Genomic DNA, 51855 nt, shown 5'->3' on the forward strand with positions numbered 1-51855 from the left:
AAGGGCGGCGCCTTCGATGCTGTGCTGACGATGTATCACGATCAGGGCCAGATCGCGATGAAGCTGATGGGCTTCGATCGCGGCGTGACCTTGCTCGGCGGCTTTCCGTTCCCGATCTGCACGCCCGCCCACGGCACCGCCTACGACATCGCCGGCCAGGGCATTGCATCAATCGGCGCCAGCCGCGCCGCAGTGTTGCTCGCTGCGGAGATGGCGGCGCGTCGCCTCGCGTGATCCGTTGCTACTTCGGCAGCGGCATCGTCAGTTCCTTATCGGCCGTGTCCACCACGAACACGGCAAGCAATTTCGCAGGCTCGGTGTCGCTGGCATTGGCGCTGACGGCGTGGCGGTCGCCGGGTCGTTCGGAAAAATTCTCTCCCTTATGAAAGACCTTGGCGGGGCCGTCATTCACTTGGCTGCGGATCGCTCCTTCCAGAACGGTAGCGTAGATGAAAGCCGAGGGCGCATGGATGTGGGCCGGCGAGGAGCCTCCGGGACCATACTCGACCAGCACGCCCTTCATGCTCTTGCCCGGGACATTGGGCAGCGCCTGGTCGAACACGACGGTCACCTTGGCCGTGGGTGTCGCCGTCTCGGCGGCATTGGCCGTCAGGAATGATGCGGCATAAACAGCAATTGCGATCAGCAATCTGCGCATGGGAGTCTCCTCAAAGTTTCGCGAGCCAGGTTGCGAGCGACGTTTTCCCGAGCCGCGCCTCGCCGAGAGGGTTCAGCGACGTGTCATCGATGGGAGCGCCGTAGTACGGCGCCTTTGGGTCTCCCACCACCGGTCGAGCGTCGCCGGACGCCTTCACGCGCCGTGCGATGAATTCATTGAAGGGCGCCTTCTCAGGTCCTGCAATATCGATCGTGCCGTTGAGCGGCTGGCCCATTGCGACCTCCGCGAGGCGATCAGCCACGTCTTCGGCTGCGATCGGCTGAAACAATGCCGTGGGAACGACGATCCGGCCGTCGGCCGCACCCATATCGCCGATGGCGCCGAGGAATTCGAAGAACTGGGTGGCGCGGACGATCGAGTAGGGGACCGGAGATGCCTTGACGATGGTCTCCTGCGCCAGCTTGGCCCGAAAATAGGCGATGTCGGGCGAGCGATCGGTCCCGACTATCGAGAGCGCCACATGATGCTTCACGGTCGCGGCCGCCTCAGTCGCGGCGAGGTTCTTGCTCGAACGCTCGAAGAATTCGAGCACGGCGGCAGGCTCCCACGACGGCGCGTTGGCAACGTCGACCACGACATCCGCGCCCGCCAGCACTGCTGCGAGGCCTTCTCCGGTCACGGCGTTCACGCCCGATTTCGGCGAAGCCGCGACGGCGTCGTGGCCTTGTTGCTTGAGCTTCGTTACGAGCTTGGATCCGATCAATCCGGTCCCGCCGATCACGACGATCTTCATGGCATGTCTCCTCGGCACGTTGCGAGCGCGAGCGTTTCAGGGTGGACGGCGCGTGCGTCGCGAAAGCGATGAGGCGACTCTTACTGCGGAAATGGGGCAGGCTCTTGCCTGTAACCGGCTTGCCTTGTCCAAAAATGCTGAAGACGTCTGCCGGATCGCCGAGAGATAAAGTTGCATATCGAAATCATCCGACGCGCGGAGCGCACCGCTGACGCCCGCATCCGCCAGCGGTGCTCGCTAGATTGCAGCACGTCCTTGTTGGCGTTCGGTTACAGACGGCATTCGCACCACGCAGCGGAACCCGACATGGCTGGTCGAGGTATCGACCGGCTCGGCGTGCCGCGCAGCCGGGCGATATCGGCGGCAATAGTTCGGCGCGCAGAGGTGCGAACCGCCCTTGAGGACCTTGCGCGGAATCTGGATGTCGGGGAGGCGAGGGTCGTAACTGGTGTGCTCACCCCCGCCGCGAGGATTTTTGGGGATGAAGCAGGGCTTTGCAGTGTCGGCGGCGTGCTTTGACGACCACCAGTCGGAGGTCCACTCCCAGACATTGCCGATCATGTCGTAGAGACCGTAGCCGTTCGGCGGGAAGGCCATGACCGGCGAGGTACGCTCGTACCCATCCTCGCCGAGATTCTGGACGGGGAAGTTGCCCTGCCAGATATTGGCCATGTACTTGCCGCCCGGCATCAGCGCATCGCCCCAGGCGTATTCCTCCGCCTCGAGGCCGCCGCGCGCCGCGAACTCCCATTCCGCCTCCGTCGGCAAGTCCTTGCCGGCCCAGTGTGCATACGCTGCCGCATCGCTATAGGAGACGTGAACGACCGGATGGTCGTCGAGGTCCTTGATGTTGCTGCCGGGACCATAGGGATGGCGCCAGTTGGCGCCGCGCAGGAAAGCCCACCACTGGCTCCAGTCGGTGAGATCGGTGATGCGCGGCAGCGGTGAGAACACCAGTGATCCCGCGTAGAGCATCTCCGCCAGCGCGCCTGGATAGTCCTTCGGATCGGGAACGATCTGCGCCTCGGTGACATGGCCGGTCGCGTTGACGAACTGCTTGAACTGCCGGTTGGTTACGGGCGTGCGGTCAATCCAGAAGCCGTCGACAGCGACGCGATGGCTCGGCGCTTCCTCGGGATAATGATGGTCGGATCCCATGCGAAACGTTCCGCCGGGAATGAAGACCATCTCGCCGGTCTTCAAATCATCCGGCATCCACTCGCAGTGATCCAGGTCCGCTCGCAACATGGTGGAAGCTCCGATACGCGCATTCCATCCGATGCTACTGCGCCAACTCCGGCAGACTTCGACGATAGCTCTTTGCCCTGCCCATTAGACGCATTGTCTGATCCCCACTTTTTTGGCGCTCGGGGAGAGGAGGACGCTGCATTGCGTCCACATCTCTTCCTTTGCACGCACGTCTTCGAGCACGCGGCAAATCCATGCCGCGTCCGCTGAGCCCGTCCGCTCAATACCGCTAAGGTTGCAAACGTATCCGAAGATTGGACGGCTGTGATGTGCAGATTGTGCCAGTCTGCGTGGGCAGTTTGGTGAGACCTAATGCCCCATTTCGCAAACACTCAATGCAGAGGCATTTCAGTGGCATACCTAGCAACAAATTCGGCGACGGCTTGCCTGAAAACGCGAAGTCAGCTTGTCGTACCCACCTCGCGTTGTAGTGGTACTTCGCTATCGCGTGCCGCAGAATTGTCGCGCTTCAGTAACAGGGTACAACCATGGGGCAATTCCTTCTGGTTGATTCGCGCAAGCTGGACGGTTTCGAAGGACTTCAGCAGGCTGTCCACGGCTCGCATGTCGATGTGATGCAACTCGGCCGCGGTCGGTTGCGCGGAACGTTGTCCCATGTCGGCATCGGCGACTTCTCGCTCAGCATTGGTGCTTTCAACGTCGGCATGCGCACGCAGCGGGTGTCCAGCGACGACAGACTGATCATCGGGATGCTGCTTGCGGCCGAAGAGCGCGTCGCCCACTGGTCGTTCGACATGCAGCTCAACGATGTGCTCGTCATTCCGCCGCGGCTCGAACATGACGGTGTTTTTCACGGCGGCTCCGCTTACGCCGCCATGCGCTTCGACCTCAACGAGGTCGCGACGCTGTTCGGCGGTGAGGCACGGCTGAGCGACCCCGACACCTGGCGCAGCCGCGGTCATTTCCGCGCGCACATCGAGACCGGCGCGATCGCCTCGCGCCGCCTGGTCCGGATCATGTCGCACCTGCGCGACAACAAACATGGATTGACGCCATCAACCGCCGATTTCTGGAAACGATCGATCGCCGAATGTATGGCTGCCAACGTCGCTTCGTCGCTGCCGCCCGACGGCAACGGCTGGCTGCCTTCCGCGCGACGGCTGATCCGCAAGGTCGAGGAGTTTCTCGACGACGCCGGCACGCGTCCGGTGCATGTGTCGGAAATTTGCGCAGTGCTCGGGGTATCGCGGCGTACCCTGCACCGCGCCTTTCAAGAGGTATTCGGCCTCGGTCCGGCCAGCTTCCTCAGGCACAAGCGTCTCTGCGCTGTTCACTCCGTCCTGCACCAGAGCGCACCCGGTTCGACCACCGTGACGGCCGTTGCCATGCAACAGGGCTTTTACGAGCTCGGCCGGTTTTCTCAATATTACTTTGCAATGTTCGGGGAGCGTCCGTCGCAAACGCTTGGAATTGCGACGCGGCAGCCAGTCGAAGACGACATCGCCAGAGCCTAGCGCTCTGGGCCTGAACCGCGAACGACGCCACGAACGCATGCATGCCGGTGTTTTGCCGCGTCAAACGGCCAAAAAAACCGTCATGAAAACAACCAGATGGCTACTGTGCATGGGGTTGTTTTCACGGTTTTGAGTTGGATGACGCAGGCTGCCGGCTTCACGCCCCGCAGACGATCACCCCGTACCAGCCGAGCCCCCGATAGGTCTCGTAGCCGGGCGTCGCATGGAACGCGACCAGCGTGCCGGAGCGGTCCTGATAGAAGCCGGAGCGCTGGCCATTAAGCGACAGGGAGATGCGTTCGCTGAGAATGCCTTGGCCGTCCGAGGCGGCGATCACGCGAAGATTGGAGTCGACCAGCAGCACGCGCGCCTTGTCGCTGTCGCCGACGCGCACGCCTTGCACGATGGCGCGGGCCTGTGCCTCCCAGTCGAAATGGATGGCGAGCACCCCGATCGGCGCGCCGTTGGCCTGGCCGCCGGCGCGGACGCTGGCGCAATAGGTCGCAACCTGCGCATTGCCGAGCAGCGGCTGGTTCTCGACGTCGCCGGCGACATAGTCGTCGCCGGAGCGCAGGGTCTTGGCCTCGCGAAACCATTTGGTGTGGGCGACATTCTGGCCGACCGCGCGAAAGCGGTCGGCGCGGCCATTGGCGATGACGTTGCCCTCGAGATCACAGAGCCAGAGGTCGAGATAGACGGTGTAGGCGCCCAGGATCACGCCGAGACGCTGCGAGGCATGGGACACGGCCGCGCCGTCGGGCGAGGCCGCGCAATCGACCAGCGCGGAATCGGTCGCCCACCAGCGCACGTCGCAGGTACGTTCATAGAGGTTGCGGTCGATCAGCTCGATGGCATTGAGCGACAGATCGACCATGCGCTCGCCGCGCGAGCGCTGGCTCATCCGGTCGATCGAGGAGACGAGATCGCCGGTCCGTTTCGTCAGCTGGCTTTCGAGTTCGCGGGCGATGGTCTCGACCTGCTGGCCGACGCCGCGGACCTCCTGCGCCACCACGGCGAAGCCCGCGCCCTGGGCGCCGGCGCGCGAACTTTCGATCAGCGCGTTCAACGCCAGCATCTTCATCTGGTTGGTGATCTGCTGGATCGCCTTGGTCTTGTCGACCGCGATCTGGTTGACCTCCGCCGTGAGGCGGTTGATCAGCGCGGAGATGTCGGAATCATCATCAGCGGGTTCATTTGCAATCGGCTTGGCTTTGAGACCCAGCGCAGCAGACATCGGGGGCTTCCCTTGGCAATGAGGTCTGATCTGCAACGAACCCGGAACAATCACTGACAGATCGAATACGATTCTTTTTCGAAGATTCCGCCTAACGCCCGCTTAATTTGCTGTTTTGCGGAATGCTCAAATGATAGTCAGTCCGCGTAGCAAAGCGGCAATCCACCGCTTTGTGCGGCGCAGACATTGCAAATCCCGGGGGATTGCGGGCCAATCGTCCCGTCGGCCGGGCGAATACCTCCGGCTCCCCAGGTTCCTCAAACCGACCGCTGTTCATGACGCCGCCCGCCACCGTCTTGCCCGTCGAAGCGCCCCAGGCATTCCTGGGGGTGGCGCGCTCGCTCACCGACAAGCTCTGGCGCGACCGGCTGGATGCGCGCGGGGCGGCCAAAGCGCTTGCCATCGTGCAGCGCCACCAACTGCCCGAGCTGCTGGCGCGGGTGCTGGCAGGCCGCGGTGTCGACAGCGATGCCGTTGTCGATTTCCTCGATCCAACCATCCGCAAGCTGCTGCCGGACCCGTTCACGGTGACAGAGATGGAAGCCGCCGCGAAGCGGATCGCGGATGCCGCAGCGAACGGCGAGAAGGTCGCAATCTTCGGCGACTACGATGTCGACGGCGCGACCTCGGCGGCGCTGCTGACCTGGCATCTGCGCCATTGCGGGCTTGATCCGCTGATCCACATTCCCGACCGAATCTTTGAGGGCTACGGGCCCAACACGGAAGCCGTGCGCGCGCTGGCCGACAAGGGCGCCACGCTGCTCGTCACCGTCGATTGCGGCACCACCAGCATCGAGCCGCTCGCCGAAGCAAAGCGTCTCGGCATGTCCGTCGTCGTGATCGACCATCATCAGGCCGGCACGGAGCTGCCGGAGGTTGACGCGCTGGTCAATCCGAACCGGCTCGACGATCTCTCCGGCCTCGGCCATCTCGCCGCCGTTGGCCTCGTTCTGGTGACGCTGGTTGCGGTCAATCGTGAATTGCGCCAGCGCGGCTTCTGGCACGCGGAGATGCCCGAGCCGGACCTGCTCGGCATGCTGCATCACGTTGCGCTCGGCACGGTTGCCGATGTCGCGCCGCTGATCGGTCTCAACCGTGCTTTCGTCGCCAAAGGCCTGATCGCGATGCGGCGGCGCGACCATGTCGGCCACACCGCGCTGATGGACGTGGCGCGGCTCAATGGCCCGCCGGAGGCCTGGCATCTCGGCTTCATGCTGGGGCCGCGCATCAATGCCGGCGGCCGCATCGGCCGCGCCGATCTCGGCGTGCGCCTGCTTTTGGAGGGTGACAGTGTCGAGGCCGCGCGGATCGCCGCCGAGCTCGACCGCCTCAACAGCGAGCGCCGCATCATCGAGCAGGCGGCCGAAGCACAGGCCGAAGCCGAGGCGCTCGCCTCGATCGGGCTCGAGGACAAGATCGGCGTGATCGTGACGGCCTCCGAAGGCTGGCATCCCGGCGTGGTCGGTCTCGTTGCGTCCAGGTTGAAGGAGAAGTTCTCGCGGCCCGCCTTCGCGATCGCGCTGGAGCCCGGCGGTATCGGCACCGGTTCCGGCCGCTCGATTGCCGGCGTCGATCTTGGCAAGGCAGTACGGCAGGCGGTCGCCGACGGCATTCTGCTCAAGGGCGGCGGCCACGCGATGGCTGCGGGCGTCACGCTGCGGAAGGAAAAGCTCGCCGAATTTCGCGCCTATCTCGAGCATGCCCTGGCGCGCGACGTTGCCGAGGCGCGCCACGTCAACGAGCTCTACATCGACGGCGCGGTCTCCGCGCGTGCGGTGACGACCGAGCTTGCAACGACGCTGAACCGCGCAGGTCCCTTCGGCAGCGGCAATCCGGAAGTCGTGTTGGCGCTGCCGGCGCACCAGCTCGTCTATGCCGACGAGGTCGGCCAGGCACATTTGAGGCTACGCTTCAAGTCGGGCGATGGCGCCATCGTCAACGGCATCGCGTTCCGTACGATCGGACAGAAGCTTGGCAACGCGCTCGTTGCCAATCGCGGCCAGCAATTGCATGTCGCGGGATCATTGTCGGTCGATCGCTACCAGGGCGCCGAACGTGTGCAATTCCGCGTCATCGACGTCGCGCTACCCGACCAAGGGCCATCCATGATTAGATAGGCCCGGCTAACAACAAAAAACGAATAGAAAAAAGGGAGTGAACATGGCAGGGCAGGTTGAGGGCAAGGTCGCGCTGGTGACGGGCGGCGCCTCCGGCATCGGCGAAGCCATCGTCGAGCTGTTCGCGGGCGAGGGCGCCATCGTCATTGCCACCGACATCGACGAGCTGCGCGGGCCCGAGCTCGCCAATCGGATCACCAAGGCCGGCGGCAAGGCGATTTTTCTGGAGCAGGACGTCACCAGCGAAGAGCGCTGGATCGAGATCGCAGCCGAGATCGCGAAGCGCTTTGGCCGGCTCGATATTCTCGTCTCCAACGCAGGCATCGGCATTGCCGTGCCCTCCATCGTCGACATGACACTCAGCGACTGGCGCAAGCAGAACGCGATCAACCTCGACGGCGTCTTTCTCTCGGTCAAGCATTGCCTGCCCCTGATGCGCAAGACCGGCGGCGGCTCGATCGTCATGATGTCCTCGCTTGCGGGCCTGCGCGGCGCGCCCGGGCTGTCGGCCTATTCGGCGACCAAGGGCGGCGTGCGGCTGTTCGCAAAGTCGATCGCGATGGAGTGCGCGGCGGCCTGTGACGGCATCCGCGTCAACTCCGTCCACCCCGGCATCATCGATACGCCGATCTGGGGCAAGATCCCGACCGGCGCGACCGGCAACCAGGGCAACGCGCCGATCGATCCAGACGAGCGTGCGCGCGTTGTCACCCCGCTCGGACGCGCCGGCCAGGCCGCGGAAATTGCCTCCGGCGTGCTGTATCTGGCGTCCGATGCCTCGCGTTACGTCACCGGCAGCGAGCTCGTCATCGACGGCGGCATGAATGCCGGCGGCGTGCCGCGGCGGCAATAGCCCGCCGCGCGGGCTGCGAAGGGCAGGGTGGCGCCCGCGGGGGCTGACGCGCAGGCGTCGGACCTGTACAAGGCGAGCGTCTTCCGACCGACCGAGGTGTCCTTCCGCCATGGCGCACAGCCTTCACTCTTCGTCATCCACGCCAGCAACGTTCCGCTCGAACCGTCCGGATCTCGCGAGCGACGCGATCCGCAGCGCGCGCGAGGATCTTGCCGCCTGCTTTCGGATGGCTGCGCGCAACGGCTTTGAGGAGGGCATCTGCAACCACTTCTCGGCCGTGGTGCCGGGCCATGACGATCTCTTCCTGGTCAACCCTTATGGCTACGCCTTCCGCGAGTTGACCGCGTCAAAACTGCTGATCTGCGACTTCCACGGCAACGTGCTCGACGGCGAGGGCGTGCCCGAGGCGACCGCGTTCTACATCCATGCCGAGATGCACAAGCGCCTGCCGCGCGCCAAGGTCGCCTTCCACACCCACATGCCATACGCCACGGCGCTGTCGATGACCGAGGGCGAGCCGCTGATCTGGGCCGGCCAGACCGCGCTGAAATTCTACGGTCGCACGGCCGTGGACCGCGATTACAACGGCCTCGCGCTCGATAATCGCGAAGGCGCGCGCATCGCGTCCGCCGTGGGGGATGCCGATATCATCTTCATGAAGCATCACGGCGTGATGGTGCTGGCGCCGACCATCGCGGACGCCTGGGACGATCTCTATTATCTCGAACGCGCCGCCGAGGTGCAGGTGCTGGCGATGTCGACCGGGCGACAGGTGCTGCCGGTCGATCCTGCGATTGCGGGCGAGACCTACAGGCAGATGCGTGAAGGCGATTCCGAATCCGCCCGGCTGCATCTCGCTGCAATCCGCCGCCAGCTCGATGCGGAAGAGCCGCAGTACCGGCACTGAGCCTGCTTACGACCCCTGGCGCAGCTTCGCCAGCACCTTCAAGCCGCCGTAGCCGTCCGCAGGCGTGATGCCCGCGCGCTGCTGAAAATCCTTGATCGCCTTCATGGTGTCATTGCCGACACGACCGTCGGTGCCGCCGGTGTCGAAGCCGGCCTTGGTCAGCCGTGTCTGCATTTCCTGCACCTCGGCGAGCGTCAACGCGCGCTCGGAGCCGGGGAACGGCTGGATGAAAGGCGGCGCGCCGAGGCAGCGGTCGCCGAGATGGCAGATCGCCAGCGCGTAGTTCATCGAGGGGTTGTAGCTCTTCACCGCGTTGAAATTCGGCCCCAGCAGAAACGTCGGCCCACCCGCAACCGGAGTCCACATCTGCGCCGATGCGGAGGGTTGCGGGAATGGCTGGCCGTCGGCGCGGGTGACGCCGGCCGCCTGCCATGCCGCATAGGTCCGGCTGCCGCTCATCTCACCGGGCGTGCGCACCTCGTACCCCCAATGCTCGCCGCGGTGCCATTTGCCGCGATTGACGAGATATTTTGCGGTCGAGCCGAGCGCGTCGTCGGGCTTGCCGAACGGCGACACCTTGCCGTCGCCATCGTAGTCGATTCCGACATTGAGCCAGACCTCCGGCATCCATTGCGAATGCCCCATCGCGCCGGCCCAGGATCCCTGCATCTGCTCCGGCGTGCTCCAGCCCTTGTCGACGATGCGTAGCGCGTTGATCAGCTCGGTCTCCCAATAGGCTTTTCGGCGCGGCTCGTTCCAGGCGAGCGCGGCGAGCGAGGGAAACACCGGCGTCATATGGTTCTGCTGCACCAGCGGATCGCCATAGGCGGACTCGACGCCCCACAACGCCAGCAGCGTACCGCGCTCGACGCCGAAATCGCGCTCGATGCGCGCGAGCAGCGCCTCGTTGTTCTTCAGCGCGATCTTGCCGTTGATGATGCGCCAGTCGGAGACGCGACGATTGATGTATTGCCAGACCTGCTCATGGAATTCGGGCTGGTTGCGCATCTGCTTGAACACGCTCATGTCAGGCTCGACCCGCGCCATCGCGCGCTGCCAGGTCGCCGCCGAAATGCCTTTCGCCATGGCACGGGCGCGAAAGCCCTCGCGCCATTCCTCGAAGCCTGGAGGCGCGGCCAGGATGCGCGTTGGGATTGCGACGAGTGCGGCTGCGCCGAGGGTGGATCGAAGCAGAGCGCGGCGGCTGCGAGAGGGTATGGAATCAGCGTGTTTCATGGACTCATTCTAGCGGCAAACAGGGTGGCTGTGACCAGTTCCTGGAACTGCAGGAACAGACGCGGGCCCGCGTTCCCCGGAACAAACTGTCGCACTCCCGCATTCCCCCAGCATCACGTTCGAGGAGGAGAAGATGAGGAAATATCTGTTTGCCGCCGCCATGGTCACCGCCATCGCCGCGCCTGCGTTGGCCGACGAAGTCGGCGTTCACGTCGGTCCGGTCGGTGCCGGCGTGACGGTCGGACAGTCTCACGAATATCGTGAGCGGGACCGCGATCGCGACCGCACCACCGTCATCAGGGAGCGCGAACCCGCCGACCGCACCACGGTGATCAAGAAGGAAGATGAGTTCGGCAATCGCAGCAAGACCGTAATTCATCACGACAACGACTGATGGCTTGGGCCCCGGCCGATCGCCGGGGCCCTCCGTCACACGCAGTCCATTCATCGATAATTCGGGGTGGAATGAAGATACGCGCGCATGCGGAAAGCCATGTCGTCGAACTCGACGACGGATCGCAATGGCAGATCTTTCCCGGCGATCTCGCGACCACGCTGAGCTGGAAGCCCGAAACCGATCTGCACCTGGAGCGAAGCGGCGAGCGGGTGAGTTCGCATGAGCTGGTGAACGACGCCGATCAAAGCCGCGTGCGAGTGATCGCAGCGGGCCAAACCTGGCCTGATGACGAGGTTAAGAAAGTGTTGAAGGACGGGTAGGGCGAACCTGCAATGGTTCGGATATCCCCAGTTTTGAGCCTGTCACTTTACGGTCGGTTTGCTTCCGTCTGCGCACAATGCGTGAATGCAGGAGCTGATCGACATCATCCGTGGTAATCCCTGGCCGTTCGGCGCCGGGTTGTTCGTCGTCATCCTGATGATCCTGGCGGAGAACTTTGGCCGCGGTATTCAAGGCGACGGCGCAGTCAGTGACTTCTCGGATTCGGACGGTGGCGGCTGCGGCGACGGAGGAGGCGACTAGGGCCGGTCAGCGGCGAACGCGCTTCGCCTAGTCCGCCTGCAAATCGGCCGCGATGCCTGCGAGCCAGCGGCGAATGCTTGCTTCGGCCTTGGTGTCGAGCCCGGCGGCAAGGCGCTTCTCCAACGCAATCACCCGTTCGCGGCACGCTTTCAAAAGCGTCGTGCCGCGCGGCGTCAGCGTCCATTGCTGGATGCGGCCGTGGACGGGATGAGGCGTCATCACAATCGCGCCGTCACGTTCGAGATTGCGGATGATGACGCCGACGGTCTGGGGCGTCAGAAAGGTGAGGCGGGCAACGTCGGCGCCTGACAGTCCCGGATAGGCATTGAGCATGGTCAGCACCGCGAATTGCGGGGAGGTGATACCGAGATCGGCCAGCGCCCGCTCCATCGTCAGACGGACTGCGGCGTGGGCCTGGCGCAGCAGATAGCCGAGATAACCCTGCTCGCCGCGCTTGCCTTCCCCTGGGGCTGGGACGCGCACCGCCGGGGCGGCCGTGGCTGCCTGCCGCCGCGGTTGCGATCTCGTGACATCAGGCGGCTTGCGCGTCATGTAAGTGCTCTTATAATGTGTCAGCACTCTTACAATACCAAGAGGTGAACGGCAATGTCACACGCCCGCAGCGAATACGAGGATTTCAAGAGGATCGCGCCCGACGCGTATGAGCTGGTGCTGGCACTCGGCCAGGTGGCGGCCAAGGCCGGCCTCGACAAGCAGCTTCTCGAATTGGTCAAGCTGCGGGCATCGCAGATCAACGGCTGCGCCTTCTGCCTGCAGCATCACATCCTGCTTTCGGAGCGGATCGGCGTGCCCCTCGACAAGCTCAATTTGGTCGTGGTCTGGCGCGAGGTGCCGATCTTTTCCGCGCGGGAACGTGCCGCGCTGGCCTGGACCGAGGCGCTGACCTGCCTGCCCGGCGGCGTCGGCGAAGACGTGTACGCCGAGGCGAGCCGTGAATTCTCCGAGACCGAACTGACATACCTGACCTCGGCGGTCACCTCGATCAACGTCTGGAACCGTTTTGGTGCGGCGTTTCGCTGGACGCCGGCGAAGCGGCCGGTCGCAGCGAATGCGGCGACATCCTGATTGCAACGAAGGGAGGTCACGATGACAGCAATGAGTCTGCCCACCACACCGCGCCCGTTGCCATCGCGCTCGATGGCGATCGCCGTCGTCGGCGGGCTCGCCTGCGCGTTTGCGATCGGCAAGGCGCTACCGGTGACGATGGACACCATATCCGGCGCACTCTCGCCGCTCTGCGCCACCGCCGCCGAAAGCTCGCCGCTCGACAAGGTCGAACCGATTGGCTCCTACGCGCTGCCGAACGTACCGGGCAAACGCGTCACCATCGTGCGCGTGTTCTACGGTCCCGGCGGGTTCTCGCGGCCGCATCGTCACGCAGGATCCGTCACCGCCTACATCACCAAGGGCGAGATCCGCTCTCAGCTCGGCGGCGGCCCGGTCGAGACGTTCGGCGTCGGCCAATCCTTCTTCGAGCCGCCCGGCTCGACGCATCTGGTCTCGGCCAATGCCAGCACCACGGAGCCGGCGGAATTGATCGCCGTGTTCGTGGCGGACGAGGGCGCGCAACTCACGACGTTGCTGGAGTAGCTCGCACTCGCAAATCCGAAGCCATTTTCGTTCAGGTCGGCTGCGATCGCTTCAGACGTTTCCATAGCGGTGAAAGACCGTATGCGACGGCCGGTATCGCAACCGCGCCGACAAGGAGCCCAACGACGCCTGAGATGGCTGCCTCGACCGACCATTCGACGATGCCGGCGATGGAGGGCAGGAGGTGCGCGGCAGCCTCGGTCGCAGCATGGACCGTATGGCGGACCATCGGTGGGCCGTATTGTTCGATGCCGTGCAGGATGATGCCGCCGCCGACCCAGATCATGGCGGCGGTGCCGATCGTGCTCAGCACCGCAAGGAAGGCCGGCATGCCGCGGACGAGCGTACGTCCAAGCAAGCGGATTGCGCCGCCAATGACTGAGGCGCCGCTATACCGCGCAAGGGCCAGGCCGACATCGTCCGCCTTCACGATCAGGGCGACCACGCCGTAGACACCAACCGTGATGAAAATGGCGACGAGGGCCAGCACGAGCGCCTGGATCCAGATGCTGCCCGCCGGGACGGCTGCCAGCGTGATCGCCATGATCTCCGCCGACAGGATGAAATCCGTCTTGATGGCGCTCGCGACCTTCTCGTCCTCGACCGACCTGGCATTCAACGCATTCGGCTGGGGCTGAGCTTCGTGGTGGTACGCATCGTGCGGGGTCACGGCTTCGAGTACCTTCTCGGCACCCTCGTAGCAGAGAAAGGCGCCGCCCAGCATGAGCAGCGGCGTGACCGCGGCGGGAAGGAAATAACCAAGCAACAAAGCGATGGGCAGCAGGATCAGCAATTTGTTGCGGAGCGACCCAACTGCAATCTTGCCTACGATCGGCAGTTCGCGTTTCGAGGCAAAGCCGATCACGTAGTTCGGCGTGACGGCTGCATCATCGATGACCACGCCAGCCGCCTTTGCTCCCGCCTTGGCCGTTTGGCCCGCGACATCGTCGAGCGAGGCTGCCGCCACCTTTGCGATCGCTGCGATATCGTCGAGAAGACCAATCAGTCCGACACTCATCAACCCAGTTCCTTCGGCCTTCCAGCGGGCGGTGTGTGCGAACACGCTGTTGCACTACCTGGCAATGGAAGGAGCAAGCCGTTAGTTCTCGCCGCCGCCCGATCCCTCGCGCAGGTCCGGCTTGAGCACGTCCTCCGGCAGCGCATGCGCCACGGGCTGCGGCGTGCCTGCAATCTCCGGGCCGACCTCACGGCCGCGGGCGCGGATCAGGCGCTCATAGGCGGAGACCAGCGTGACGTAAGGACTGACCCAGATCCAGCCGTCGCGGGTGAACACCTGCACGTCGAAATGCAGGTGCATCGAGGTGCCGGCGGGATGGTCGAGATAATTCGAGACCACGCCGATCTTCTCGCCCTCCGATACGATGCGGCCACTGAGCAGGCCATCGGCGTTCAGTGCCTGCGGGTTCATATGCATGTAGCGGAAACGGATGTGCTCGCTCCGGCTGTTGATTTGCAGCGTCACTGCCTGGTCCTTGGAAGCGCGTATGACCCTCGCATCGCGCACGGCGACGACGGCGCGCTGCTTGGGATCACAGGCTTGGCGGCCTTCACCGGGCGGTGGGCACTCAGCCGCGCGGATGTCCTCGCCCTGATGGCCATAACCGCCGCCGCATTGCCAGACCTCGAAACTGCGGGACTCGCAGAAATTGTCCCGCCAGGGATAGGCGGTCGTGCTCTCCATCTTGTCGCGCTTGGCATAGGATTGCGAGTGTACGAACGCGGGCGCCTTCTCGAGAGGAAAGCGGATCTGTGCGTAGGCCATCACGTCGAGATGGCCGCCCTGCTTGCGATAGCCGGTGTTCGGGATGATGTCGCCGCTCGGCCGGTAGGTGAAGTCCGGGGAACGTGCCGCGGGACGATCGAGAATGTTGGAAGCGATGTCCGTCAGCGGCCGGATGCGCTGGCCGCCGGCCACGCGCAGCGCCTTTAAGAAGCGCTCGGCGACCGGATAGGCCTCCTTGCAGGCAAGCCGTCGCGGCTTGACGACGCTGTCGAGGCATTGGATCGACACCACATAGGCGACGCCGAAACGGGTGAAAGCGTAGCGCACATAGCCTTCCCGGATGAATTTGCGCAGGTCCGGGTAGACCGCTGCGAGCGGTTTGACCGGCTCGCCCTTGCCGCCCGAGGGATCGGCAATGTCGTAGACGAGCGCCGACCCCGTAATCTGCACCTCGACCGGCCTTGCGAAGACCCGGCTCGGCATGCCGTCTCCGGCGCCAGGCTCGAACGAGAAGGTCGCGCTGTAGCCGGCGGGCCCGGCATCGAACATGTCGACGGAATTGAAGTCGGCCTGGTAGCGCGACAGCGCGACGGTCGCCGGCGCGCCATTGCGCCGTGCTTCGAAATACGCGGCAGCGTCGAACGGCAGCAGCACGGGCACGGAGCTCCGGGCGACGCCGGTGAAGAATTGCGAGGAGATCGCATTGAGCTGCACCAGCGCCGGCATTGCGCGCGGATCATAGCGCGGCACCGAACGGCGGGGTGCGAAGATGAAATCGTCCGCCGCCCGTGGATGGGCATTGATTTCGGTGCGAAGCTGGTCGAGCGCCGCGCGCCAATCGACGCGCAGCGCCGTGAGCGAGGGGCTGCGCAACTCATCCGCAGCAAGCGGCGAGGCAAGGAGGAGCGCAAGCGACGCCAGAAGTTGCGAGACGAAGCGGAAACCCTTCCCAACCACTGTCTCGCCCCCCGGCGGCACCTGTTGCGTTCGCTTTGGCCCCGTCAGTCCTTGGCGCGCTCGGAGTAGGAGCCGTCTTCGGTCATCACGACGATTCGGGTGCCGACGGCGATGTGCGGCGGCACCGTGGTGCGCACGCCGTTCGAGAGCACAGCGGGCTTGTAGGACGAGGAGGCGGTCTGGCCCTTGGTCACGGGCTCGGTCTCAACCACTTCCAGCGTCACGCGCTGCGGCAGGGCGATCGATACCGGATTGGAGCCGTGCAGCGACAGCTTGACCGTCATGCTCTCCTGGAGATAGGCGGCGGCATCGCCGATCACGTCCTTGGACACCTGGACCTGGTCATAGGTCTCCGGGTTCATGAAGTGATAGCCGTCACCATCTTCATACAGGAAGGTGTAGTTGCGCTCTTCGATCGTGGCTTTCTCGACCTGGTCGGTGGTCTTGTAGCGCTCGGAGATCTTTACCCCGTCCGAGATTCGGCGCATTTCGATCTGGCTGACCGGGGTGCCCTTGCCGGGATGGATATTCTCGGCGGTCACGACGACATATAGCTTGCCGTCTTGCTCGATCACGTTGCCCTTGCGAATAGAACTGGCGATGACTCTCAAAGCTGTATTTCCTGCTTGCTTGGCCCGGCTCGGGCCAGGACGTGGTCAAATTGATGGGGGACGTGGGGCCCCAAATCAGACCGCGGCACCCGTTTCGGGCCGCAACATACTGGTTTTGCCGTTGGATGCCAGCATTTTGCTGGCCTGCGGGACGGTCGGTTAATGGCTGGGGGCAAACCGATGTCGCCGTTCTGGTCCCTGTCGCGGCATCTCGACCGCCGGCCGTTCCTGCAGGCCAGGGGAGCCATCGCCGGTGCTCTACGGGGTTTTTTCGCCGAGCAGGGCTTCGTCGAGGTCGAAACCTCCGTTCTCCAGGTCTCCCCGGGCAACGAGACCCACCTGCACGCCCCTCGGACCGAGATCATGCGACCCGACGGCAGCCGTGTGAGCCGATATTTGCGGACTTCGCCGGAATTCGCCTGCAAGAAGCTGCTGGCGGCCGGGGAGGCCCGGATTTTCGAGTTCGCCCGAGTGTTCCGGGACCGCGAGCGCGGCGACCTGCATTTGCCCGAATTCACCATGCTCGAATGGTACCGGGCAGGCGCCCCCTATGACGCCATCATGGCCGATTGCGTCGTCCTCATTGCCCGCGCGGCCCAGGCGACCGGTATCGGCACGTTCGCCTTCCGCGGCCGGACCGCCGATCCCTTCGCCGAGCCGGAGCTGGTAACGGTGGCCAGCGCCTTCGAGCAGCTTGCGGGGATCAACCTGCTTGCGACCATTTCCGGCGGCGAAGGCGACCGCGCCGCGCTCGCCCGGGCCGCTGCCGGCAAGGTCCGCGTCGTCGAGGATGACACCTGGTCCGACATCTTCAGCAAGGTCCTGGTCGAGCATGTCGAGCCGCATCTGGGGCAGGGGCGTTTGACCATTCTGTTCGAATACCCATCTCCAGAGGCGGCACTGGCGCGCGTGAAGGCGGGCGATCCCCGCGTTGCCGAACGGTTCGAGGTCTATGCCTGCGGTGTCGAGCTCGCCAACGGCTTTGGCGAACTGACCGACGCCGAGGAGCAGCGCAAGCGCTTCACGCAATCCATGGCGGAGAAGCAGCGCCGCTACGGCGAAGCGTATCCGCTGGACGAGGACTTTCTGGACGCGGTCGCGGCCATGCCGGAGGCAAGCGGCGTCGCGCTCGGCTTCGACCGGCTGGTGATGCTGGCGAGCGGCGCATCGCGAATTGATCAGGTGGTGTGGACGCCGCCTGCAAATGAAACGTCAAGCGAGACATGATGAAGAGCAATCTTGCGCGCACATTGCGCGAACCGGCCGAACTTGTGGCCGAGCAGCTGGTATCAGCCGAAGCGCTGCCGGCGCTCGAACGTGTTGCCGCGCGCTACGCAGTTGCGATCACCCCCGCGCTGGTCGATCTGATCGACGGGTCCGATCCTGACGATCCCATCGCGCGGCAATTCGTTCCGACTGCCGCGGAGCTCGAGATGCAGCCGGGCGAGAACGCAGATCCAATCGGCGATCATCCGCACTCGCCGGTTCCCGGGATCGTGCATCGCTATCCCGACCGCGTGCTGTTCAAGCTCGTTCACGTCTGCGCGGTCTATTGCCGCTTCTGCTTCCGCCGCGAGATGGTCGGACCCGGCAAGGAGAACGCGCTCTCGGACGCCGCCTATCGCGCGGCGATCGACTACATCCGCTCGCACGGCGAGATCTGGGAGGTGATCCTGACCGGGGGCGATCCCCTGATGTTGTCGCCGCGGCGGATGAGCGAGATCATGGCGGATCTTGCCGGCATCGATCACGTCAAGATCATCCGCCTTCACACCCGCGTGCCGGTGGCCGATCCCGCGCGCATCAGTGACGAGATGGTCGCTGCGTTCCAGGCCGAAGGCGCCACCACCTGGGTGGCGCTGCATGCCAACCATGCGCGCGAACTGACGGGGCCGGCGCGTGCCGCCTGCGCGCGGCTGGTCGATGCCGGAATTCCCATGGTAAGCCAGTCCGTGCTTTTGCGCGGCGTCAATGACAACGCGACCGCTCTGTCGGATTTGATGCGAGCTTTCGTCGAATGCCGGATCAAGCCCTATTATCTGCATCACGGTGATCTCGCGCCCGGTACGGCGCATTTGCGAACGACGCTCGCCGAGGGGCAGGATTTGATGCGGCAGCTGCGCGGACGGGTGTCGGGACTGTGTCAGCCCGACTACGTCATCGACATTCCCGGCGGCGCCGGCAAGTCGCCGGTGGGGCCGAATTACGTGTTGCCGATGCAAAATACCGCACCCGACGCGGGTGATGCAGATCAAGAAACGCGCTATCGTATCATGGATTATTGCGGCGACGTTCACCTCTATCCGCCCGAGACCTGAATGGTCGTGATGGAGATGCTGGCTCGAGGAATGGAGGGAGAGACATGAAGAAGATCATGGTGGCAGTATCGCTCGTGGTCTTGCTCGGCGGCGCGGCGGTTGCGCAGACCGGCGGCTCCAAAGGGCCGACATCGGGGGGCGCAATGTCCGGATCTACGCCGTTGGCACCCGTGGGTCATCGGCAACCGCGCGCCGGCGACGTGCCCAGCGAGAAGAACCTGAGCGACCCCAACGATCCCCTCAGCAAGGAAAACCAGGCGCTCGACAAGAAGATCAAGAGCATCTGCCGCGGCTGCTAGACGCCGGAGCAGCGGGCAGGGTGCGACAGCCTGACCCCGCCCGCAATCGTTCCGTCAGGCGGAGCGCTCGTGCAGCCCTGCGCGCTTGGTGTTGCGCCGGATCTCGACCGCATCAGCGAGCTGCTTGAGCACGGCTGCCGTGGTCGCCCAGTCGATGCATCCGTCCGTGATGCTCTGGCCATAGATGAGCGGCTTGCCCGCCACCACGTCCTGGCGACCAGCGACCAGATTGCTCTCGACCATCACCCCCATGATGCGGTTCTCGCCGCCGGAAATCTGGCCGGCGATGTCGGCCGTCACGAGCGGCTGGTTTTCCGGCTTCTTGCTCGAATTGGCGTGGCTCGCATCGACCATCACCAGCGGTGCGACGCTCGCTTTCGCCAGATCGTTGCAGGCGGCTGCGACGCTTGCCGCATCGTAATTCGGCGTGCTGCCGCCGCGCAGGATGATGTGACAATCCTCGTTGCCCGCGGTTGAGGCGATCGCCGAGCGGCCGAGCTTGGTCACCGCCATGAAATGATGCGGATTCGAGGCCGACTTCACCGCGTCCGCCGCGATGCGCACATTGCCGTCGGTGCCGTTCTTGAACCCGACCGGGCAGGACAGCCCCGAGGCCAGCTCGCGATGGATCTGGCTTTCGGTCGTGCGCGCGCCGATCGCGGCCCAGGACACGAGGTCCGCAATGTATTGCGGCGTCGTCATGTCGAGGAATTCGGTGCCGGCGGGCAGGCCGAGACTATTCACCGCCGAGAGCACGTTGCGCGCCAGCCGCAGGCCCTTGTTGATGTCGAAGCTGCCGTCCAGATCAGGATCGTTGATCAAGCCCTTCCAGCCGACCGTGGTGCGCGGCTTCTCGAAATAGACCCGCATCACGATCTCGAGTTGGTCGGCAAGCTCTTCGCGCAAGCTCGCGAGGCGCTCGGCGTAGTCGAGCGCGGCCCTGGGATCATGTACCGAGCAGGGGCCGACCACGACCAGAAGCCGGTCGTCCTGGCCATTGAGGATCGCATGGATGGCGTTGCGTGCCGCCATCACCACGCGCGTCGCGGTGAGCGTTCGCGGGACTTCCCGCATCACCTCTTCGGGCGTGCTCAGCTCTTTCAGTTCGCGGATACGAAGATCGTCGGTCGTGCTCAGCACGGCGGGCTCCTGTCATTTTGAGACCCTGCCGGCCAATAAAAAAGCCGCCAGGTCTGGCGGCTGTTCGGACTAGATGCTGCAATTTGTCAGATTGAGCGTGATCCTCCCACCGCCAGCGAGCTGTCGTAGCTAAAGTACCAAAAATAGCTGGTGACGAGGGTGATCATGGCCAGTCATATAGCGCGCCATCGGCGGGTTGTCACCCCCCCAATGGACGTGACGGCCACGGGGCGCCTCAACTGTTGCTTTTGCGTGCCGCCAGCGCCGTGCCGATCAGCGTGGCGCCGCCGAACAGCAGGTTGATGCCGACGAGGATGCCGATCGCCCATTCCGCCGAGCTCGGCAATCCCGTGATCACCATGAACGAGATCGCGATGTCGACGAGGCCCGAGATCAGGAGCCACGACCAGCGGCCGCCTGGCTCGCGACGATGCTCCAGTGCGTACATGATGGTGGCGACGCCCTCGGCGAGGAAATAGGCGCCGAGCACGATCGTCAGCGTCAGCACGGCCTGCATCGGTCGCGCCAGCAGCAGCATGCCTGCGAGCACAGCGAGCGCGGCCGAAATCAACGACCACCAGAAGCCCGGTGTGCTGCGCGCCCAATAGGTCGCGATCAATCCGCCGATGCCGCTGATCAGGAACATCCAGCCGAGGAAGATCGCAATCGCAAGGCTTGCAAGCGGCGGCAGGATCAGCGCGGCTATGCCGAGCACTGAAAGCAGGATGCCTTCGAACAGGAAGGCCTTCCAATGCGCCTTGACCGTCCGGCTCATGGCGGATTGCAGCCGGGAAAGATCCTCAGGCGATGTCATGGGCAGGCTCCGGATCGAGAGGTGTGTGCTCGATCTAGTCTAGTACGTGCGCACCGCGCTCGCCACCCCGCGGTTCAGCCGCTGCCGTGCGCCGACGAAAAACCTTCGCCGGTGGTGCGGATGCGGTTGCGGCCGAGAACATAGATCGCCGTCGTGACGATCAGAAGTGCGAGGCCGAGCAGGATCGAGACGAGGCCAATCGGGATCAGCGCCAGCGTCAGATTGCGCTCGGGGTTGATGAGCCAGTGATGGATCGAGGTCAGCACGAAGGCGAGCCCGAGAAAGCCGACGCCGCCGCCCGCGAGCAGCAGCGCCCACATCCGGCGGAGCTGGCTGAGTCGCTCCCGCGCGACGTCGGTCCGGGGTGCGTGATGGCGCGCGACGCGCCGCACCAGGCGGATGGCGAAGGCGATCGAGCTGAAGCCGATCAGCAGGCTCGCGCCCCCCAGCCACATCCGCAGCGTCGGATCGAGATCGGGCATGCGCTGGAGTGTGAGCAGGGGGAAGTCGAACGCCGAATGCAGGGCGAGCGGGCCCGCGAAGATCAGCAGGCGACTGGAGAGACGGGCCCAGTCGCGATGATGGCGGTTCGCACCCAGCGCCGTGCCGGCGCGCGCGATGGTCAGATAGGCGCCGGCGATAATGCCGAGCGCACCGTGGAACGGCACGGTCAGCACGCTGCGCAAGGCGGCCAGCGAGCGCCACATCTCGGCGTGCTGGACGAGATAGGCGAGGTTCTCGTAGGCGGCGAAGCCCAGGCCGACCGCGGCGCCATAGACTACGGTGTCCATCGGATTGGCGAAGGTCCGCCGCTTGGTCGAGGCGACCAGCACGATGGCGATCACCTTGACCGCTTCCTCCGGCAGCGCGACGCCGAAGATCGAATGCATGGCCAGCGCCGCCCACGGGTTGTCCGGGGCCGCGACCATTTTGGCGAAAGGGGCGCGGGCCAGGCCCAGCAGCGAAATGCTGGCCGCGCCGAGTAGGAACGCGGTCCAGACCTGGGCCGGCGGTCCCGGGCGTTCCTCGGCGGCGATGACAAGCCACAGCATCAGCAGCGCCGGGGCAATGGCGGCCGTTCCGATAACGGTGGGTAACGCTTCAATCAGGTACATCGGCGCCGAAAATAGGTTCCCTTGATCCGCTTATCTACATTCACCGATGCGACCTTGTGTCATGCGCTTGCTGTCGCGTCTCTTAACAAGCGCGACAGCCTGCGTTCATCAGGACAGTCGCCGAGGTGTAGAATACGGAGCGCAATCAATTGCATGACAGAACCACTTCGTCTCCCATGACAACGGTCGCGGGCCCGTCATCGGATCGCGATTGGTAAGTCAGATCAAGGCAATGTGCAGGTTTCTTCGATTCACGATGCACGTGTCGCCGCGGCAAGTCCAGAGCCGGGATTGCCCCGTCCGGGCTACGCACGGCCTGGCGGACCGGCCTAGTCACGCTTTGCCGCGCGGGAGGATGACCCGATGCGGCGTATCCGGACCTGCTCCACCTCCCAGAAGGCGCGAATAACGCACATGCCAAGGCAGAGCACGATGAGTAACAGCAGGAAGGCCTGGTCGACGGCAGGGATGTGAGTAGGGATGTGAGTCATGGCAATGATAAAGCAACGCCCATGCCATGCGTTCCCGCTGCCGATCCCAAGCCCGCTTTGACTGTCTCAATGCGTGGTGAATGGCGGCGGTGCGTCGGGCGCGACGTCGAAGGCGCCGACATGGAATTCCTCGCCGATGGACGCGTCCGCTTCGGAATGCTGCGCCATCAGCGTGAACGCGGCCTGCGGGTATTGCTTCCAGATTTCGAGATCGCCGGTGGTGATGGTGAGCCAGCCGAAAGTGTACATGTAGCGTCCGGGCTCGGTGACCCGGCCGACCCTGTCCCAAGTGATCTTTTCGACTCTGATCTTTTCGACTGTGATTTTCTCGACTGCCATTCGGTCCCCCGATCGCAAGTCTGCAGATGATCCATGGCACGAGGCGCGGACCTTCAAAAGCTTATCTCGAAATAGGGCCGCGATAGGGCGGCGCGGCCGGAGGATCAGGCCGATTGCAGCATGGGCGAGCGGACGATCAGCCGGACGACGTCGTCCCGCGACTGCTTTTCGGCGAATTTGACTGCAAAGCCGCTTTCGAACTTGCGGATCACGCGCCCGACGCAAGCGCCGACCGCAAGCGGAGTTCCCACTGGCGGATCGTATTCGCAGGATATCGCAACACCGGCCGTGGAGACGTCGATGATGAAGCAGGCATGGGTGCTGCCGTCGGCGAGCGTCAGGAAGGTGTGCGCGACCTGCGGCACGAAGCGCGCGTCATTCCGCAGCTCCTGGACGCTGGCGTCCTTCTGCTTCTTCTCGAGCCAGGTCAGCTTTTCCGACATCCAGGCGCGCCGGGCCCGCGTCATGTCGAGCTCCATCAGGAAGCCCGATTTCAGCGTCGCGCTGATGGTGCATTGGAATTCGCCAAAGTCCTGGAAGTAGGAGGTCACGCGCTCGCCGACTTTGCCGACCACGGGAACGTCGACCATCATGCGGAACGGCGAGACGCGGCTGGTGCGGCAGGCGAAGGTACGGAGCTTGCCCTCGCAATCGTACCAACGCGGCAGCGAGTAGCTGCCACTCACGGTGACTTGCACGGCACGCTGTCTGAGGAACTCTGCGACGGACATGGGCGCCAATCGTGTTTCGGAGGTTTTCCGTAATTCCACGGTAGCAATCAAATTCTAAGCAAATGATACCGGCACTCACGAGCAGGGGTAAATTTTTGGTAAATGCGCCGTCCGGGACAGGCGGCATAGCGCCGCGATTATTGGGCCCGCGACCTCACGATCGCGTCATCCGAGCAGTACCAACAGGGCCAGCACGCCAAGGGCCATGACGAGCTTGATCGTCGCGCAGGCCAGGCTGTCCGGTCTGCGCTCAAGTCCGAACCACGGCAATGCATGCCGCATCGCGCGCGTTGCGAATGCTTCGACGATGGCGAACAGAAGGGCGATTGCGGCGAGGAAGGACCACGATTTGTCCGGCAGCATCCATGTCGCGAGCCACGCGGGGACGGACGCTTTCAGCGACGCCAGCAGCGCGAACCATCCGAACAGGGATACGAAGCCCTTGATGATATCGGGCCCGATCGTGCCGGGCTCGAGACGGATGCCGATCTTTCCAAGAGCGAGTTCGATGCGCTCGCCATCGGTGAAGAAGAGGAAAGCGCCGAGGTAGAGAGGGACGCGCGACTGAAACAGCAGCGCGATGATGCCGAACAGGACGGCGTAGCCGTACGCGTCAGCGAGTATGTTCGTGCCGGCCGTAGGCGACGGCCCAGCCGTTGCCCGAGGCAGCGCTCTGGCGCGCGCCATGTGCTCCAGCATTCTGGCGCGCCGTTCCGGCGCGTAGGCTGGCGAACGGTGGATCCATGGCGGCGGCGCCGGCGAGGCGATTCCGGCCTGGTCGTCCGAGGGGGATTTGCGCTGCGTCATGGGGGCCTGCAACCGGTTCCAACAAGATGTTGGTCGGTGGCGAGGGGCAGCGAGGTTCATGCTGTGTGGCAGATTTCGCCGTGGCATCCAGACGCCCGGATGTTGGCGCTCCCTAGCGGAATCGAACCGCTCTCTCCACCGTGAAAGGGTGGCGTCCTAACCGATAGACGAAGGGAGCAAACCCAGGGCCCCGCCGCTTAGTGCGGCACGACCGCTGGCCGCCCGAGTCATGCCCGGCGGCTGCAGCGGGCGAACCTATAATGGCCTTTGGCGCCCTGGGCAAGCCGTTCGGGAACGGTCTTTTGGCACCGGTGGATAGCATCCCGCCCCCGGATCATTCGGGGCGAATTCAACGGTTTCTTAGGTTCCCTGAGCTAGCGCTGGGCTGGGAGAATTTGAGCCGATGCCACCGCCCAAGAAGCGCGCAGCCCGCAAGTCGCTGTCGCAGCATGCCTGGATCACGCTCGAGGGCGGATTCGCGGCGCGGCAATGCCTGGTCCAGGACATCTCCGCCACAGGCGCCAAGATCACGCTGGACGAGGATGCGAGCCAGCTTCCGGGCGTGATCCGGATGGCGTTCGCGCGCGATGCGCGGACCGGGCGGAGCTGCCAGGTGGTCTGGCGCCGCGGCAAATCGGCCGGCATCAGGTTCATCTGACCCGGGGCAAAGTGACCTCGATGGCGCAAGGCGCCGGTCCGGGCTAGAACGGCCCGCATGCGTGCGCTCCTCATCCTGATCTCGTTGCTGACCACGTCCGCGGCCGCGGCGGAAGCCTTGCGTCTGCCGCCTGCGGAGCGCCCACAGGCCGGCAAGGCCTTGCCGCTGAAGGGTGCCGGCGGCAGCGCGAAAGCGGGCTCCTGCGCCGCCTATGGCCGCGGCTTCCATCTGGTCGAGAGCACCGGCACCTGCGTCAAGATCGGCGGCTCGATCAGCGTCGAGACCACGATCAGGCGCTGACCTCGATGCCACCTGATATCATGCGGCCCGAAATCATCGTCCCGTTTGTGATGTATTGCGCGCTGCTATGGTGGGTCGGCCGCGGCCTGAGCTGGACTGCGCGGCTGGCCACTGCGGCCGTGACGCTCGTGCTGATTTTCTGCGTGCTGCTGTTCGAGCGCGGTTGGCCCAAAACAAAAAAACGCGAAAACAACCCCATGCACAGTAGCTGCCACCTGCCGGCGGCACGCGGCGAAGTGCCGATTCATCGTGCTCTCAACGAGGTTTAAGTCGCGTCACCGCTCACGACATCGGCGGTGCCACAAATTGCGCAAATCCGGGCCGTTTGCCGAGCTCGGCGAGCCAGCGCGTCAGATGCGGCTGCGCGGGCCGGGTGATGCCCTCGACGCCGAGCCAGCGCCGCGCATAGGCGCCGATCGCGATGTCGGCGAGGGTGAACGCATCGCCGTCCATGAACGGACGCGTGGAGAGGAGACGGTCGGCGATGGCCCAGACCTCGGCGGCGGCATCCGCATCCTTCTGCAGTTGGATCATGTCGCGCTCGGCGGGCGGCGTGCGCACGAGGCCCCAGAACACCGGGCGGTCGACCGGCTGCACCATCGACAGCGTCCAGTCGAGCCAGCGATCGACGCTGGCGCGCAGCTTCGGCGTCTCGGGATAAATGGGCGTGCCGCGCCCGTGCGCGAGGCAGAGATAGCGCATGATCGAATTGGATTCCCACAGCGTGAAATCGCCCTCGACCAGCGTCGGGATTCGCGCATTGGGGTTCATCGCGAGATAGTCGGCCTCGCGGGTCTTGCCAAAGGCCATGCCGGCGTCGATGCGCTCGTAAGCCAGGCCGAGCTCGGTGAGGCACCACAGCACTTTCTGCACGTTGACCGAATTGGCGCGGCCCCAGATCGTCAGCTTTTGGTCCGGCACATCATCCTCCCCAGGCGTTTCTTTCGGCGCGGGTAATAGCGGAATTCACTGCGGCGAGCGACGCGCGATTGCGCCGATCCTCTCATGCAAAAGCTCCGCATGCAAAAAGCTCCGCCGGAGGCGGAGCTTTCATTGCAAGGTCAAGCTGGTCAGGCGATCAGCGGCCGAAGAACAGCCACAGCAAGATGATCACCGGGATCGGCACACCCAGCATCCACAACAAAATTCCGCGTCCCATCGCGTCCTCCTCCAATTGCATTGTCGAAGAGAGAACGCTGCTGGCGCGGGCTTGTTCCAGCGGCGAGCCTACCAATGGCCGATGTTGGGCATCGACGACCACGGCTCCTGCGGCGGCTTGGGGTCGCCCTTCTGCAAGATCTCAATCGAGTGCAAATCCGGCGAGCGGACGAAGGCCATGTTGCCGTCGCGCGGCGGACGGTTGATGGTGACGCCGGCCTTCATCAGCTTCTCGCAAGTGGCGTAGATGTCGTCGACCTCATAGGCGAGATGGCCGAAGAAGCGGTCCTCGCCATACTTTTCCTCGTCCCAATTCCAGGTGAGCTCGACCAGCGGCGCGCCGCGCGTCTGCGGCTGCTTCTTCAGCGCCTCGAGATCGTCCGACGAGCACAGGAACACCAGCGTGAAACGCCCCTTGTCGTTCTCGATCCGCCGCACCTCCTTCAGCCCCAGCGCATCCTGGTAAAACTTCAGTGCGACATCGAGATTGCGCACGCGCAGCATGGTGTGGAGGTATCGCATGGTTGTTGCTCCCTGGGTGGATGGAGGGTTTTTGGTTCGGCCGAGCCGAAGGGAGTAGGAGATAGCAGGAAAATCCGAGGAGGGGCAGGGGGCGGGTGCACATGCGCATGAGGGCGACGCCGGCTGATGAAGTAAATCAGCCGGCGAAATTTCAATGCACTTTCCCCGCAAATCCAGTGCCGCACACGCGCCACTGGCACATCGCGCGCGCCGATCTGCTGCCGCGGCCTATTACGCCGCGAGGCGCTTTCCGGCCTGCTCGGCCGGCGGCATGAAGAGCGATACTGCGGTGCCTTCGGGGTCACGAAATTGGAACGTCTTGTTGCCCCACGGCATCGTTTTCAGCTCATGCACCAGCGTGACCTTGTCTTTCAGGCGCTCATAATCCGCATCGATGTCTTCAACCTGAAATTCGATCACGGCAGTGCGGTTGGCGCCGGGCTCGGCACTGTTTTCTTTCCAGAGCGCGACCGTCTCGGCTGCGCCGATTGCCAGGTTGGCGCCCGGCGTCACGATCTTGGCGAACACCGGCGCGAGCCATTCGGCGGAAACTCCGGTGATCATTTCGTAGAACGAAACCATGCTTTTGATGTCGGTGGCGATCAGGCGAGTGGAGGCGAACTTCATGGCATGTCCTTTGGTTGACCGCAGATTTGAGCGGCATCGCGCGGCTCGTCGCACACCGCTGCTGCCACCCTGATGTCAGCAGTCACGACGCCGCGCCGAGCGCGCGAACTAAGGGCATGAATTGCGATGGCAGTGCTCAAGCGCTTGACCACGAGCCCCTTCACGCGAAGCGCCCCGCAGCGATAACCGGGCCGTCAGAACGGTGATGCTAACCGCAGAATTGGCCACCTCATTCACGGGTGGACAGGGTTGTCTAGCCGCTCGCAGATGAACTCCACGCGGAGATGACGCGACTAACCGTCATGGCCAATATTCTAGGCGAGCTTCTGTTTGCATTGATCCGCTCGATTGTTGCGGGATGGGCGTATGCACTCTGGGTCAAGCTGGCGACATGGCTCGAGCCGAAAGTCCAACGGCGTTGGGCGAAGCTTGCCGTAGGAGGCCTCCTCGGCTTGGCAGCTTTTTTTATGATTCCGGTACTGATGGGGCTGTTGGGCCTTTGAAGACAATGAAATCCGTTCTCATCGTCGCACTGGCAATCGGGGCGCTCGTCTCGACGGTGCTGCTCGTCATGGAGCAGCTCACCGACTACTCCATCGCTGTGATGGCATGGGAGATGCCGGGCATCTCCGCAGCTTACCTTTTCTGGGGAGCAGTCGGCAGTTCCGTTTTCCTGGGCGTCGCCATCACTTGGGCCGTGAATGCCATCGTTTACGGGGCGGTCGCCTTCGTTGTCGTTACAGTCGTCCAGCTGGCAATCCGCGGTCTACCGAAGTGATCTGGCGATGACCGTGATGCCAGATATTTACTTCTCGAGCCCGGCCTTCTGCCGCATCGTGTCGATCAGCTCTGACGCCTCTGCCTTGGTCAGATCCTCCTTGGGGAGGGGCTTGTGGGCCTGCTCGGCGAGGGTCTTGAGGTAGGATTCCTGGGCGCCGGTCATCGGGTCGTCGCCGGAGACCCAATCTTTCGGATCCTTCTGGGTGTTGCCCGCTGTGTTGTCAGCCATCTTGTTGTCAGTCACGGCGATCTCTCCTTTTCAGGTTTAATCCCGGCTGATGCATTTTGTTCCTTATTTGTTCGTAGTTGGCCCATGACGCAGTAAGGGCCGCACTTGCCCGGATTCAGCGTCGGGAGATGATCACGGAACGGCCGGCAGCGATCGGCGTCTGCGCATCAGAGTTAGCTTGCGCCCCCAATCGAGGATCGGTGCCTCAATGGCCACGCGCAAGGCGGCGGCGAGACCGATGGAGAGCAGGATGCCGGCGATGATTGTCCCGGCGCTCGACAGAAGCCACAGTCCGTCAAAGCTGGCGATCCATTTCACCACAGGATAATGGACGATATACAGCGCGTACGAAATCTTGCCGAGCCATTGCAGGACTGGTGAGAAGGATCGCCCTTCGATCTCGATAGCGACCACAGCATGGATCAGCAATCCCGCGCCGAGGCCATAGGTCAGGACGCGCGCGAATTGCGGGTCGGCCGCGCCGCGCACGAAAATCCAGTACCAGCCGGCCACGAACAGGCCCGCGGAAACTGCCGGGATATGGCGCGAAAAGTGCAATCGTCCGCTTTTCTGGAGATAGGCGATGACAACGCCGGCACCGAATTCCAGCACCAGCGGATGCAAGTAGATCCCGAACTCCAGGCCGAACACGAGAGCCAGAATGACCAGGCCGAATCCAGCGAACAAGATCTCGAACAGCCGGTCCGGCTTGATCGCCAGGATGACCGCGACGGCGACATAGAAGTGCAGTTCGAAAGCCAGCGACCACGCTGGCGCAAGGTACCAGTTCGGATAGGTCCATGCGAAGATAGTTCCGAGGTCGAGGGCGGGGCGGTCGCCCGGCGCCAACGCGATCCAGGACGAACTGACAAACGCCGCCAGCAACACCAGCCAATAGAGCGGAAAAATTCGGAGGGCTCGCCTGAAAGCGAATTCCAGCGGGTTGTGTTGTGATGCCGCCGTGGTCGCGATGATGAAGCCGGAGATCACGAAGAAGATGTCGACGCCGCTCGCGAGAATCGTCAGCGCGCCCTCGGCAAGCTCCGGTCCGACCCTATCGGGACGCGCACTGATTGCGTGTCCGCAGACTACCGACAGCGCAGCGACCCCGCGCATCGCCTGTACACCCGCGAAGATCCGCACCAAGCCCCGCCACGTTCATCCAAGCTATCGCAATCTAGGCGGGAAATTCATTAAGGAATGGTTGCGCGGATGCGATAGAGTGCCCGCAACTGCGCGGAGTGCACCTCATCAGTTGCCGAGCGGAAATCTTATTATGATTGAACCCCGGCAAAGCCCGGCGCGACCAACCGCCATGCTGCAAAGCCTGCTCGGCATCGGAATTGGCTTCGCGGCCCATGTGCCGAGACACTAAAGAGGAATGTCGTGAAGGCGATCACGCTGCTCGCGGTGGCGGCCATGCTGCTGGTGGAAGTCTTCGGGTCGAAGGCGAGCGTCGGCGGCTCGATGAGCTTCATGCTGATCTTCGTGCTCGTGATGCTGGCTGTCGCGATCTTCGAGGCGTGGTCGAACAAGCGCGGCGCGATGGGATGGATCGTCAATTTGTTCGCTTCGGTGGTTGGCGGGCTGGTTGCGGTTGCCCTGATCGGGATAGCCATGGAGGCGATGCTGCCTTACCTTCACCTCGAAGGTTCGCTCGCATCCTCGCAGCATCCCCTGAAATTCGTCCTGGTCGCAGCCATTGCGATCTGCATGGTGCTGGGATCGTGGCTGCCGCTATGGGCCGTCAACCGGCTTCGTCACTGACGAGCATCCAGCGTAGCGCTCCCCAGCGCTTTGCGTCCTGCTTGCCACGCCTGATATCCTCAGCTTCGTCCACGAGCTTCAAGGTTGTGCCGTCGTAAGTCAGCTTCAGCCCACGGCCGACGGTCCATATCCATCCTTCCCGAGCGTCCTTGGTTGGCTGGGCATTGAACTGGTCGGATATCGATTTGACTGCAGCGTCTTTGGCCGCAGCGTCCTGGGCACCCGGATTGTTCAACTCCGCAATGACGCGCCAGATGGGATGTTTGGCGTCAACGTCGTCGGCAAAGATCGTGACCTTGGCAACGTCGACTGCGCATTCGAGGACGTAGGAATCGCGAAGCTGACGGCAGCGGTAGCGACGTTGCGTGATGAGTTTGTTGGTCTCGTCGAATGTCATGCCGGGCGAAAAGCCGAGGATGTCGGACTTCATCACGAGTGCCAGAGACGAAGGCTTCAGAAAGTCGGGCTGTACCGACACGAGAACGGCAGCAGCAACAACGATCACGCCGGCGATAACAATGGCAATCTTCATCAGCCCCTCATAAGAAACGTCCGACCATACAACAGCCGAAGCGTTCTACCAGCCATTGCGCTGCATGGTTCGAGCCGCCCGCTGTCTATGTAGGACCGCAAGCTCGGGAGATCGCAGCTTCGGAAGATCGCATGGGCACGTATCGGCTGGTCGTGAACGTAGAAAACCGCCCCTGACATGACCAGGGGCGGCTCTCACCAAACGGGGTTTTCAAACGCGATCTAGTGACCGGTACCCGGCTTCGTCGTCTTCGGCGGCTTGCCGTCTTCGATCCGGCCTTCGTTGCGCAGGTCGCGACCTTCCTGAGCCTTCTTCTGGCTCTCGGGGGACTTGCCGTGTTCGTTCATCTCTTCTTTGATGAACCCGGCGCCTTCCTTCACTTTGCCTTCAACGCTCATGACGATCTCCTTGCTGGAGATGGGGCAACTCGCGGCGAGGGCTGACCGTTCCGTGCGCGCACGATTGTGAGGCGCGCATTCGCGACAGGTTCCAAACGACCCTTGTCATGAAATGGCCGCGCCGCCTTGTGGGAAGCGACGCGGCCGGGAAGCAGGCCGTACAGGAGACCGGCTTACTTCATGTTGCTGCGGGTCTTGGTGCCGCCCTGGTCGCTGCCCGGGCCGGAGCCGCCCTGGCCGGAGGCGTCGGGCCTCACCGTTCCGCCCTTGCTCATGCCGTCATGGCTCATGCCGGTCGTGCCGCTGCTCATCGTGCCCTTGTCCGTGTTGGTCATGCCGGGCTTCTGCATGTTGTCGGACTGCGGGGCAGGGCCCGTCTGGTTCTGCGCAAAGGCGGAGCCGCACATGAGGCCGAGGGCGGCGGTCGCAATGACGAGCTTCTTCATCTCAAACTCCTGGTTGGTTGTGTGGGCCAACGGGAGCGCAGGAGCCGTGTTCCTAAAACGGGGCGCGTTCCGGGGTGCAAAATTCTACCCTGCAACGAGGGCATGGTCGGTTCTGATTGAATCAGAACCGCTCCAGATTGTTGTCACGCGTTTTCTTAGCGCGAACCGATATCGAGTTCGCTGAAAACGCTCTACGCCGCAATGCGCTGGTCGGCCGGGCCCGTCAGGTGCTTGAGCACTTCCGCATGCTCCAGGTCGGGAACCGCGATGGCCGTGTGGCTGTAGCTCGCATGGGTTCGTGACTTTGCAATCTGGTCCAGGATATCGCCACCCTTGATGACGTGGAGGCCCATGCCCTCTCCGGACGGGAAGATCGCGAGCACCACGTCATAGGCCGTGATGACGGCGCGAAGCGCTTCGGCCTTGTCTTCGGCAATGTCGACGAACACGCGAACATCGGCCGCGAGTTCACGCAGCTCGTTAAAATCCATCACTTTGAGGTTACTCCAACGCAACGATACTGAGAGGAGCTTGGAGGCGTTAGGTTACCGAAGTCTCAACGGCGCATGCCTGGTCACAGCTTTCTCGACCGGTGCTCCGTGAGATCGGTAGACGCGCGGGCATTGCCGCCTGCTCGGCAATGCGCCGGCACGGAAAGAACATCTGGAGCGGGGAGGGACGAAGCGCGCCTCATACCCCTAGGGGCGTCACGCGATGCGCGCGTGACTTATGCGCGCTTTACTTGGCGTATCCCTGGGAGCGGAGCCACGCGATCTTGCGGTCGCCGTTGATCCAGTCGTCGGCATCTGCCTTGCTGGTGAAGCCCTTGATTTCGCGCTGTTCGCTGTCCGGATAATCCGCCAGGATTTTCCAGTCGTTGTCTGCAATGCGGACGGTTTTGAAGGTCACTTTTGTTTTTGCCATGCCGCATTATGCAGGAGATGACCGGAAAAGAGAACCTGCCTTGTGACGGTCACCCGCGCGGCCCCAGGCGCAGACCTGGGGGGCCAGCCTGACCGGCATTGCGCGGCCGGGTCCCCCGGGAAAAGGCGAAAGCCCCGCCTGGGGGAAGCGGGGCTCTCTGATGGGGGTGAAGCTTGGGGACTTCAAAGAGTTAGACGCCTCCGGGAGAAAATGGTTCAAGGCGGAAACGGCGCAAGCTGCGGCATCTTTCCCGCGGCGTCCGGGCGCCCCCAGAACCCCCTGCTTGCGTTTTGGGCGTCGATGGGTTCTAAGCCCCGTCACTTCATGAAAGTTGGCATGAATCAGAAGCGCGTTGCGCGGTTGGACCGCGTCCTGAGCAAAGCCTGCTCGCGCGCACAGAAGGAAATTCAGACATGGCGAAGATGACCAAGACTCAGTTGATTGATGCAATAGCCGAGGGCACGCAGCTGTCGAAGAACGACGTGAAGTCGGTCATCGAATACATGGCAACCGTCGGCTACAAGGAGCTCAACGAGTCCGGCGAGTTCGTCATTCCCGGCTTCGTAAAGATGTCGGTGGTGAACAAGCCGGCGACCGAAGCCCGCATGGGCGTCAATCCCTTCACCAAGGAGCCGATGCAGTTCGCGGCGAAGCCGGCGAGCAAGTCGGTAAAGGCCTCGCCGCTGAAGGTGGCCAAGGACTCCGTCTAAGGCTCGCGTTTTCGTTGCGGTGACTTCTTTTCGCTGAGTGCTGCAATGACTGCTTGCTTGTGCTGGACCAATAAGGAACTCTCTTAGGGAACTCTCGGGCGTCGTCAGGCTTTGCTTCCGAAAGGGAGAAATTACATGACTGGTCTCAGCGAAGTAGAGATTCGAAATCGGGCCTATCACCTCTGGAAGGAGGCCGGCGAGCCCGCGGGCACGATGGACACCTTCTGGTACGAGGCCGAAAAGGAGCTTCTCGCCGAGCGGACCAAGCAAAGCGAAGTCCCGCCGGGAATGACCGACAATCTGCCGGTCTGACTTTGCTGGTCTAAGCGGCGGACAGAGGCGAGCGTCGACAGTTCTCAAAGCAGCCACCCGGCGTAACGCCCGGGTGGCTGCTTTGCTGTTCGGGTCAGCGCTCGGATAGAGGCGTCTGCGTGCAGGCGCCCTCAAAGAAAAACCCCGGGCTTAGGGACCGGGGCTCTTCAAGCTGGTCGGCCGCGTCGCGACATGCCGCCAGCACCACTGAATTCAACTTGACAACGCGAGACGGGAAAATTCGTTCCGGCTGCTACTCCGCCGATACGGACACGTCGATGATCGCCGGCGTATCGACCTGGCGCTCGCGCCAGACGACGAGATCGCATTTGGGATTGAGCCACTGATATTCGGAGCCGCGCGCCTTCAGGTGCGCAAGCGCTGCATCATGTGCGGCGGTCTGGTCCGGCGCTTCGACCATGATCTCCACGGTCTCCTCGATCTGACGCACCACCTCGACGGCGTAGTATTTGCTGGTCACGGTCCCTCGCTCCGGAATGACTAACGGGGAGGGCGATGGCACGTTCCCCAAAAGAAAAACCCCGCGCTTTCGCACGGGGCCTTCCTGGCTGGCTGCGATGGGATTTCAGCGCCTGCGCCGCCGGCCGTGTGCTCGAACTTAAGGTTGAAAACCCAAAAAGCAACCGCGCCAGCGCGCGGAAGGCTGAAGGCGATGTGGCGAGCGAATTTCGTGGGGAGGGCTGGACTTTGTGTTCTTAGTTTGTTCTACTGGGCTATCTCTTTATGGCGGCGACCATGTCTTTTGGAGGTGCCCATGACTGTCGAGAAACAACGGAAAGTGATCAGGCTCTGGAATCAGCTCAGGAAGCTTGATGGTCCGGCCGCAGAAGAACTCCGCATCCAGATCCTCGAATGCTTTTCGGAGAAGGATCTGTCGGGGAAGGAGACGGTGAAGCGCGCGGCGTGATGAGCGTCGCACTACGTCGATGATACCAGGCAATCACGCCTGCCTTCACCGATCGTTAGGAATCGTTTTGCGCTGATTTCTCGACTCCGATTCGTTCCCTGCGAACGAAATGGAGTCGGATGCAGAACAAGCCGTGGCTTCTGTGTCGATGCGGGACATGCCCTTTCTGACCAAGGCGACGTGATGCTTGGCACAGTCCCGTTCGCGTCTCCTCGCTACGAGATCAGGCGAGGGAGACGCGACATGGATGCGTGCTGGTTTCTCGAGATGTTTGCCGAGATCGCAAAAGTGTTTTGGTACGACCGGCACCCGCGCTTGCGCAAAGGCAGGCCGTCGGTTCCGCAGGTGCCACCGCGATCGAAATCCGAAGACGCGATGTGAGCGCGCGAGCGTCGGTGACTGCGCTCGTTTGCGTACAAACGAAGTGTTAAGACTTGCTTCGCATCGATTTCTGCGATTCCGATTCGTTCTTCGAGAACGAAAGGCAGGTGAAGCTGGAACAAAGCCGAACGGATCGCCACAAGCTCCGGCTTCGAGTTTGAAGCGGCTCGCCGAGCTCTGAAGACGCTTCCTCAACTCCTAACGGAAGATTGCCGCGAAGCCGATAACCCTATTCGGTTAGGTTAAAAGCCCAATCGCGTTGCGCTTGCCGCTGCTTGGGGTAGGTGTGTCTGGCGACGTCTGGAAACGACTTTGCCAACAAGCGACTTTGGCCAACAAGCAATTTTGTCAAGAACGAATTCATGACACCTTTTTCAGGACCGAGCTTTTATCAGGGCGACCGCCACACCTACCGGCGCGTCGCCATCGTCGGCACGCTCTTCTGTCTGGCTTTCGTGGTGATCAGCGTCTCGCTGCGGCCGCAGCTGGAGGACACGCGTGTCGCGGTCAAGGCCGACAGGCTGATGCGCACAGCGGGCCAGCCACCGCACACGAATTAACGGTCGTCGCCGGAGATCTGATGGTCGGCGCAATTCCCTGGGCACGCGGTGCCATGTGAGGCGAGCGCCACGAAACCGGCATAACCGGATAGGTTGAGCAGGACTTCGAGCCAAACGGGCATGTCGGCCTCTTTTCTCCTTGAAGGATACGGCAACGTGTGCGCGAAGCGCATGTTCCCGGACAAGACGGACCGGCGCCTCAAAGCGGGGTGGAGGGGTCGAGCCGCCGGCCGAGGGCGCCTACGGACTCGCTCGACGGCTGTTCCTTAAGGAACTCGGCAATGGCCCGCGCCAACTCGCCGTCGCTCATCGGCGTCGGCGGCGGGCGCAGCGTGCCGACACCGAAACTGCGGACGATCTCGTCGTAATGCTGATCGCCGGATCTAGGAACCAGCCTGCGGATACGGGCCAGCAATTTGGATATCGGCACTTTATCCTCCTAGGCGCTCCCCGCTGGCAGCAATTGTGCTGCGTTGCCAATTTGCTGTTCGTGAAACTGAAAACCCCGCCAGCATCGGTGATGCTGACGGGGTCTTCGTGCTGTTGCCTCAACCGGACGGCGGAGGCGTCCGCACTTGAACAAACAATTCGCGCAACGCGCGCCTGTTCCATGCCTGGCGGATTTAATCCGAGCTCGGTTCCACAGCCTTGTGCGCAACCATCGCAATGCGCCGGCGTTGTCTATGCGAGATACGAAGGAGGAGACTCATGATGAGGAAGACACTGGCAGTTCTGGCTACCGTTGCGGCCGTCGGCGTGACCGCGGTGGCGGCGCCTTCGCCTGCCGAGGCGCGCGGCCGCGGCATCGGTCCGGGCCTCGCATTCGGCCTCGCCGCCGGCGCCATCACTGCGGGCGCCGTCGCCGCGTCCCATCCTTATGGCTACGGCTACGGCCCGGGGTATGGCTACTATGGCGGCCCAGCCTATGCTTATGGCCCCGGTCCGTACGCCTATTACGGCGATGGACCGTATTATCGCCGCCACCATTATTACCGTCACTGGTAACGGCTGACCAAATGAAAAGCCCGGAGCAACGCTCCGGGCTTTTTTCATGCTCGGTGATCTGGTGTTGTTACGGCCAGAGCGAGGGCCGCTCCACCTTGCGCGCGTTGTCGAGCGTCGACACGAAATACTCGTCACGCTCGCGCTTGAATTTTTCCTGGGTGGCACGGAAGGCGGCGACACGGGCGGCGATCTCTTCGCGTTCGCGGATTTTACGTTGTTCGTCCTCGGTCATTTCAAATCCCCTCTGCACGTGAGTATGTATCCTACTGAACTCAAGCACTGCCGCCGCAATCACGTTGAGTCGCGTCAACACATGCATTGGCGCTTCTGATTGGGGCGTCAATGGGGAGGAGGCATTGCAGGATTGTGATAAGCGAGGGGCGGAAAAAATTGCCGACCACGTCGTGCGCCGCAGTGGATAACCGCGTCAACAATCTTGTCGCTTGCGCATGTTGCAGCTAGCGCAAAAACAAATCAGCAAAACCGATCGGCCAAGACAATCGGCAAAGCAAAGGGAGGCCGCGTGATTGCATCGGATCTTCGCAGCGGCGTCGAGCGTCTCGGCGACATGATCGCCGAAGCCAAACGGATCGTGCCGTTCACCGGCGCCGGCATCTCGACCGAATGCGGTATCCCCGACTTCCGTTCGCCGGGCGGAATTTGGACGCGCAACCGCCCGATCCCATTCGACGAGTTCGTCGCCAGCCAGGAGGCGCGCGACGAATCCTGGCGCCGGCGCTTCGCGATGGAGGAGGTGTTTGCGGCGGCCAGGCCCGGCCGCGGCCATCGCGCGCTCGCCTCGCTCTACCGTGCGGGCAAGGTTCCCGCGATTATCACCCAGAACATCGACAATCTTCACCAGGCCTCCGGCGTCGCGAGCGACCACGTGATCGAACTTCACGGCAACACCACGTATGCGCGCTGCATCGGATGCGGTCAGGCCTATCCGCTCGATTGGGTCAAGCGCCGCTTCGACGAGGAGGGCGCCGCGCCCAACTGTACCGTGTGCGACGAGCCGGTGAAGACCGCCACGATCTCCTTCGGCCAGACGATGCCCGAGGACGAGATGCAGCGCGCGACCGCGCTGTCGCAAGCCTGCGACCTCTTCATCGCGATCGGTTCCTCGCTGGTGGTATGGCCTGCCGCGGGCTTTCCGATGATGGCGAAGGAATCAGGTGCGCGCCTGGTGATCGTCAATCGCGAGCCGACCGAGCAGGACGACATCGCCCACCTCGTAATCCGCCACGACATCGGCGAAACGCTCGGGCCCTTTGTCGGTAATTGAGGCAGCAATTTGATTCGCGGCTGTGCAAGCTGTTCATAGGTTCCGCCGAATCTCTTTTTTGTCTATGCGTCGCAACCGGGAGTGTTATCTTTTGAGTCGAAAGATTCGCGTCGCGTCGAGTTGAGAAGATTCTCTAAAGACGCGTGATTCGGCGCCGCCATTCAGGCGGGTTGCATGGCATGTGTGGGGTCCGGGGTTATGGGGTCGTCGGACGGATTTGAGTCCAAGAAGGTCGGAGTTCCCGCGGTGGGCGAACACGGCGGTGACGCTCGCGACAGCGCGCTCAGTCCCTTCACCGGACTTGGTGAGAGCAGCGCCAACCTCGTCGAGGTTCACGGCGTCATCAAATGGTTCGACGCCTCAAAGGGCTACGGCTTCATCGTTCCCGACAATGGCTGGCCCGACGTGCTCCTGCACGTTACCGTGCTTAGGCGCGACGGCTTCCAGACCGCCTACGAGGGCGCGCGTATCGTCGTCGAGTGCATCCAGCGCGCCAAGGGCTACCAGGCGTTCCGCGTGGTCTCGATGGACGAATCGACCGCGATCCATCCAGCGCAGATGCTGCCGCCGCGCACCCATGTCACGGTGACCGCGACCAGCGGGCTGGAGCGGGCCCAGGTCAAATGGTTCAACCGGCTGCGCGGTTTCGGCTTCCTGACCTGCGGCGAGGGCACGCCCGACATCTTCGTGCACATGGAGACGCTACGCCGCTTCGGCATGACCGAGTTGCGGCCCGGCCAGTATGTCCTGGTCCGCTTCGGGCCCGGCTCCAAGGGCATGATGGCGGCCGAGATCCATCCCGAGACGGGATCGCCGGTCTCGTCCCACTAATTACCTTCCCGCGATCGTGAGCAGAGGCGCGCTGGCTGGCCGGCGCGCCTCTGGCTTTTCCGGCGACCGCCACGTAAGGACTGGTCCAGTCCCACGCCTCGAGAGCCATCCATGAATTTCGATCGAAAGGCCGTCTTCGCCGTTGCGAAGGGCTGGCTTGCCGCCATCCTCGTCATCGCCGGGTGTGCCGTCGCGAGCGCACCCGTCCGCGCCGCCAGCTTCCAGCCGCTCGAGATCGTCACCAGGAACGGCGTGCAGGTGTTCTCGGTCGAGATCGCGACGACCGAGGAGGAGAAGCAGACCGGCCTGATGTACCGCAAGGAACTGGCGGACGGCAAAGGCATGCTGTTCGACTTCAATCCCGAGCAGGAGGTGTCGATGTGGATGAAGAACACCTACGTCTCGCTAGACATGATCTTCATTCGCGCCGACGGCCGCATCCTGCGCATCGCCGAAAATACCGAGCCGATGTCGACAAAGATCATCTCGTCCAGGGGGCCCGCGCGGGCCGTTCTGGAGGTGGTGGCGGGGACGGCGCAGAAATATGGCATCCGCGCCGGGGATCGCGTCGGCCACCCGCTGTTCGGCAGCAAGTAGGCGGGCAAGGGGCTATTGCCAGGGCCATTGCCCCGTCCTGGCGGCGTTTTTGAATGCTTGCCGGTGCCCCTGCGAAGGCTTGCTGGCGCTTTGGGAAGCGTGTATCGACGGGGCTCGCCGGACATTCGGGGTATAGCGCAGCCTGGTAGCGCGGCAGTTTTGGGTACTGCAGGTCGTTGGTTCGAATCCAGCTGCCCCGACCAGCTTTTTCAAGTGCTTATGGCAGAAAAGCAGCGTCTTTCCTTCCGAGAACTTCTGATTGGGACGATCATGGGAAGGTCAAGTGCATAGCTGCTGCGCGCGCTGGCCGGCGGCGCTGTAGCGGCGGGCCTTCTCGAGCAGCGCGGCTCCTTCTAAGGGCAGGGCGCTCTCCTCCGCCATATCCCGGCACAGTCGCTCCATGCGCGTGAGATCGTCGATTTCGTACTGATGCTGCCCCATGCGGCCGATCAGACCTCCCGTCGTGGAGCGGCCGTCAAGAGCGGTTCGCTCGGTTGAGATGCGTCGAAGCATCCTGATGATCTGCCGGAGGTCGTGCGCATATTCCTCGATGATGCGTCGAGCCTCTGCAGTGGGAGCATGCTCGGGCTTAAGGACCTCTTTATGTGAACCGAGCTCGTCAGGCGTGCTCATCGCCAAGACTTCGCCGGAGAACCATTGTGCTTGTTGCGATTTATTGGCGGTTACTCCTCGACGCCAAAATACGAGGCCGGCGTCAAATACCACAGCAGGAACAGTACGGCCGCGCCGTTGGTCAGCAGCATGGTCGTAAAGGGCACGCTCATGAAGCCTTGCAGCGCCACGCCAGCCGAGAGAATGACGTATCTCTGCGGCCAGTGCCGCGACATGCCGTTTGCGAGAGCGATCACCATCCCGCACAGCAACGCAGACAACGGCGCCAGGACAGGACCCAGTGAGGCGATTCCCTCGGTTGCGAACGCGGAGGCATTGAGCGAGCCGAAACCATACTCGCGCGCAAGGGTCTCGGCGAGAGGGATCTCGTAAGGGCAGGTCAGGAAGGGCTTGAGCCAGGAGACCTGGCAAAAGTAGGTCAGCGGATGGTGCGCGAAAAAGTCATTGTAGACATCCAGCGAGATCGCCGGAACAGCAAGCATGCGGAAGTTAATCACGCCGAACACGAGATTCACGTGGGGGTCGTCTCCGAACCCGAGGCCCCTGGGCACCATCGTCGCCAATCCCACCAGCAGAGGCAGCAGCAGAGAAAGCACAATGGCGATCCGTTCCTCCGTAACGCGGAACAGCACGAACAGGAAGATCAACCAGGGCGGCGCGAACAGCGCCAGTTTCATCAGGCTGACAGGATAGAACCCCATCAGCAACAGAGCTGCGATTGCCGCAGCCACCCAGCGGCCGCGCGCCGCGAACATTGCGAACGCATAGGGTAGTAACGCCCCGACCACGATGCCGCAGCCGTAGCGCAGCCATTTCGGCATTTCAGCGCCGGTGCCTCGATACTCGTAGATGTCGGCGAGTGCGACGATGCGGTAATTGTAAGTTGAAGCCACCGCCAGGATCAGCCCGCTCGCAAGCATGAGGACGGCCAGAAGCCTTCCCACGGCTCGGTCCGACAATCGTGGCGGCTGCGGTAGTCGAACGGGCAGCCGCACTGCGGGTAAAGCGAACGCGAGCGCGGAGAGAACGATCGAAAGCGTCGCGAGGTCCCTGTCGTAATCAAAGCTTGAAAATGGTACCAGCCAAGAAAACCCGGCCGCGACGGTAAGCAGATAGAAGCTCAACGCAGTTCCGAAGCTCGCCCGGCCGAACGCGACGATCAAAAACAAGCCTAAGGACGGCAACACGCTGACGCTCGCGCGCACCAGCGTGTGCGGATCGAACCGAATGATCGGCAGATAGGAATAGTAATGCTGCACCAGCACGAGCGAAACGCAACACGCAAGGCCGTGGAGTAGCAAAAGCATGACAAGCACGAGTCGCCAATGCGGCGGTGCAACCGCGACGAAGGCATCGAAATCGGTGAACCTGACGACGCGGCCCTCACGCACCGAATAGATGGCGCCATCAGGCTCGAAACGGTACGCCTGCCCGTTGAAGTACCCGTGGGGCTCAAAATCAGCCACAGAGACGGACGAAATTGCAGCTGGCTCCATTCACGTCCCCAAATCGCCCTTGTCTGGCAGAATTGCGGCAAAATCCACAATACACCAGAGCCGAGGCCGTTCAATAAAAGCAAAAAGACCCGCCAGCATGAACCGGCGGGCCCGTTCTCGTTAACGCTCGACCGTCGGCTATGCGCCATCAGCTGCTGCCGGTCGCGTGGGCTCGACGACGCCGCCTCTTGACGCCCCCCGTACCTCGCCGTGCGACCGAGCGCAATAATCCTTCTTGTAGCGATCCTGCATCTGCTCCATCTGCCGCACCGCGAACATCAGATGCTCCTCGGCCTCATCTGTCATTACCAAGACGACGATCTTCGACATCCAAACGCAGTCACAAATCGCCGGCTCCAGATCGCGATCCAAGCGAGCGCAGCTCCAGCCGAGCATGGCTATCCCGGCGAAGCCGACACGGTGCGTTCCGTGCCGATGCCCGGAGCCGCCAAAGCCTTCCTAACCCTGGCTCATCCCTTGCGCAACGCGACTTCCGCGCGATTTTTCAAGGCATTGGGTGGGTCGGACGGCGCGGAAATCGTAAAACTTTGTCGAACCTTTGGTCATCGCCATAGACATATAGGTGTTGGGGGATTTCAGCGCCCAATGCCTAACGGACGCCGCCAAGCGATGATATTCCGCTTGCGCGGCGTTGCGCTTTTCCGACCATCAGTTCGTCGCGTACCAGCCGAATGGAAACGGCAGGAACGGCCAACCCAGCTGATTGTCGTTGGCAACGTTCGGTAGTTCCTGCGCCGGCTTCTTTGCGAGCAGCGCAGGCGATGTTGATCGCAGTGCCAAGCGCAAACATGCACATTGCAAATTCATCGTGGTGGCCCCCGCCCATCAATCGTTTTCAAAAATTCGCGTCAGCCTGGAAATCACCGCGCGTCCTCAAAACGACGCGCTCATCCTCAAATCGCACACAGTCTAGGAAAATCGGCGACCGCTTTCAACCGGTCTTGCCGCGCGCTCACAGGAAGTAAGGTTGATCGGTTAGGTTAAGGGCGAGCGGTTGTTGCGGCCGCCTTTGTGACTGTTATCAGATCGGTCCGGCTCGCGATGGGCTGCCTGAATTCGTGCTCACACGACATCACAGTTCGTCGCAGTGCTCGTATCCTGTGAGTTCTGCATCATGTCTTTCGATCGCAACGTCCGAACCGTCGGTCCGCAGGCGACCTGGACCGAGATCTGGCACCTCTGGACCGTGTTCGTGCCGCGTCGCTCGATCAACGGGCAGCTGGTTTACGGCAAGGTCTGGCGTCGCCACGACGGCCGCGACTGGATCTACAAGAAATTCACCGAGTTCGACGGCGAAGTCGCGGCCTAGCAGCCACGCCCCTTAACCCGAATGCCGTTCGCCCGCGGCCGATCCCGGCGTCTGCACGCGCGGTAGCGGCAATTTGAAGTGACGCTTCGCGTAAGCGACGATTTCGTTGTCGGAGGGATGATCGGCCGCTTCCACCGCGGCAATCCGCTTGGCGATGTCGGGCGCGTGTGCGCGAATGTGGCTGGCAAGCTCCGTCTTCCCACTCGCCGGCCCGATGATCAGGATTTCGCCGGCATCGGCGAGGGCTTTGGTCACTTCGGCGAAGAACGCCTTGTCGGGCGCGGCATGGCCGCTGCCGATCGCGTTGGCCTTGTGATGAAGATGACGCGTCGCCAGCTGCGGATGCAGCGTGATTTCGTCCGAGCCGCTCAGGCCGAGATGGAAGATCCGGGCCTGCGAATGGTCGATCCATACCACGGCGTGAAAATGAGAGGGCATGTGTTTGGCCTTGTCCGAGGGAGAGGCCGCAGACGTCGCTGCGGCGGGGTGCGTCGCGGCGACATTAGGCCGGCCGGCGCCGCCCTTGGTTGAGGCAGGTCAATCCGATCCCGGGCAAGCGGGCAACGGTCCGGGGACTGAACTGAGCCTGGAGGACCAGGCGTCTCCGGCTCAGCCTGCCTTTGCGGCCGCAGGCTTGGGCGGGGGCGGCTTCAGCGGCTTGTCCTGCCTCTTCGACCAGGAGATGTAATAGGCCACGGTCGTCATGATCGCGATGCCGGCGACGCTGACGAAGATTTGCGCGAACAGCGAGCCCGAGCTCATCGACAGCTCGAAATGACCGACGAAGGACAGGAACACGCCGACGCAGAACACGGCGAGCGACTGCTGACCGCACACGATGATGGGGTCGAACCCTTTCCATTCCAGGCCTGGCCAGTCCTTCGGCACGAAGCGGATCACCAGGATCACGATCACGACGAAGTGGATGAAGCGGTAGGGCGCGAGGTTGGTCTTGTCATTCGGGTTGAATGCCGAGAACAGCCATTCCGGGAACATGCCGCCGAGGGTCGGGAAACGGCCAGCCATGGTCATGACCAGCGCGAACAGCATGTAACCGAGACAGAGCCAGAGCGTGACCGGCGCATTGATCAGCGCCATCGAGCGCCGCGCGCCCCCCATGGCGCACCAGGCGCCGAACACGAACAGCACCTGCCAGCAATAGGGGTTGAAGTACCATTGTCCGGCCGGATAGGCGTTCAGGTTCAAGCCGAAATGACGCGCGGTCAGCCACAGGACGATGGACAATGCCATCGTCAGGTCCGGCTTGCGCAGCATGAACCAGAGCACGGGCGGAAACAGCCCCATCAGCACGATGTAGAGTGGCAGCACGTCGAGATTGAGTGGCTTGAAGCGCAGGAACAGGCCCTGGCGCAGCGTCTCGGTGGCATTGTCGACCAGGCCGGCGACGTTGAACTCGTTGATCATCTCGGAATCGCCGAAGCGCAGCGCCAGATAGCTGATCGAGGCGATGTAGATCACGAACAGGATGATGTGGGCGACGTAGAGCTGCCAGACCCGCTTGGTCAGCCTGGTGGCGCCGACCAGGAAGCCGCGCTCGAGCATCATCCGTGCATAGACGAAGGAGGCCGTGTAGCCGGAGATGAAGACGAACAGATCGGCGGCGTCGGAAAAGCCGTAATTGCGGGTGGTGATCCAATTCACCACGTTGTCGGGGATATGGTCGAGGAAGATCGCCCAGTTCGCAATGCCGCGAAACAGGTCGAGCCTGAGGTCACGGCCCTTCTCGGGGAGCGTGGCGTTGATGTTCAGGAAGGACATGCGACGGGAGCTTTCGGAGGGGACGGACAGGGAGAGGTCAACGAAGCAGGGCCGCCGGGCGAGGCGCGGAAGGCGGGTACGCAATTGTCACGATGCAGCATAATGATTATACCCGTCGGCGAGGCATCCCGGGGGCCGGAATCACCGATCAGTTCCCAAAAGGTGTCTCTATACTATGCCCGCGGTTTCCACCAACTGCTACCGTGACGCATCGAAATCGAACGAAAAGACGAACAAGAGGCCCGGACCATCCATGACCGCACGCATTTTCAAGCCCGCCAAGAACGCGATGCAATCCGGCCGGTCCAAGACCAAGGAATGGCAGCTGGACTATGAGCCCGAGCAGCCGCGCGCGGTCGAGCCGCTGATGGGCTGGACCTCGTCCGGCGACATGAAGCAGCAGATCACGTTGCACTTCCACAGCAAGGAAGAGGCGGTCGCCTATTGCGAGCGCAAGGGCATCGCCTACCAGGTGATCGAGCCGAAGGAATCAGTGCGCCGTCCGGTCGCCTATGCGGACAATTTTTCATTCCGCCGCGGTGAGCCCTGGACGCATTGAGGGCGGGCCACGCGTCGAGACTCTCGCCATGCCCGGGCTTGCCCCGGGCACCCACGTTTTAGCCCCCCGTAAGAGCCTGCGGCTGGCCGGAATAAGCTCGGGCAACCACGGCGGGTTCTTCCATCGTCCTGCCCTTGGCAGCCATTCCGCCCCGTGCTTCGCTGCCACGCAAGACAGGCTCATGACGAGGTGGGGTATGGCCGGACGTGACCAGCTCGACGGCGTCGATCTGAAAATACTCTCCGAGTTGCAGCAGGACGGGCGGGTTCGCAACAACGAGCTGGCGCTGCGCGTCGGGGTGTCCGGGCCCAACTGCGTGAGGCGGTTGAAATCCCTGTTCAGCCGCGGCGTGATCCGAGCGGTGCGCGCCGTCATCGACGAGCGGCTGCTCGGCTACGAGGTGGTGTCGTTCGTCTCGATCCAGCTCGGCAGCCAGGCCCAGCCGGTGCTGGCGGCCTTCGAGAGCTCGATTGCCGCGATCCCGCGCATCCAGCAGTGCTGGCGGATATCGGGCGACACCGACTATCTTCTCAAATGCGTGGCGCCGAGCGTCGAGAGCATGCGCCAGCAGCTCCTGCATTTCGCCGCGATGCCGAACGTGAAGAACGTCCGCAGCTTCCCGGTGCTGGGCGTGGCGAAGGACGTGCCGCTGCCGTTGCAGGAGATCGCGGCGGCAGGATAGTTCGGTAGCGAGAAGTCCAAAACGTGCTCGCACACGACATCCATAATCCGAAGGCGCCGGGGTAATTCCCTTACCGCGATACAGGTTCGGATAAGGCCGATGAAAAGGTAAGTAAATCACCTAACCCTGACATGTGATTTGCGAAGTCCTGCAATGCGCCGAAGCGTGATTGCCGGTTCCTGGTGTCCGCCTACATGCGAGGTGTGAACCTCAGCCTGCGTCGCATGCCGAGGCCTCTTTTGTGGGACCCTGAAGCAGGAAAAGACAACATGACCTCGATCTCGAAGACGTTCGTCGCATCCGCGGCGACGCTGTTTGCATCTGCGTTTCTCATGATGACCGCGCCGGCGGCCCAGGCAGAAGACTACTGCATCACCAACGGCGCCCAGGCTGCGCATGGCTGCGGCTACCCGACGATGGAGGCCTGCCGGGCCGCGGCCGGCGGCATCGGCGGCTCGTGCTCCCAGAGCGGCGGCGCGAAGACGTCGACCGACGCGCTGGCCTTCTAGCCGAAGCAGACGCAGTCGCGCACCAAGCTTCGCCCGGGCGGGCAGACCAACTCGAACTGATCGAGACCGGTTTCGAAATATTGCGGCCTCCGAGTTCGATCCCGGAGGCCGCAACAGCATCACAGCCCGCGCGTCAGCGATACCTGCCGCGAAACTCGCGTGGTGAGGCGCCGGCCCAGGTGCGGAAGGCGCGGGAAAAGCTCTTCTCGTTGCGGAAGCCGGCGATCTCCGCGATCCGTTTGATCGGGCTGCGACCGCGCATCAGCTCCTGCTTCGCGAGTTCGAATTTTGCCTCTTCCTTGAGATCGCGCAGCGAGGTCGCTTCCTCGCGCAGGCGCCGATGCATGGTGCGAGTGGAGAGTGCCAGCTCGCTTGCGACATCCTCGGCTCCGAGACTGCGTCCGCGCGCGTTGCGGAGCACGCGGCGAACGCGCTCGACCAGCAGCCGGTCGCGCCGATAGGGCAATACGGTCAGCCGCAGCGCGCCTTTGAGCATGTTGTCGAGGTCCGCCGCGCTGCGGGTGAGCGGCAGCGACAGGTAATGCTTGTCGAAGGTGATGGAAGCACGGTCCGCATCGAAGCGGATGTTTCGGCAAAAGATGGTCGGATAGACCGAGACATGGCCGGGCTCGGGGTGCGGAAATTCCGCTGCGCGTAGCGCGATCCTGGAATCCACAGCCCAGCAGGAAAAGCCCAGGACATAGCGGAGCAGGGTGACCAGGCAGAATTCGCGTAGAGGTCCGAGGTCGGCCAATTCGCGGATGGACACGACCGCGGTCTCCTCGCCGACCGCGAGATCGAGCAGCACGTCCTCGGTCAGAAGGCGGTGGTGCCGGCACCAGCGCTTGAGCGCGACCCCCAGCGTCGGGGCGGTGATCGAGGCGCGGCACAGCATGCCGTAAGTGCCGAAGGGCAGCCGCCGCGAGAACCAGCCGAGCGCCTCGTCGTCGAGCTCGCGCATGGCATGGCCCGCCAGCGCCTCGAACTGGCCGGCCGTGACCCGCCCCTCCGGAGAATTGACAAGGTCTGGCGTTACCTGACCCCGGCTCAGCGCCTCGGTCGGATCGCGGCCGTAGCGTTCGTAAGCGGCAACGACGCCGCGGACGAAGGCGGCAGGGGTCACGGCACGGCGCGGGATCGCGGTTGCGACCTGAAAAGGCATGGGACATCCTCCGGGAAAATCCTCGCCAAGTTTGGCGGAAAATGCAACCTTTTCGACGGCAGAAGGGCCCCGATGCCGCTAGGTTCGGTCCCCAAAAGACGGAGGAATCGCCTTGAATATCCCGAGCATCGATTTCGATCTGGGCGAAGACATCGGCATGCTGCGCGACACGCTGCGCGCCTTCGTGGAGGCGGAGATCGCCCCGCGTGCCGCCGAGATCGAGAAAGCCAATCTATTCCCGGCAGACCTGTGGAAGCGCCTTGGCGACCTCGGCCTGCTCGGCATGACCGCGCCGGAGCAATATGGCGGCTCCAACATGGGCTATCTCGCCCATATCGTCGCCATGGAGGAAATTTCGCGCGGCTCGGCCGCGGTCGGGCTCTCCTACGGCGCCCACTCCAACCTCTGCGTCAACCAGATCCGCCGCAACGGCAATGATGCGCAACGCGAGCGCTATCTGCCAAAGCTGATCTCCGGCGAATATGTCGGCGCGCTCGCGATGTCCGAGCCCGGCGCCGGCTCAGACGTCGTCTCGATGAAGCTGCGCGCCGACAAGCGCGGCGACCGCTACGTGCTCAACGGCTCGAAGATGTGGATCACCAATGGCGGCGATGCCGACGTGCTGGTGGTCTATGCCAAGACTGATCCGGAAGCGGGCCCGCGCGGCATGACCGCCTTCCTGGTCGAGAAGGGGACCAAGGGCTTCAGCCATGGCCAGCATCTCGACAAGCTCGGCATGCGCGGCTCCAACACCTATCCGCTGTTCTTCGACGAATGCGAGGTGCCGGAGGAGAACGTGCTTGGCAAGGTCGGCGAGGGCGTCAGGGTGCTGATGTCCGGCCTCGACTACGAGCGCACGGTCCTCTCGGGCGGGCCGCTCGGGATCATGGCGGCCTGCATGGACGCGGTGGTGCCCTACATGCACGAGCGCAAGCAGTTCGGGCAGCCGATCGGCGACTTCCAGCTCATGCAGGGCAAGCTTGCCGACATGTATGCGACTTGGCAGGCCACGCGCGCTTATGTCTATGCGGTGGGGCGTGCCTGCGACCGCGCCGATCACGCGCGCAGCTTGCGCAAGGACGCCGCCGCTGCGATCCTCTATTCCGCCGAGAAGGCGACGTGGATGGCGGGGGAGGCGATTCAGGCGCTGGGCGGGGTCGGCTACACCTCCGAATTTCCGGTCGGACGTCTGTGGCGCGATGCAAAGCTCTACGAGATCGGCGCCGGCACCTCGGAGGTCCGGCGCATGCTGATCGGTCGCGAATTGATGGCTGAGACGGCTTAAAACCTTCACGCGATTGGAATCAACATGCCGCTCCATTCCAGCATCGATACGTCTTCATCGGACTTTGCGCGCAATTCCGAGGCCATGCGCACCCTCGTCGCGGATCTGCGCGAAAAGCTGAGCCAGGTCGCGGGCGGCGGCGGCGAGGTCTCGCGCAACCGCCACACCTCGCGCGGCAAGATGCTGGCGCGCGAGCGCGTCGACCTGCTGGTCGATCCCGGCACCGCGTTCATGGAGCTGTCGCCGCTCGCGGCCTATGGCCTTTATGGCGGCGACGTGCATTCGGCGAGCGTCGTCACCGGGGTCGGGCGCATCGCGGGCCGCGAATGCGTGATCGTCGCCAACGACGCCACCATCAAGGGCGGCACCTATTATCCCATGACCGTGAAGAAGCATCTGCGCGCGCAGGACGTGGCGCGGCAGAACAATCTTCCCTGCGTCTACATGGTCGATTCCGGTGGCGCCTTCCTGCCGCTGCAGGACGAGATCTTTCCGGACGAGCGTCACTTTGGCCGCATCTTCTACAACCAGGCCCAGATGTCCTCGCAAGGCATCCCGCAGATCGCGATCGTGATGGGCTCCTGCACCGCCGGCGGCGCCTATGTCCCGGCGATGTCGGACGAGAGCATCATCGTGCGCAATCAAGGCACCATCTTCCTCGGCGGGCCGCCGCTGGTGAAGGCGGCCACGGGCGAGGTGGTGACCGCAGAGGAGCTCGGGGGCGCCGACGTGCATTCGCGGCAATCGGGCGTGACCGATCATTATGCCCAGAACGACGCGCACGCGATCGGTATCGCCCGCCGCATCGTCGGCACGCTGAAGCCATCCGTGCGACCGAACCTCAACATGCATCCGCCGCGTGATCCCTTGTTCGCGGCGGAGGAGATCTACGGCGTGGTCCCCGTCGACGGGCGCAAGCCGTTCGACGTGCGCGACATCATTGCGCGCGTCGTCGACGGTTCCGAGTTTGACGAGTTCAAGAAGCTCTACGGCACGACGCTGGTGTGCGGCTTCGCCCACATCTGGGGTTTTCCGGTCGGTATCATCGCCAATAACGGCATTCTCTTCAGCGAGAGCTCGCTGAAGGGGGCGCATTTCATCGAGCTGTGCTGCCAGCGCGGCATTCCGCTGGTGTTCCTGCAGAACATCACCGGCTTCATGGTCGGCAAGAAATACGAAGCCGGCGGCATCGCGCGCGACGGCGCCAAGCTGGTGACGGCGGTGGCGACCGCCTCTGTGCCGAAATTCACCGTGGTGATCGGCGGCTCCTACGGCGCCGGCAATTACGGCATGTGCGGCCGCGCCTACTCACCGCGCTTCCTGTGGATGTGGCCCAACGCCCGCATCTCGGTGATGGGCGGCGAGCAGGCCTCAATGGTGCTGAGCCAGGTCCGCCGCGACAATATCGAGGCCAAGGGCGACAGCTGGTCGAAAGAAGACGAAGATAAATTCCGCGAGCCGATCCGCGCGCAATATGAGAGCCAGGGGCACCCGTATTACGCGACCGCGCGGCTGTGGGACGACGGCGTGATCGATCCGGCCGATACAAGGCTGGTGCTCGGCCTTGGCCTCTCGGCGGCGTCAAATGCGCCGATCGAACCGACGAAATTCGGCCTGTTCAGGATGTGATGCGATGGACCGCTCAAAGCTCTACCGCCGTTTTCGCACCCTCCTGATCGCCAACCGTGGCGAGATCGCCTGCCGCGTCATCCGCACCGCGCGCACCATGGGCCTGCGCACGGTCTCAGTCTATTCCGAGGCGGACCGTGACGCGATGCATGTCGCGCTCGCCGACGAGGCCGTGTTGCTCGGGCCCGCACGCGCCCGCGACAGCTATCTCAACGTCGAGCGGCTGATCGAGGCCGCGCGCAAGACCGGCGCGGAGGCGATCCATCCCGGCTACGGCTTCCTGTCGGAGAATGCCGAGTTTGCGCAGGCCTGTTTCGACGCCGGCCTGGTCTTCGTCGGCCCGACCGCGGCGATGATGACCGCGATGGGCTCGAAGTCCGGCTCCAAGGCGCTGATGGAGAAGGCCGGTGTGCCGCTGGTGCCCGGCTATCACGGCGAGGCCCAGGACGATGCGACGCTGGCGAAGGCGGCCGAGAAGGTCGGTTTCCCCATTCTGGTGAAGGCCTCCGCCGGCGGTGGCGGCCGCGGTATGCGCATCGTTCGCTCCGCGGATGAACTTGCGCCTGCAATCGTCAGCGCGAAGCGGGAAGCAAAAGCCGCGTTCGGCGACGACCGCATGCTGATCGAAAAATATCTCGATAACCCCAGGCATATCGAGGTGCAGGTGATCGGCGACAGCCACGGCAATCTGCTGTCGCTGTTCGAGCGTGAATGCACGCTGCAGCGCCGCCACCAGAAGGTGATCGAGGAGGCGCCGTCGCCGACGCTCAATGCGGCCCAGCGCGATACGGTCTGCGTCGCCGCGCGAAAGGCGGCGGGCGCGGTGAACTATGTCGGCGCCGGCACCATCGAGTTCGTCTCCGACGGCAAGGACGTGTTCTTCATCGAGATGAACACGCGCCTTCAGGTCGAGCATCCCGTGACCGAGCTGATCACCGGCATCGACCTGGTCGAGTGGCAGTTGCGCGTCGCGTTCGGCGAAGCGCTGCCGCTGAAACAAGGTCAGATCAAGCTCAACGGACATGCCGTCGAGGCTCGGGTCTATGCGGAGAACCCGACCAGGAACTTCATGCCGTCCGTCGGAAAGATCTCGACGTGGCGTCTGCCCGCCGAAACCGGGGGGCTGCGCATCGACTCCGGCTATCGCGAGGGCGATACGGTCTCCCCGTACTACGATGCGATGCTGGCAAAAATGATCGCCTGGGCGCCGACGCGTGATGTCGCGATCGAGCGGCTGAATCGCGGGCTGGAAGAGTCCGACGTCCGCGGCATTGTCTCCAACATCCCGTTCCTGTCCGCGCTGATGACGCATCCGAAGGTGAGGGCGAATGCAATCGACACCGGCTTCATCGAGCGCGAGCTGGCGGTCCTGACGCAGGCCACGCCAGCGCCGGGCGAACTCG

The 51855-nt window shown here is 63.3% G+C and carries 71 protein-coding genes and 2 tRNA genes (2 of these 73 cut by a window edge); 36 read left to right on the forward strand and 37 right to left on the reverse strand.

Annotated elements, in window-relative coordinates:
• Window positions 1-234, forward strand: the end of a protein-coding gene (locus BRA1417_RS0122455) for a 4-hydroxythreonine-4-phosphate dehydrogenase PdxA (protein WP_027517752.1). Its footprint begins 771 nt before the window's first position; the window shows 234 of its 1005 coding nt (coding positions 772-1005); its start codon lies off the left edge, out of view; it ends in the stop codon at window positions 232-234.
• 7 nt (window positions 235-241) lie between these two features.
• Here the strand turns inward: BRA1417_RS0122455 and BRA1417_RS0122460 are convergent, their stop codons facing one another.
• The 3 genes from BRA1417_RS0122460 to BRA1417_RS0122470 form a co-directional block, all read right to left on the reverse strand.
• The gene (locus tag BRA1417_RS0122460; protein WP_027517753.1) at window positions 242-658 is read right to left on the reverse strand and encodes a cupin domain-containing protein; all 417 of its coding nucleotides are present in this window, start codon (window positions 656-658) and stop codon (window positions 242-244) included.
• A gap of 10 nt (window positions 659-668) precedes the next feature.
• The gene (locus BRA1417_RS0122465; RefSeq protein ID WP_027517754.1) at window positions 669-1412 is read right to left on the reverse strand and encodes an SDR family oxidoreductase; all 744 of its coding nucleotides are present in this window, start codon (window positions 1410-1412) and stop codon (window positions 669-671) included.
• Between the two features lie 237 nt (window positions 1413-1649).
• Window positions 1650-2660 carry a formylglycine-generating enzyme family protein gene (locus BRA1417_RS0122470; protein ID WP_027517755.1) on the reverse strand — a complete coding sequence of 337 codons (1011 nt, stop codon included), beginning with the start codon at window positions 2658-2660 and terminating at the stop codon, window positions 1650-1652.
• Window positions 2661-3148: 488 nt separating this feature from the next.
• On the opposite strand from BRA1417_RS0122470, the gene BRA1417_RS0122475 reads away from it, so the two are divergent.
• The gene (locus BRA1417_RS0122475; protein WP_027517756.1) at window positions 3149-4135 is read left to right on the forward strand and encodes a helix-turn-helix domain-containing protein; all 987 of its coding nucleotides are present in this window, start codon (window positions 3149-3151) and stop codon (window positions 4133-4135) included.
• A gap of 157 nt (window positions 4136-4292) precedes the next feature.
• Here the strand turns inward: BRA1417_RS0122475 and BRA1417_RS0122480 are convergent, their stop codons facing one another.
• On the reverse strand, window positions 4293-5369 hold the full coding sequence (locus BRA1417_RS0122480) for a methyl-accepting chemotaxis protein (RefSeq protein WP_027517757.1): 1077 nt from the start codon (window positions 5367-5369) through the stop codon (window positions 4293-4295).
• 275 nt (window positions 5370-5644) lie between these two features.
• Here BRA1417_RS0122480 and recJ point away from each other — a divergent pair, with 275 nt between their 5' ends.
• From recJ to BRA1417_RS0122495, 3 genes are all read left to right on the forward strand, one after another.
• Complete coding sequence (gene recJ / locus BRA1417_RS0122485) at window positions 5645-7486, forward strand: single-stranded-DNA-specific exonuclease RecJ (protein ID WP_027517758.1); 1842 nt, start codon at window positions 5645-5647, stop codon at window positions 7484-7486.
• A 43-nt stretch (window positions 7487-7529) separates the two neighbouring features.
• Window positions 7530-8339, forward strand: a complete 810-nt coding sequence (locus BRA1417_RS0122490; RefSeq protein WP_027517759.1) for an SDR family NAD(P)-dependent oxidoreductase — start codon at window positions 7530-7532, stop codon at window positions 8337-8339.
• Window positions 8340-8448: 109 nt separating this feature from the next.
• Complete coding sequence (locus BRA1417_RS0122495; RefSeq protein ID WP_027517760.1) at window positions 8449-9246, forward strand: aldolase; 798 nt, start codon at window positions 8449-8451, stop codon at window positions 9244-9246.
• A 6-nt stretch (window positions 9247-9252) separates the two neighbouring features.
• Here BRA1417_RS0122495 and BRA1417_RS0122500 read toward each other — a convergent pair whose 3' ends face one another.
• Window positions 9253-10482 carry a lytic murein transglycosylase gene (locus tag BRA1417_RS0122500; RefSeq protein ID WP_027517761.1) on the reverse strand — a complete coding sequence of 410 codons (1230 nt, stop codon included), beginning with the start codon at window positions 10480-10482 and terminating at the stop codon, window positions 9253-9255.
• 133 nt (window positions 10483-10615) lie between these two features.
• On the opposite strand from BRA1417_RS0122500, the gene BRA1417_RS0122505 reads away from it, so the two are divergent.
• The 3 genes from BRA1417_RS0122505 (at window position 10616) to BRA1417_RS44890 (ending at window position 11461) form a co-directional block, all read left to right on the forward strand.
• Window positions 10616-10876: a hypothetical protein gene (locus BRA1417_RS0122505; protein ID WP_027517762.1), complete on the forward strand. Its 261-nt coding sequence runs from the start codon at window positions 10616-10618 to the stop codon at window positions 10874-10876.
• 71 nt (window positions 10877-10947) lie between these two features.
• Window positions 10948-11199 carry a hypothetical protein gene (locus BRA1417_RS0122510; RefSeq protein ID WP_027517763.1) on the forward strand — a complete coding sequence of 84 codons (252 nt, stop codon included), beginning with the start codon at window positions 10948-10950 and terminating at the stop codon, window positions 11197-11199.
• A gap of 85 nt (window positions 11200-11284) precedes the next feature.
• On the forward strand, window positions 11285-11461 hold the full coding sequence (locus BRA1417_RS44890) for a hypothetical protein (protein ID WP_198034849.1): 177 nt from the start codon (window positions 11285-11287) through the stop codon (window positions 11459-11461).
• A gap of 27 nt (window positions 11462-11488) precedes the next feature.
• On the opposite strand, the gene BRA1417_RS0122520 is transcribed toward BRA1417_RS44890, so the two are convergent.
• The gene (locus BRA1417_RS0122520; RefSeq protein ID WP_027517764.1) at window positions 11489-12013 is read right to left on the reverse strand and encodes a MarR family winged helix-turn-helix transcriptional regulator; all 525 of its coding nucleotides are present in this window, start codon (window positions 12011-12013) and stop codon (window positions 11489-11491) included.
• Window positions 12014-12067: 54 nt separating this feature from the next.
• Between BRA1417_RS0122520 and BRA1417_RS0122525 the strand changes: the two genes are divergently transcribed.
• The gene (locus BRA1417_RS0122525) at window positions 12068-12547 is read left to right on the forward strand and encodes a carboxymuconolactone decarboxylase family protein (protein WP_027517765.1); all 480 of its coding nucleotides are present in this window, start codon (window positions 12068-12070) and stop codon (window positions 12545-12547) included.
• 21 nt (window positions 12548-12568) lie between these two features.
• Window positions 12569-13072, forward strand: coding sequence for a cupin domain-containing protein (locus BRA1417_RS0122530; protein WP_027517766.1), 504 nt, complete (start codon window positions 12569-12571; stop codon window positions 13070-13072).
• Window positions 13073-13103: 31 nt separating this feature from the next.
• On the opposite strand, the gene BRA1417_RS0122535 is transcribed toward BRA1417_RS0122530, so the two are convergent.
• The 3 genes from BRA1417_RS0122535 to efp form a co-directional block, all read right to left on the reverse strand.
• Window positions 13104-14090, reverse strand: coding sequence for a DUF808 domain-containing protein (locus tag BRA1417_RS0122535; protein WP_027517767.1), 987 nt, complete (start codon window positions 14088-14090; stop codon window positions 13104-13106).
• 81 nt (window positions 14091-14171) lie between these two features.
• Window positions 14172-15794, reverse strand: coding sequence for a peptidoglycan DD-metalloendopeptidase family protein (locus BRA1417_RS0122540; RefSeq protein WP_027517768.1), 1623 nt, complete (start codon window positions 15792-15794; stop codon window positions 14172-14174).
• Window positions 15795-15817: 23 nt separating this feature from the next.
• On the reverse strand, window positions 15818-16384 hold the full coding sequence (gene efp / locus BRA1417_RS0122545; RefSeq protein ID WP_007609944.1) for an elongation factor P: 567 nt from the start codon (window positions 16382-16384) through the stop codon (window positions 15818-15820).
• A gap of 162 nt (window positions 16385-16546) precedes the next feature.
• On the opposite strand from efp, the gene epmA reads away from it, so the two are divergent.
• From epmA to BRA1417_RS0122560, 3 genes are read left to right on the forward strand one after another with little or no spacing between them, the layout of a single operon-like run.
• Complete coding sequence (gene epmA, locus BRA1417_RS0122550; RefSeq protein WP_027517769.1) at window positions 16547-17611, forward strand: EF-P lysine aminoacylase EpmA; 1065 nt, start codon at window positions 16547-16549, stop codon at window positions 17609-17611.
• On the forward strand, window positions 17608-18702 hold the full coding sequence (locus BRA1417_RS0122555) for a lysine-2,3-aminomutase-like protein (RefSeq protein ID WP_027517770.1): 1095 nt from the start codon (window positions 17608-17610) through the stop codon (window positions 18700-18702). The genes epmA and BRA1417_RS0122555 overlap by 4 nt, the downstream gene beginning before the upstream one ends.
• Window positions 18703-18746: 44 nt before the next feature.
• Window positions 18747-19001, forward strand: a complete 255-nt coding sequence (locus tag BRA1417_RS0122560) for a hypothetical protein (protein ID WP_027517771.1) — start codon at window positions 18747-18749, stop codon at window positions 18999-19001.
• Window positions 19002-19055: 54 nt separating this feature from the next.
• Here BRA1417_RS0122560 and BRA1417_RS0122565 read toward each other — a convergent pair whose 3' ends face one another.
• The 7 genes from BRA1417_RS0122565 to BRA1417_RS0122600 form a co-directional block, all read right to left on the reverse strand.
• Window positions 19056-20141, reverse strand: coding sequence for a 3-deoxy-7-phosphoheptulonate synthase (locus tag BRA1417_RS0122565; RefSeq protein ID WP_027517772.1), 1086 nt, complete (start codon window positions 20139-20141; stop codon window positions 19056-19058).
• A 235-nt stretch (window positions 20142-20376) separates the two neighbouring features.
• The gene (locus BRA1417_RS0122570; protein ID WP_027517773.1) at window positions 20377-20955 is read right to left on the reverse strand and encodes an HdeD family acid-resistance protein; all 579 of its coding nucleotides are present in this window, start codon (window positions 20953-20955) and stop codon (window positions 20377-20379) included.
• Window positions 20956-21029: 74 nt separating this feature from the next.
• Complete coding sequence (locus tag BRA1417_RS0122575) at window positions 21030-22070, reverse strand: PrsW family glutamic-type intramembrane protease (RefSeq protein WP_027517774.1); 1041 nt, start codon at window positions 22068-22070, stop codon at window positions 21030-21032.
• 557 nt (window positions 22071-22627) lie between these two features.
• On the reverse strand, window positions 22628-22900 hold the full coding sequence (locus BRA1417_RS0122585; protein WP_371260002.1) for a hypothetical protein: 273 nt from the start codon (window positions 22898-22900) through the stop codon (window positions 22628-22630).
• A gap of 104 nt (window positions 22901-23004) precedes the next feature.
• Complete coding sequence (locus tag BRA1417_RS0122590; RefSeq protein ID WP_027517776.1) at window positions 23005-23631, reverse strand: pilus assembly protein PilZ; 627 nt, start codon at window positions 23629-23631, stop codon at window positions 23005-23007.
• 165 nt (window positions 23632-23796) lie between these two features.
• The gene (locus tag BRA1417_RS0122595; protein WP_027517777.1) at window positions 23797-24438 is read right to left on the reverse strand and encodes a hypothetical protein; all 642 of its coding nucleotides are present in this window, start codon (window positions 24436-24438) and stop codon (window positions 23797-23799) included.
• Between the two features lie 103 nt (window positions 24439-24541).
• Window positions 24542-24616 (reverse strand) — tRNA-Glu (locus BRA1417_RS0122600).
• Between the two features lie 225 nt (window positions 24617-24841).
• Between BRA1417_RS0122600 and BRA1417_RS0122605 the strand changes: the two genes are divergently transcribed.
• The 3 genes from BRA1417_RS0122605 to BRA1417_RS44895 are packed head-to-tail and all read left to right on the forward strand — an operon-like array spanning window position 24842 to window position 25665.
• Window positions 24842-25096 carry a PilZ domain-containing protein gene (locus BRA1417_RS0122605; protein ID WP_027517778.1) on the forward strand — a complete coding sequence of 85 codons (255 nt, stop codon included), beginning with the start codon at window positions 24842-24844 and terminating at the stop codon, window positions 25094-25096.
• Window positions 25097-25153: 57 nt separating this feature from the next.
• Window positions 25154-25396: a hypothetical protein gene (locus BRA1417_RS0122610; RefSeq protein WP_027517779.1), complete on the forward strand. Its 243-nt coding sequence runs from the start codon at window positions 25154-25156 to the stop codon at window positions 25394-25396.
• Window positions 25397-25401: 5 nt separating this feature from the next.
• On the forward strand, window positions 25402-25665 hold the full coding sequence (locus BRA1417_RS44895) for a hypothetical protein (protein ID WP_035968728.1): 264 nt from the start codon (window positions 25402-25404) through the stop codon (window positions 25663-25665).
• A gap of 13 nt (window positions 25666-25678) precedes the next feature.
• Here the strand turns inward: BRA1417_RS44895 and BRA1417_RS0122620 are convergent, their stop codons facing one another.
• The 4 genes from BRA1417_RS0122620 to BRA1417_RS0122635 form a co-directional block, all read right to left on the reverse strand.
• On the reverse strand, window positions 25679-26317 hold the full coding sequence (locus BRA1417_RS0122620; RefSeq protein ID WP_027517780.1) for a glutathione S-transferase family protein: 639 nt from the start codon (window positions 26315-26317) through the stop codon (window positions 25679-25681).
• A gap of 157 nt (window positions 26318-26474) precedes the next feature.
• Window positions 26475-26657 (reverse strand): hypothetical protein, encoded by a 183-nt coding sequence (locus BRA1417_RS44150; protein WP_156948854.1) that lies wholly within the window; start codon window positions 26655-26657, stop codon window positions 26475-26477.
• A complete protein-coding gene (locus BRA1417_RS0122630) occupies window positions 26624-27076 on the reverse strand; it encodes a VOC family protein (protein ID WP_027517781.1) in 453 nt (150 codons plus the stop codon). Before BRA1417_RS0122630 ends, BRA1417_RS44150 begins: the two co-directional genes overlap by 34 nt.
• A gap of 231 nt (window positions 27077-27307) precedes the next feature.
• Window positions 27308-27703, reverse strand: coding sequence for a VOC family protein (locus BRA1417_RS0122635; RefSeq protein ID WP_027517782.1), 396 nt, complete (start codon window positions 27701-27703; stop codon window positions 27308-27310).
• Window positions 27704-28005: 302 nt separating this feature from the next.
• Here BRA1417_RS0122635 and BRA1417_RS0122640 point away from each other — a divergent pair, with 302 nt between their 5' ends.
• Window positions 28006-28206, forward strand: coding sequence for a hypothetical protein (locus BRA1417_RS0122640; protein ID WP_027517783.1), 201 nt, complete (start codon window positions 28006-28008; stop codon window positions 28204-28206).
• Window positions 28207-28211: 5 nt separating this feature from the next.
• On the forward strand, window positions 28212-28481 hold the full coding sequence (locus tag BRA1417_RS0122645) for a hypothetical protein (protein WP_035968730.1): 270 nt from the start codon (window positions 28212-28214) through the stop codon (window positions 28479-28481).
• A 27-nt stretch (window positions 28482-28508) separates the two neighbouring features.
• Here BRA1417_RS0122645 and BRA1417_RS0122650 read toward each other — a convergent pair whose 3' ends face one another.
• Together BRA1417_RS0122650 and BRA1417_RS0122655 are read right to left on the reverse strand one after the other, a co-directional pair.
• The gene (locus BRA1417_RS0122650) at window positions 28509-28712 is read right to left on the reverse strand and encodes a DUF3072 domain-containing protein (RefSeq protein WP_027517785.1); all 204 of its coding nucleotides are present in this window, start codon (window positions 28710-28712) and stop codon (window positions 28509-28511) included.
• A gap of 132 nt (window positions 28713-28844) precedes the next feature.
• A complete protein-coding gene (locus tag BRA1417_RS0122655; protein WP_198034850.1) occupies window positions 28845-29855 on the reverse strand; it encodes an acyltransferase in 1011 nt (336 codons plus the stop codon).
• A 243-nt stretch (window positions 29856-30098) separates the two neighbouring features.
• Here BRA1417_RS0122655 and BRA1417_RS0122660 point away from each other — a divergent pair, with 243 nt between their 5' ends.
• Entirely contained in the window at window positions 30099-30479 is a 381-nt protein-coding gene (locus BRA1417_RS0122660; protein ID WP_027517787.1) for a hypothetical protein, read from the forward strand.
• On the opposite strand, the gene BRA1417_RS40680 is transcribed toward BRA1417_RS0122660, so the two are convergent.
• The 5 genes from BRA1417_RS40680 to BRA1417_RS0122685 all read right to left on the reverse strand — a co-directional run bounded on the left by BRA1417_RS40680 (window position 30460) and on the right by BRA1417_RS0122685 (window position 32764).
• Window positions 30460-31011, reverse strand: a complete 552-nt coding sequence (locus tag BRA1417_RS40680) for a hypothetical protein (protein ID WP_051448361.1) — start codon at window positions 31009-31011, stop codon at window positions 30460-30462. The two genes, BRA1417_RS0122660 and BRA1417_RS40680, sit on opposite strands and share 20 nt — an antisense overlap.
• A gap of 221 nt (window positions 31012-31232) precedes the next feature.
• Window positions 31233-31409, reverse strand: a complete 177-nt coding sequence (locus BRA1417_RS44900; RefSeq protein WP_007610124.1) for a hypothetical protein — start codon at window positions 31407-31409, stop codon at window positions 31233-31235.
• Window positions 31410-31582: 173 nt separating this feature from the next.
• Window positions 31583-31855 carry a hypothetical protein gene (locus BRA1417_RS0122675; RefSeq protein ID WP_027517788.1) on the reverse strand — a complete coding sequence of 91 codons (273 nt, stop codon included), beginning with the start codon at window positions 31853-31855 and terminating at the stop codon, window positions 31583-31585.
• 191 nt (window positions 31856-32046) lie between these two features.
• Window positions 32047-32349, reverse strand: a complete 303-nt coding sequence (locus tag BRA1417_RS0122680; protein ID WP_027517789.1) for a hypothetical protein — start codon at window positions 32347-32349, stop codon at window positions 32047-32049.
• 244 nt (window positions 32350-32593) lie between these two features.
• Window positions 32594-32764 carry a hypothetical protein gene (locus BRA1417_RS0122685; RefSeq protein WP_231170940.1) on the reverse strand — a complete coding sequence of 57 codons (171 nt, stop codon included), beginning with the start codon at window positions 32762-32764 and terminating at the stop codon, window positions 32594-32596.
• A 428-nt stretch (window positions 32765-33192) separates the two neighbouring features.
• On the opposite strand from BRA1417_RS0122685, the gene BRA1417_RS0122690 reads away from it, so the two are divergent.
• On the forward strand, window positions 33193-33489 hold the full coding sequence (locus BRA1417_RS0122690) for an HU family DNA-binding protein (protein ID WP_007591377.1): 297 nt from the start codon (window positions 33193-33195) through the stop codon (window positions 33487-33489).
• 135 nt (window positions 33490-33624) lie between these two features.
• Window positions 33625-33801 carry a DUF2934 domain-containing protein gene (locus BRA1417_RS42935; RefSeq protein WP_084462276.1) on the forward strand — a complete coding sequence of 59 codons (177 nt, stop codon included), beginning with the start codon at window positions 33625-33627 and terminating at the stop codon, window positions 33799-33801.
• A 253-nt stretch (window positions 33802-34054) separates the two neighbouring features.
• Here the strand turns inward: BRA1417_RS42935 and BRA1417_RS0122700 are convergent, their stop codons facing one another.
• Entirely contained in the window at window positions 34055-34282 is a 228-nt protein-coding gene (locus tag BRA1417_RS0122700) for a hypothetical protein (RefSeq protein WP_027517790.1), read from the reverse strand.
• A gap of 294 nt (window positions 34283-34576) precedes the next feature.
• Between BRA1417_RS0122700 and BRA1417_RS44905 the strand changes: the two genes are divergently transcribed.
• Together BRA1417_RS44905 and BRA1417_RS0122715 are read left to right on the forward strand one after the other, a co-directional pair.
• Window positions 34577-34729, forward strand: coding sequence for a hypothetical protein (locus BRA1417_RS44905; RefSeq protein WP_198034851.1), 153 nt, complete (start codon window positions 34577-34579; stop codon window positions 34727-34729).
• A 743-nt stretch (window positions 34730-35472) separates the two neighbouring features.
• A complete protein-coding gene (locus BRA1417_RS0122715) occupies window positions 35473-35670 on the forward strand; it encodes a hypothetical protein (RefSeq protein WP_027517791.1) in 198 nt (65 codons plus the stop codon).
• On the opposite strand, the gene BRA1417_RS46045 is transcribed toward BRA1417_RS0122715, so the two are convergent.
• Both BRA1417_RS46045 and BRA1417_RS0122720 read right to left on the reverse strand, forming a co-directional pair.
• The gene (locus BRA1417_RS46045; RefSeq protein ID WP_106943514.1) at window positions 35667-35792 is read right to left on the reverse strand and encodes a hypothetical protein; all 126 of its coding nucleotides are present in this window, start codon (window positions 35790-35792) and stop codon (window positions 35667-35669) included. The genes BRA1417_RS0122715 and BRA1417_RS46045 overlap by 4 nt on opposite strands.
• 77 nt (window positions 35793-35869) lie before the next feature.
• Window positions 35870-36100 carry a hypothetical protein gene (locus tag BRA1417_RS0122720; protein ID WP_027517792.1) on the reverse strand — a complete coding sequence of 77 codons (231 nt, stop codon included), beginning with the start codon at window positions 36098-36100 and terminating at the stop codon, window positions 35870-35872.
• A 281-nt stretch (window positions 36101-36381) separates the two neighbouring features.
• Here BRA1417_RS0122720 and BRA1417_RS0122725 point away from each other — a divergent pair, with 281 nt between their 5' ends.
• A complete protein-coding gene (locus tag BRA1417_RS0122725) occupies window positions 36382-36675 on the forward strand; it encodes a hypothetical protein (protein WP_027517793.1) in 294 nt (97 codons plus the stop codon).
• A gap of 67 nt (window positions 36676-36742) precedes the next feature.
• Here BRA1417_RS0122725 and BRA1417_RS44910 read toward each other — a convergent pair whose 3' ends face one another.
• Window positions 36743-36907, reverse strand: a complete 165-nt coding sequence (locus BRA1417_RS44910; RefSeq protein ID WP_007610153.1) for a hypothetical protein — start codon at window positions 36905-36907, stop codon at window positions 36743-36745.
• Window positions 36908-37198: 291 nt separating this feature from the next.
• On the opposite strand from BRA1417_RS44910, the gene BRA1417_RS0122735 reads away from it, so the two are divergent.
• The 4 genes from BRA1417_RS0122735 (at window position 37199) to BRA1417_RS0122750 (ending at window position 39591) form a co-directional block, all read left to right on the forward strand.
• Window positions 37199-37960, forward strand: a complete 762-nt coding sequence (locus BRA1417_RS0122735) for an NAD-dependent protein deacetylase (protein WP_027517794.1) — start codon at window positions 37199-37201, stop codon at window positions 37958-37960.
• Window positions 37961-38158: 198 nt separating this feature from the next.
• Window positions 38159-38791: a cold-shock protein gene (locus BRA1417_RS0122740; RefSeq protein WP_027517795.1), complete on the forward strand. Its 633-nt coding sequence runs from the start codon at window positions 38159-38161 to the stop codon at window positions 38789-38791.
• A gap of 111 nt (window positions 38792-38902) precedes the next feature.
• Window positions 38903-39388 (forward strand): DUF192 domain-containing protein, encoded by a 486-nt coding sequence (locus BRA1417_RS0122745; RefSeq protein WP_027517796.1) that lies wholly within the window; start codon window positions 38903-38905, stop codon window positions 39386-39388.
• Between the two features lie 126 nt (window positions 39389-39514).
• Window positions 39515-39591, forward strand: a tRNA-Pro gene (locus BRA1417_RS0122750).
• Between the two features lie 76 nt (window positions 39592-39667).
• On the opposite strand, the gene BRA1417_RS40685 is transcribed toward BRA1417_RS0122750, so the two are convergent.
• The 3 genes from BRA1417_RS40685 to BRA1417_RS0122765 all read right to left on the reverse strand — a co-directional run bounded on the left by BRA1417_RS40685 (window position 39668) and on the right by BRA1417_RS0122765 (window position 41889).
• Window positions 39668-40021 (reverse strand): hypothetical protein, encoded by a 354-nt coding sequence (locus BRA1417_RS40685; protein ID WP_035968732.1) that lies wholly within the window; start codon window positions 40019-40021, stop codon window positions 39668-39670.
• 50 nt (window positions 40022-40071) lie between these two features.
• Window positions 40072-41517 carry a hypothetical protein gene (locus tag BRA1417_RS40690; protein WP_156948857.1) on the reverse strand — a complete coding sequence of 482 codons (1446 nt, stop codon included), beginning with the start codon at window positions 41515-41517 and terminating at the stop codon, window positions 40072-40074.
• Between the two features lie 138 nt (window positions 41518-41655).
• Window positions 41656-41889, reverse strand: coding sequence for a hypothetical protein (locus BRA1417_RS0122765; RefSeq protein WP_156948858.1), 234 nt, complete (start codon window positions 41887-41889; stop codon window positions 41656-41658).
• A 358-nt stretch (window positions 41890-42247) separates the two neighbouring features.
• Here BRA1417_RS0122765 and BRA1417_RS44915 point away from each other — a divergent pair, with 358 nt between their 5' ends.
• Entirely contained in the window at window positions 42248-42451 is a 204-nt protein-coding gene (locus tag BRA1417_RS44915; protein ID WP_198034852.1) for a hypothetical protein, read from the forward strand.
• A gap of 201 nt (window positions 42452-42652) precedes the next feature.
• Entirely contained in the window at window positions 42653-42847 is a 195-nt protein-coding gene (locus tag BRA1417_RS0122775) for a hypothetical protein (RefSeq protein WP_027517798.1), read from the forward strand.
• 12 nt (window positions 42848-42859) lie between these two features.
• Here BRA1417_RS0122775 and BRA1417_RS0122780 read toward each other — a convergent pair whose 3' ends face one another.
• Window positions 42860-43285 (reverse strand): hypothetical protein, encoded by a 426-nt coding sequence (locus tag BRA1417_RS0122780; protein ID WP_027517799.1) that lies wholly within the window; start codon window positions 43283-43285, stop codon window positions 42860-42862.
• A 171-nt stretch (window positions 43286-43456) separates the two neighbouring features.
• Window positions 43457-44626, reverse strand: a complete 1170-nt coding sequence (locus tag BRA1417_RS0122785) for an OpgC domain-containing protein (protein ID WP_027517800.1) — start codon at window positions 44624-44626, stop codon at window positions 43457-43459.
• A 253-nt stretch (window positions 44627-44879) separates the two neighbouring features.
• Between BRA1417_RS0122785 and BRA1417_RS0122790 the strand changes: the two genes are divergently transcribed.
• The 3 genes from BRA1417_RS0122790 (at window position 44880) to BRA1417_RS40695 (ending at window position 46376) form a co-directional block, all read left to right on the forward strand.
• Window positions 44880-45185, forward strand: a complete 306-nt coding sequence (locus tag BRA1417_RS0122790; RefSeq protein WP_007591346.1) for an ETC complex I subunit — start codon at window positions 44880-44882, stop codon at window positions 45183-45185.
• 196 nt (window positions 45186-45381) lie between these two features.
• Window positions 45382-45867, forward strand: coding sequence for an Lrp/AsnC family transcriptional regulator (locus BRA1417_RS0122795; protein ID WP_007591345.1), 486 nt, complete (start codon window positions 45382-45384; stop codon window positions 45865-45867).
• A gap of 269 nt (window positions 45868-46136) precedes the next feature.
• A complete protein-coding gene (locus BRA1417_RS40695; protein WP_051448363.1) occupies window positions 46137-46376 on the forward strand; it encodes a DUF3551 domain-containing protein in 240 nt (79 codons plus the stop codon).
• Between the two features lie 133 nt (window positions 46377-46509).
• Here BRA1417_RS40695 and BRA1417_RS0122805 read toward each other — a convergent pair whose 3' ends face one another.
• The gene (locus BRA1417_RS0122805) at window positions 46510-47538 is read right to left on the reverse strand and encodes an AraC family transcriptional regulator (RefSeq protein ID WP_027517801.1); all 1029 of its coding nucleotides are present in this window, start codon (window positions 47536-47538) and stop codon (window positions 46510-46512) included.
• A 112-nt stretch (window positions 47539-47650) separates the two neighbouring features.
• Here BRA1417_RS0122805 and BRA1417_RS0122810 point away from each other — a divergent pair, with 112 nt between their 5' ends.
• The 3 genes in view from BRA1417_RS0122810 to BRA1417_RS0122820 are tightly spaced (at most 24 nt apart) and all read left to right on the forward strand, a layout consistent with a single transcriptional unit that may run on beyond the window.
• Entirely contained in the window at window positions 47651-48823 is a 1173-nt protein-coding gene (locus BRA1417_RS0122810; protein WP_027517802.1) for an isovaleryl-CoA dehydrogenase, read from the forward strand.
• A gap of 24 nt (window positions 48824-48847) precedes the next feature.
• Window positions 48848-50452 carry a carboxyl transferase domain-containing protein gene (locus tag BRA1417_RS0122815; protein ID WP_027517803.1) on the forward strand — a complete coding sequence of 535 codons (1605 nt, stop codon included), beginning with the start codon at window positions 48848-48850 and terminating at the stop codon, window positions 50450-50452.
• 4 nt (window positions 50453-50456) lie between these two features.
• A protein-coding gene (locus BRA1417_RS0122820; protein ID WP_027517804.1) for an acetyl/propionyl/methylcrotonyl-CoA carboxylase subunit alpha crosses the window boundary here: on the forward strand, window positions 50457-51855 show its 5' portion. Its footprint extends 605 nt past the window's final position; only the first 1399 of its 2004 coding nucleotides appear in the window; it begins with the start codon at window positions 50457-50459; its stop codon lies beyond the right edge, outside the window.

The organism is Bradyrhizobium sp. WSM1417 (assembly GCF_000515415.1).
GTDB lineage: Bacteria > Pseudomonadota > Alphaproteobacteria > Rhizobiales > Xanthobacteraceae > Bradyrhizobium.

Coding starts and splice junctions, on each gene's coding strand:
- BRA1417_RS0122640 (WP_027517783.1), top strand. CDS start 28,006: ATGGCCAATATTCTAGGCGAGCTTCTGTTTGCATTGATCCGCTCGATT.
- BRA1417_RS0122740 (WP_027517795.1), top strand. CDS start 38,159: ATGGGGTCGTCGGACGGATTTGAGTCCAAGAAGGTCGGAGTTCCCGCG.
- BRA1417_RS0122690 (WP_007591377.1), top strand. CDS start 33,193: ATGGCGAAGATGACCAAGACTCAGTTGATTGATGCAATAGCCGAGGGC.
- BRA1417_RS42935 (WP_084462276.1), top strand. CDS start 33,625: ATGACTGGTCTCAGCGAAGTAGAGATTCGAAATCGGGCCTATCACCTC.
- BRA1417_RS0122575 (WP_027517774.1), bottom strand. CDS start 22,070: ATGTACCTGATTGAAGCGTTACCCACCGTTATCGGAACGGCCGCCATT.
- BRA1417_RS46045 (WP_106943514.1), bottom strand. CDS start 35,792: ATGCCCGTTTGGCTCGAAGTCCTGCTCAACCTATCCGGTTATGCCGGT.
- BRA1417_RS0122610 (WP_027517779.1), top strand. CDS start 25,154: ATGCGTGCGCTCCTCATCCTGATCTCGTTGCTGACCACGTCCGCGGCC.
- BRA1417_RS0122675 (WP_027517788.1), bottom strand. CDS start 31,855: ATGAAGAAGCTCGTCATTGCGACCGCCGCCCTCGGCCTCATGTGCGGC.
- BRA1417_RS0122725 (WP_027517793.1), top strand. CDS start 36,382: ATGAGGAAGACACTGGCAGTTCTGGCTACCGTTGCGGCCGTCGGCGTG.
- BRA1417_RS0122500 (WP_027517761.1), bottom strand. CDS start 10,482: ATGAAACACGCTGATTCCATACCCTCTCGCAGCCGCCGCGCTCTGCTT.
- BRA1417_RS44910 (WP_007610153.1), bottom strand. CDS start 36,907: ATGACCGAGGACGAACAACGTAAAATCCGCGAACGCGAAGAGATCGCC.
- BRA1417_RS0122715 (WP_027517791.1), top strand. CDS start 35,473: ATGACACCTTTTTCAGGACCGAGCTTTTATCAGGGCGACCGCCACACC.
- BRA1417_RS0122590 (WP_027517776.1), bottom strand. CDS start 23,631: ATGTCCGTCGCAGAGTTCCTCAGACAGCGTGCCGTGCAAGTCACCGTG.
- BRA1417_RS0122650 (WP_027517785.1), bottom strand. CDS start 28,712: ATGGCTGACAACACAGCGGGCAACACCCAGAAGGATCCGAAAGATTGG.
- BRA1417_RS0122815 (WP_027517803.1), top strand. CDS start 48,848: ATGCCGCTCCATTCCAGCATCGATACGTCTTCATCGGACTTTGCGCGC.
- BRA1417_RS0122630 (WP_027517781.1), bottom strand. CDS start 27,076: ATGCGATACCTCCACACCATGCTGCGCGTGCGCAATCTCGATGTCGCA.
- BRA1417_RS0122490 (WP_027517759.1), top strand. CDS start 7,530: ATGGCAGGGCAGGTTGAGGGCAAGGTCGCGCTGGTGACGGGCGGCGCC.
- BRA1417_RS0122520 (WP_027517764.1), bottom strand. CDS start 12,013: ATGACGCGCAAGCCGCCTGATGTCACGAGATCGCAACCGCGGCGGCAG.
- BRA1417_RS44905 (WP_198034851.1), top strand. CDS start 34,577: ATGACTGTCGAGAAACAACGGAAAGTGATCAGGCTCTGGAATCAGCTC.
- BRA1417_RS0122480 (WP_027517757.1), bottom strand. CDS start 5,369: ATGTCTGCTGCGCTGGGTCTCAAAGCCAAGCCGATTGCAAATGAACCC.
- BRA1417_RS0122585 (WP_371260002.1), bottom strand. CDS start 22,900: ATGGCAGTCGAGAAAATCACAGTCGAAAAGATCAGAGTCGAAAAGATC.
- recJ (WP_027517758.1), top strand. CDS start 5,645: ATGACGCCGCCCGCCACCGTCTTGCCCGTCGAAGCGCCCCAGGCATTC.
- BRA1417_RS0122505 (WP_027517762.1), top strand. CDS start 10,616: ATGAGGAAATATCTGTTTGCCGCCGCCATGGTCACCGCCATCGCCGCG.
- BRA1417_RS0122525 (WP_027517765.1), top strand. CDS start 12,068: ATGTCACACGCCCGCAGCGAATACGAGGATTTCAAGAGGATCGCGCCC.
- BRA1417_RS0122495 (WP_027517760.1), top strand. CDS start 8,449: ATGGCGCACAGCCTTCACTCTTCGTCATCCACGCCAGCAACGTTCCGC.
- BRA1417_RS0122595 (WP_027517777.1), bottom strand. CDS start 24,438: ATGACGCAGCGCAAATCCCCCTCGGACGACCAGGCCGGAATCGCCTCG.
- BRA1417_RS44895 (WP_035968728.1), top strand. CDS start 25,402: ATGCCACCTGATATCATGCGGCCCGAAATCATCGTCCCGTTTGTGATG.
- BRA1417_RS40695 (WP_051448363.1), top strand. CDS start 46,137: ATGACCTCGATCTCGAAGACGTTCGTCGCATCCGCGGCGACGCTGTTT.
- BRA1417_RS0122775 (WP_027517798.1), top strand. CDS start 42,653: ATGTCTTTCGATCGCAACGTCCGAACCGTCGGTCCGCAGGCGACCTGG.
- BRA1417_RS0122510 (WP_027517763.1), top strand. CDS start 10,948: ATGAAGATACGCGCGCATGCGGAAAGCCATGTCGTCGAACTCGACGAC.
- BRA1417_RS0122605 (WP_027517778.1), top strand. CDS start 24,842: ATGCCACCGCCCAAGAAGCGCGCAGCCCGCAAGTCGCTGTCGCAGCAT.
- BRA1417_RS40685 (WP_035968732.1), bottom strand. CDS start 40,021: ATGAGCACGCCTGACGAGCTCGGTTCACATAAAGAGGTCCTTAAGCCC.
- BRA1417_RS0122470 (WP_027517755.1), bottom strand. CDS start 2,660: ATGTTGCGAGCGGACCTGGATCACTGCGAGTGGATGCCGGATGATTTG.
- BRA1417_RS0122635 (WP_027517782.1), bottom strand. CDS start 27,703: ATGAAGTTCGCCTCCACTCGCCTGATCGCCACCGACATCAAAAGCATG.
- BRA1417_RS0122785 (WP_027517800.1), bottom strand. CDS start 44,626: ATGTCCTTCCTGAACATCAACGCCACGCTCCCCGAGAAGGGCCGTGAC.
- BRA1417_RS0122465 (WP_027517754.1), bottom strand. CDS start 1,412: ATGAAGATCGTCGTGATCGGCGGGACCGGATTGATCGGATCCAAGCTC.
- epmA (WP_027517769.1), top strand. CDS start 16,547: ATGGCTGGGGGCAAACCGATGTCGCCGTTCTGGTCCCTGTCGCGGCAT.
- BRA1417_RS40680 (WP_051448361.1), bottom strand. CDS start 31,011: ATGAAGATTGCCATTGTTATCGCCGGCGTGATCGTTGTTGCTGCTGCC.
- BRA1417_RS0122475 (WP_027517756.1), top strand. CDS start 3,149: ATGGGGCAATTCCTTCTGGTTGATTCGCGCAAGCTGGACGGTTTCGAA.
- BRA1417_RS0122795 (WP_007591345.1), top strand. CDS start 45,382: ATGGCCGGACGTGACCAGCTCGACGGCGTCGATCTGAAAATACTCTCC.
- BRA1417_RS40690 (WP_156948857.1), bottom strand. CDS start 41,517: ATGGAGCCAGCTGCAATTTCGTCCGTCTCTGTGGCTGATTTTGAGCCC.
- BRA1417_RS0122555 (WP_027517770.1), top strand. CDS start 17,608: ATGATGAAGAGCAATCTTGCGCGCACATTGCGCGAACCGGCCGAACTT.
- BRA1417_RS0122535 (WP_027517767.1), bottom strand. CDS start 14,090: ATGAGTGTCGGACTGATTGGTCTTCTCGACGATATCGCAGCGATCGCA.
- BRA1417_RS0122790 (WP_007591346.1), top strand. CDS start 44,880: ATGACCGCACGCATTTTCAAGCCCGCCAAGAACGCGATGCAATCCGGC.
- BRA1417_RS0122745 (WP_027517796.1), top strand. CDS start 38,903: ATGAATTTCGATCGAAAGGCCGTCTTCGCCGTTGCGAAGGGCTGGCTT.
- BRA1417_RS0122645 (WP_035968730.1), top strand. CDS start 28,212: ATGAAATCCGTTCTCATCGTCGCACTGGCAATCGGGGCGCTCGTCTCG.
- BRA1417_RS0122570 (WP_027517773.1), bottom strand. CDS start 20,955: ATGACATCGCCTGAGGATCTTTCCCGGCTGCAATCCGCCATGAGCCGG.
- BRA1417_RS0122530 (WP_027517766.1), top strand. CDS start 12,569: ATGACAGCAATGAGTCTGCCCACCACACCGCGCCCGTTGCCATCGCGC.
- BRA1417_RS0122560 (WP_027517771.1), top strand. CDS start 18,747: ATGAAGAAGATCATGGTGGCAGTATCGCTCGTGGTCTTGCTCGGCGGC.
- BRA1417_RS44900 (WP_007610124.1), bottom strand. CDS start 31,409: ATGAGCGTTGAAGGCAAAGTGAAGGAAGGCGCCGGGTTCATCAAAGAA.
- BRA1417_RS0122460 (WP_027517753.1), bottom strand. CDS start 658: ATGCGCAGATTGCTGATCGCAATTGCTGTTTATGCCGCATCATTCCTG.
- BRA1417_RS0122805 (WP_027517801.1), bottom strand. CDS start 47,538: ATGCCTTTTCAGGTCGCAACCGCGATCCCGCGCCGTGCCGTGACCCCT.
- BRA1417_RS0122780 (WP_027517799.1), bottom strand. CDS start 43,285: ATGCCCTCTCATTTTCACGCCGTGGTATGGATCGACCATTCGCAGGCC.
- BRA1417_RS44890 (WP_198034849.1), top strand. CDS start 11,285: ATGCAGGAGCTGATCGACATCATCCGTGGTAATCCCTGGCCGTTCGGC.